The sequence below is a fragment of the Serratia sp. FS14 genome, from assembly GCF_000695995.1.
Classification (GTDB): Bacteria; Pseudomonadota; Gammaproteobacteria; order Enterobacterales; family Enterobacteriaceae; genus Serratia; species Serratia nematodiphila.
The window spans coordinates 5,146,788-5,202,791 of the sequence record NZ_CP005927.1 but is presented as its reverse complement, the minus strand read 5'-3'; the positions used below and the strand labels follow the sequence as shown (position 1 = coordinate 5,202,791).

52 protein-coding genes, 1 tRNA gene and 3 pseudogenes (2 of these 56 running past the window's edge) are annotated in these 56,004 nt (G+C 57.9%); 35 read left to right on the top strand and 21 right to left on the bottom strand.

All coding sequences use genetic code 11. The annotated features are described in order from the left end of the window. The 7 genes and pseudogenes from frsA to L085_RS23825 form a co-directional block, all read left to right on the top strand. A protein-coding gene (frsA, locus tag L085_RS23855; protein WP_044031883.1) for an esterase FrsA crosses the window boundary here: on the top strand, positions 1–1,127 show its 3' portion. It extends 121 nt beyond the left edge of the window; 1,127 of the gene's 1,248 nt are visible here — the last part of the coding sequence; its start codon lies off the left edge, out of view; it ends in the stop codon at positions 1,125–1,127. A gap of 60 nt (positions 1,128–1,187) precedes the next feature. Beyond that, entirely contained in the window at positions 1,188–1,589 is a 402-nt protein-coding gene (crl, locus tag L085_RS23850; RefSeq protein ID WP_033651027.1) for a sigma factor-binding protein Crl, read from the top strand. 116 nt (positions 1,590–1,705) lie between these two features. Further along, positions 1,706–2,809, top strand: coding sequence for a glutamate 5-kinase (gene proB / locus L085_RS23845; RefSeq protein ID WP_033651028.1), 1,104 nt, complete (start codon positions 1,706–1,708; stop codon positions 2,807–2,809). A 9-nt stretch (positions 2,810–2,818) separates the two neighbouring features. Continuing rightward, positions 2,819–4,072 (top strand): glutamate-5-semialdehyde dehydrogenase, encoded by a 1,254-nt coding sequence (gene proA / locus L085_RS23840; RefSeq protein WP_015376739.1) that lies wholly within the window; start codon positions 2,819–2,821, stop codon positions 4,070–4,072. A 189-nt stretch (positions 4,073–4,261) separates the two neighbouring features. Beyond that, positions 4,262–4,337: transfer RNA gene (locus L085_RS23835), tRNA-Thr, on the top strand. A gap of 119 nt (positions 4,338–4,456) precedes the next feature. Continuing rightward, positions 4,457–4,810: pseudogene (locus tag L085_RS24960) on the top strand (Arm DNA-binding domain-containing protein); the annotation flags it as partial. Positions 4,811–5,208: 398 nt separating this feature from the next. Beyond that, a complete protein-coding gene (locus L085_RS23825; RefSeq protein ID WP_016929262.1) occupies positions 5,209–5,442 on the top strand; it encodes a hypothetical protein in 234 nt (77 codons plus the stop codon). Positions 5,443–5,461: 19 nt separating this feature from the next. Here the strand turns inward: L085_RS23825 and L085_RS23820 are convergent, their stop codons facing one another. After that, entirely contained in the window at positions 5,462–14,044 is an 8,583-nt protein-coding gene (locus tag L085_RS23820) for a glycoside hydrolase family 94 protein (protein ID WP_044031881.1), read from the bottom strand. A 155-nt stretch (positions 14,045–14,199) separates the two neighbouring features. Continuing rightward, complete coding sequence (locus tag L085_RS25835) at positions 14,200–14,364, bottom strand: YnfU family zinc-binding protein (protein WP_216606217.1); 165 nt, start codon at positions 14,362–14,364, stop codon at positions 14,200–14,202. A gap of 826 nt (positions 14,365–15,190) precedes the next feature. Here L085_RS25835 and cspF point away from each other — a divergent pair. From cspF to L085_RS23810, 4 genes and pseudogenes are all read left to right on the top strand, one after another. After that, positions 15,191–15,403 (top strand): cold shock-like protein CspF, encoded by a 213-nt coding sequence (gene cspF / locus L085_RS24950; protein WP_071525953.1) that lies wholly within the window; start codon positions 15,191–15,193, stop codon positions 15,401–15,403. A 577-nt stretch (positions 15,404–15,980) separates the two neighbouring features. Continuing rightward, a pseudogene (locus L085_RS25825) lies at positions 15,981–16,201 on the top strand (hypothetical protein); the annotation flags it as partial. A gap of 649 nt (positions 16,202–16,850) precedes the next feature. Further along, a complete protein-coding gene (locus L085_RS23815) occupies positions 16,851–17,630 on the top strand; it encodes an alpha/beta hydrolase-fold protein (RefSeq protein WP_044031880.1) in 780 nt (259 codons plus the stop codon). A gap of 427 nt (positions 17,631–18,057) precedes the next feature. Then, positions 18,058–18,276, top strand: a complete 219-nt coding sequence (locus tag L085_RS23810) for a TM2 domain-containing protein (protein ID WP_033641985.1) — start codon at positions 18,058–18,060, stop codon at positions 18,274–18,276. A gap of 51 nt (positions 18,277–18,327) precedes the next feature. Here L085_RS23810 and L085_RS23805 read toward each other — a convergent pair whose 3' ends face one another. Further along, complete coding sequence (locus L085_RS23805) at positions 18,328–18,861, bottom strand: hypothetical protein (protein ID WP_044031879.1); 534 nt, start codon at positions 18,859–18,861, stop codon at positions 18,328–18,330. A 502-nt stretch (positions 18,862–19,363) separates the two neighbouring features. On the opposite strand from L085_RS23805, the gene L085_RS23800 reads away from it, so the two are divergent. Next, positions 19,364–20,461 carry a hypothetical protein gene (locus L085_RS23800; protein ID WP_044031878.1) on the top strand — a complete coding sequence of 366 codons (1,098 nt, stop codon included), beginning with the start codon at positions 19,364–19,366 and terminating at the stop codon, positions 20,459–20,461. Between the two features lie 3 nt (positions 20,462–20,464). Here L085_RS23800 and L085_RS23795 read toward each other — a convergent pair whose 3' ends face one another. From L085_RS23795 to L085_RS23775, 5 genes are all read right to left on the bottom strand, one after another. Beyond that, on the bottom strand, positions 20,465–21,169 hold the full coding sequence (locus L085_RS23795; protein ID WP_044031877.1) for a hypothetical protein: 705 nt from the start codon (positions 21,167–21,169) through the stop codon (positions 20,465–20,467). A gap of 16 nt (positions 21,170–21,185) precedes the next feature. Beyond that, positions 21,186–22,361 carry a hypothetical protein gene (locus L085_RS23790; protein WP_044031876.1) on the bottom strand — a complete coding sequence of 392 codons (1,176 nt, stop codon included), beginning with the start codon at positions 22,359–22,361 and terminating at the stop codon, positions 21,186–21,188. Then, positions 22,358–23,644 (bottom strand): hypothetical protein, encoded by a 1,287-nt coding sequence (locus tag L085_RS23785; RefSeq protein ID WP_044031875.1) that lies wholly within the window; start codon positions 23,642–23,644, stop codon positions 22,358–22,360. Before L085_RS23785 ends, L085_RS23790 begins: the two co-directional genes overlap by 4 nt. 53 nt (positions 23,645–23,697) lie before the next feature. After that, entirely contained in the window at positions 23,698–24,222 is a 525-nt protein-coding gene (gene cybB, locus L085_RS23780) for a cytochrome b561 (protein ID WP_071841670.1), read from the bottom strand. 278 nt (positions 24,223–24,500) lie between these two features. Then, positions 24,501–26,102, bottom strand: a complete 1,602-nt coding sequence (locus L085_RS23775; RefSeq protein ID WP_044031873.1) for an ABC transporter substrate-binding protein — start codon at positions 26,100–26,102, stop codon at positions 24,501–24,503. Between the two features lie 174 nt (positions 26,103–26,276). Here L085_RS23775 and L085_RS23770 point away from each other — a divergent pair, with 174 nt between their 5' ends. Further along, on the top strand, positions 26,277–26,858 hold the full coding sequence (locus tag L085_RS23770) for a flavin reductase family protein (RefSeq protein WP_015376776.1): 582 nt from the start codon (positions 26,277–26,279) through the stop codon (positions 26,856–26,858). On the opposite strand, the gene L085_RS23765 is transcribed toward L085_RS23770, so the two are convergent. Beyond that, positions 26,855–27,235, bottom strand: a complete 381-nt coding sequence (locus L085_RS23765; RefSeq protein ID WP_004940645.1) for a helix-turn-helix domain-containing protein — start codon at positions 27,233–27,235, stop codon at positions 26,855–26,857. The two genes, L085_RS23770 and L085_RS23765, sit on opposite strands and share 4 nt — an antisense overlap. An 84-nt stretch (positions 27,236–27,319) precedes the next feature. Between L085_RS23765 and L085_RS23760 the strand changes: the two genes are divergently transcribed. Beyond that, the gene (locus L085_RS23760) at positions 27,320–28,087 is read left to right on the top strand and encodes an NAD(P)H-dependent oxidoreductase (RefSeq protein WP_044031872.1); all 768 of its coding nucleotides are present in this window, start codon (positions 27,320–27,322) and stop codon (positions 28,085–28,087) included. Here the strand turns inward: L085_RS23760 and L085_RS23755 are convergent. Beyond that, entirely contained in the window at positions 28,084–28,332 is a 249-nt protein-coding gene (locus L085_RS23755) for a hypothetical protein (protein WP_004940639.1), read from the bottom strand. The genes L085_RS23760 and L085_RS23755 overlap by 4 nt on opposite strands. Positions 28,333–28,525: 193 nt before the next feature. On the opposite strand from L085_RS23755, the gene L085_RS23750 reads away from it, so the two are divergent. The 3 genes from L085_RS23750 to feaR all read left to right on the top strand — a co-directional run bounded on the left by L085_RS23750 (position 28,526) and on the right by feaR (position 30,717). Further along, positions 28,526–28,930: an Exc2 family lipoprotein gene (locus L085_RS23750; RefSeq protein ID WP_044031871.1), complete on the top strand. Its 405-nt coding sequence runs from the start codon at positions 28,526–28,528 to the stop codon at positions 28,928–28,930. Between the two features lie 107 nt (positions 28,931–29,037). After that, positions 29,038–29,679, top strand: coding sequence for a DsbA family protein (locus L085_RS23745; RefSeq protein WP_044031870.1), 642 nt, complete (start codon positions 29,038–29,040; stop codon positions 29,677–29,679). A 138-nt stretch (positions 29,680–29,817) separates the two neighbouring features. Further along, positions 29,818–30,717: a transcriptional regulator FeaR gene (gene feaR / locus L085_RS23740; protein WP_015376780.1), complete on the top strand. Its 900-nt coding sequence runs from the start codon at positions 29,818–29,820 to the stop codon at positions 30,715–30,717. 33 nt (positions 30,718–30,750) lie between these two features. Here feaR and L085_RS23735 read toward each other — a convergent pair whose 3' ends face one another. Both L085_RS23735 and leuE read right to left on the bottom strand, forming a co-directional pair. Further along, the gene (locus tag L085_RS23735) at positions 30,751–32,250 is read right to left on the bottom strand and encodes an aldehyde dehydrogenase family protein (protein ID WP_044031869.1); all 1,500 of its coding nucleotides are present in this window, start codon (positions 32,248–32,250) and stop codon (positions 30,751–30,753) included. Positions 32,251–32,409: 159 nt separating this feature from the next. Then, on the bottom strand, positions 32,410–33,048 hold the full coding sequence (gene leuE, locus L085_RS23730; RefSeq protein WP_004940625.1) for a leucine efflux protein LeuE: 639 nt from the start codon (positions 33,046–33,048) through the stop codon (positions 32,410–32,412). A 237-nt stretch (positions 33,049–33,285) separates the two neighbouring features. On the opposite strand from leuE, the gene ada reads away from it, so the two are divergent. Beyond that, on the top strand, positions 33,286–34,341 hold the full coding sequence (gene ada, locus L085_RS23725) for a bifunctional DNA-binding transcriptional regulator/O6-methylguanine-DNA methyltransferase Ada (protein WP_044031868.1): 1,056 nt from the start codon (positions 33,286–33,288) through the stop codon (positions 34,339–34,341). After that, positions 34,338–35,051: a 2OG-Fe(II) oxygenase gene (locus L085_RS23720; RefSeq protein ID WP_015376783.1), complete on the top strand. Its 714-nt coding sequence runs from the start codon at positions 34,338–34,340 to the stop codon at positions 35,049–35,051. The genes ada and L085_RS23720 overlap by 4 nt, the downstream gene beginning before the upstream one ends. Here the strand turns inward: L085_RS23720 and tehB are convergent. Beyond that, positions 35,046–35,908, bottom strand: a pseudogene (gene tehB / locus L085_RS23715) (SAM-dependent methyltransferase TehB). The gene L085_RS23720 and the pseudogene tehB overlap by 6 nt on opposite strands. 178 nt (positions 35,909–36,086) lie before the next feature. Here tehB and L085_RS23710 point away from each other — a divergent pair. Further along, positions 36,087–37,190 (top strand): DUF1615 domain-containing protein, encoded by a 1,104-nt coding sequence (locus L085_RS23710; RefSeq protein WP_044031867.1) that lies wholly within the window; start codon positions 36,087–36,089, stop codon positions 37,188–37,190. A 55-nt stretch (positions 37,191–37,245) separates the two neighbouring features. Here the strand turns inward: L085_RS23710 and L085_RS23705 are convergent, their stop codons facing one another. Next, entirely contained in the window at positions 37,246–38,925 is a 1,680-nt protein-coding gene (locus L085_RS23705; protein ID WP_044031866.1) for a thiamine pyrophosphate-binding protein, read from the bottom strand. Positions 38,926–39,596: 671 nt separating this feature from the next. Here L085_RS23705 and L085_RS23700 point away from each other — a divergent pair. From L085_RS23700 to L085_RS23685, 4 genes are all read left to right on the top strand, one after another. Next, entirely contained in the window at positions 39,597–40,076 is a 480-nt protein-coding gene (locus tag L085_RS23700; RefSeq protein WP_044031865.1) for a universal stress protein, read from the top strand. A 156-nt stretch (positions 40,077–40,232) separates the two neighbouring features. Further along, positions 40,233–40,823, top strand: a complete 591-nt coding sequence (gene pagP / locus L085_RS23695; protein ID WP_015376788.1) for a lipid IV(A) palmitoyltransferase PagP — start codon at positions 40,233–40,235, stop codon at positions 40,821–40,823. A 126-nt stretch (positions 40,824–40,949) separates the two neighbouring features. Continuing rightward, positions 40,950–41,438, top strand: a complete 489-nt coding sequence (locus L085_RS23690) for a DUF2501 domain-containing protein (RefSeq protein WP_015376789.1) — start codon at positions 40,950–40,952, stop codon at positions 41,436–41,438. A 50-nt stretch (positions 41,439–41,488) separates the two neighbouring features. Beyond that, complete coding sequence (locus L085_RS23685) at positions 41,489–41,752, top strand: DUF333 domain-containing protein (RefSeq protein WP_004940597.1); 264 nt, start codon at positions 41,489–41,491, stop codon at positions 41,750–41,752. Between the two features lie 36 nt (positions 41,753–41,788). Here the strand turns inward: L085_RS23685 and L085_RS23680 are convergent, their stop codons facing one another. Then, positions 41,789–42,406, bottom strand: coding sequence for a hypothetical protein (locus L085_RS23680; protein WP_015376791.1), 618 nt, complete (start codon positions 42,404–42,406; stop codon positions 41,789–41,791). Positions 42,407–42,578: 172 nt separating this feature from the next. Here L085_RS23680 and L085_RS23675 point away from each other — a divergent pair, with 172 nt between their 5' ends. Both L085_RS23675 and L085_RS23670 read left to right on the top strand, forming a co-directional pair. Beyond that, positions 42,579–43,361 (top strand): DeoR/GlpR family DNA-binding transcription regulator, encoded by a 783-nt coding sequence (locus L085_RS23675; protein ID WP_004940586.1) that lies wholly within the window; start codon positions 42,579–42,581, stop codon positions 43,359–43,361. 2 nt (positions 43,362–43,363) lie between these two features. Next, entirely contained in the window at positions 43,364–43,747 is a 384-nt protein-coding gene (locus L085_RS23670) for a VOC family protein (RefSeq protein ID WP_015376793.1), read from the top strand. On the opposite strand, the gene L085_RS23665 is transcribed toward L085_RS23670, so the two are convergent. Continuing rightward, positions 43,748–44,656, bottom strand: coding sequence for a LysR family transcriptional regulator (locus tag L085_RS23665; RefSeq protein WP_015376794.1), 909 nt, complete (start codon positions 44,654–44,656; stop codon positions 43,748–43,750). A gap of 125 nt (positions 44,657–44,781) precedes the next feature. On the opposite strand from L085_RS23665, the gene L085_RS23660 reads away from it, so the two are divergent. The 5 genes from L085_RS23660 to L085_RS23640 all read left to right on the top strand — a co-directional run bounded on the left by L085_RS23660 (position 44,782) and on the right by L085_RS23640 (position 47,758). Then, positions 44,782–45,663, top strand: a complete 882-nt coding sequence (locus L085_RS23660; RefSeq protein ID WP_044031864.1) for a pirin family protein — start codon at positions 44,782–44,784, stop codon at positions 45,661–45,663. 118 nt (positions 45,664–45,781) lie between these two features. Then, positions 45,782–46,408, top strand: a complete 627-nt coding sequence (gene ycaC / locus L085_RS23655) for an isochorismate family cysteine hydrolase YcaC (protein ID WP_004928476.1) — start codon at positions 45,782–45,784, stop codon at positions 46,406–46,408. 154 nt (positions 46,409–46,562) lie between these two features. Beyond that, positions 46,563–46,892 (top strand): hypothetical protein, encoded by a 330-nt coding sequence (locus tag L085_RS23650; RefSeq protein ID WP_044031863.1) that lies wholly within the window; start codon positions 46,563–46,565, stop codon positions 46,890–46,892. Between the two features lie 75 nt (positions 46,893–46,967). Next, positions 46,968–47,420: a thiol-disulfide oxidoreductase DCC family protein gene (locus L085_RS23645; RefSeq protein ID WP_044031862.1), complete on the top strand. Its 453-nt coding sequence runs from the start codon at positions 46,968–46,970 to the stop codon at positions 47,418–47,420. Positions 47,421–47,506: 86 nt separating this feature from the next. Continuing rightward, positions 47,507–47,758 carry a hypothetical protein gene (locus tag L085_RS23640; protein WP_044031861.1) on the top strand — a complete coding sequence of 84 codons (252 nt, stop codon included), beginning with the start codon at positions 47,507–47,509 and terminating at the stop codon, positions 47,756–47,758. On the opposite strand, the gene L085_RS23635 is transcribed toward L085_RS23640, so the two are convergent. The 3 genes from L085_RS23635 to L085_RS23625 all read right to left on the bottom strand — a co-directional run bounded on the left by L085_RS23635 (position 47,749) and on the right by L085_RS23625 (position 50,044). Further along, positions 47,749–48,297: a GNAT family N-acetyltransferase gene (locus L085_RS23635; RefSeq protein WP_044031860.1), complete on the bottom strand. Its 549-nt coding sequence runs from the start codon at positions 48,295–48,297 to the stop codon at positions 47,749–47,751. The genes L085_RS23640 and L085_RS23635 overlap by 10 nt on opposite strands. A gap of 95 nt (positions 48,298–48,392) precedes the next feature. Continuing rightward, the gene (locus L085_RS23630; protein WP_004928461.1) at positions 48,393–49,133 is read right to left on the bottom strand and encodes a DUF2076 domain-containing protein; all 741 of its coding nucleotides are present in this window, start codon (positions 49,131–49,133) and stop codon (positions 48,393–48,395) included. Positions 49,134–49,240: 107 nt separating this feature from the next. Beyond that, on the bottom strand, positions 49,241–50,044 hold the full coding sequence (locus tag L085_RS23625; RefSeq protein ID WP_044031859.1) for a helix-turn-helix transcriptional regulator: 804 nt from the start codon (positions 50,042–50,044) through the stop codon (positions 49,241–49,243). A gap of 117 nt (positions 50,045–50,161) precedes the next feature. On the opposite strand from L085_RS23625, the gene L085_RS23620 reads away from it, so the two are divergent. Further along, positions 50,162–50,938, top strand: coding sequence for a class I SAM-dependent methyltransferase (locus tag L085_RS23620; RefSeq protein ID WP_044031858.1), 777 nt, complete (start codon positions 50,162–50,164; stop codon positions 50,936–50,938). Positions 50,939–50,995: 57 nt separating this feature from the next. Here the strand turns inward: L085_RS23620 and aqpZ are convergent, their stop codons facing one another. After that, a complete protein-coding gene (gene aqpZ / locus L085_RS23615; protein WP_004940529.1) occupies positions 50,996–51,691 on the bottom strand; it encodes an aquaporin Z in 696 nt (231 codons plus the stop codon). Between the two features lie 426 nt (positions 51,692–52,117). On the opposite strand from aqpZ, the gene L085_RS23610 reads away from it, so the two are divergent. Next, entirely contained in the window at positions 52,118–53,479 is a 1,362-nt protein-coding gene (locus L085_RS23610; RefSeq protein WP_044031857.1) for an esterase-like activity of phytase family protein, read from the top strand. A gap of 197 nt (positions 53,480–53,676) precedes the next feature. On the opposite strand, the gene L085_RS23605 is transcribed toward L085_RS23610, so the two are convergent. After that, entirely contained in the window at positions 53,677–54,852 is a 1,176-nt protein-coding gene (locus L085_RS23605; RefSeq protein ID WP_033634036.1) for a low temperature requirement protein A, read from the bottom strand. Positions 54,853–55,161: 309 nt separating this feature from the next. Between L085_RS23605 and L085_RS23600 the strand changes: the two genes are divergently transcribed. Further along, the gene (locus L085_RS23600; RefSeq protein ID WP_004940519.1) at positions 55,162–55,446 is read left to right on the top strand and encodes a YdgH/BhsA/McbA-like domain containing protein; all 285 of its coding nucleotides are present in this window, start codon (positions 55,162–55,164) and stop codon (positions 55,444–55,446) included. A gap of 241 nt (positions 55,447–55,687) precedes the next feature. Continuing rightward, positions 55,688–56,004, top strand: partial view of an rRNA adenine N-6-methyltransferase family protein gene (locus tag L085_RS23595; protein WP_033642027.1) — the 5' portion only. Its footprint extends 241 nt past the window's final position; 317 of the gene's 558 nt are visible here — the first part of the coding sequence; the start codon lies at positions 55,688–55,690; its stop codon lies beyond the right edge, outside the window.

Sequence of the window (56,004 nt, the reverse complement as noted above, 5' to 3'; positions counted from 1 at the left end):
GCGACACCACCGGCAGCTGGTACCGCATGCTGAACCCGCTGCTGTGGGCCTGGCGCGGCGTCAGCCCGATCGAAATCCACGAAGTGCTGGCGCGCATCGCCGCCTCCGACGCCGAGCGCAGCAATCCGCAGCGGCTGGATACCGTGGTGGGCTACCGCAACGGCAACTGGATCTACGAGTGGATCCATCAGGGCATGCAGTGGCAGCAGCGGGCTATGGAGCAGCAGGATCCGCTGCTCGGCGGCGAGTACTGGCTGAAGGCCGCGAGCCTGTACAGCATCGCCGGTTACCCGCACCTGAAGGGCGACGAGCTGGCCGAACAGGCGGAGCTGCTGGCTAACCGCGCTTACGAAGAGGCGGCGCTGCTGTTGCCGTATCAGCTGAAAGAGCTGGAGTTTCGCATCGAAGGCGGCGGCAGCGTCACCGGGTTCCTGCACATGCCGGAGAAGGGCGAAGCGCCGTTCCCGACGGTGCTGATGTGCGGCAGCCTCGATACGCTGCAGACCGACTATCATCGCCTGTTCCGCGACTACCTGGCGCCGCACGGCATCGCCATGCTGACGCTCGACATGCCGTCGATCGGTTCTTCCTGCAAATGGAAGCTGACGCAGGACTCCAGCTACCTGCACCAGCAGGTGTTGATCCAGCTGGCCTCGGTGCCGTGGGTGGATCATCAGCGGGTGAGCGCCTTCGGCTTCCGCTTCGGCGCCAACGTGGCGGTGCGATTGGCCTACCTGGAGCCGCAGCGGCTGCGCGGCGTAGCCTGCCTGGGGCCGGTGGTGCATCGCCTGCTGTGCGACAGCAGCACCCAGCTGAACGTGCCGGACATGTATATGGACGTGCTGGCCAGCCGCATGGGCATGGCTAACGCCTCGGACAACGTGCTGAAGGTGGAGCTGAACAGCTACTCGCTGAAAATGCAGGGGCTGCTGGGGCGCCGTTGCCCGACGCCGATGATCTCCGGCTACTGGGAGCGCGATACGCTCAGCCCGAAAGAAGAGTCGCAGCTGATCGTCACCTCCTCGGTGAGCGGCAAGCTGATCGCCATCCCGCGCACCCCGGTTTACGACAGCTTCCACCGGGCGTTGCTGCAGATGTCCGGTTGGCTGAAGGATAAAATGCGTTAATTAGTTGCTAAATTTTAACAATTTGTTAAAAAGAGTGGTCTACATTGAGGAGGTTAGAGAATGACGTTACCGAGTGGTCACCCTAAAAGCCGACTAATGAAACGTTTTGCCAGCTTGGGGCCGTACCTGCGTGAAGGGCAATGTGAGAACGACCGGTTTTTCTTTGATTGTTTGGCCGTCTGCGTCAATGTAAAGCCCGCTCCGGAGAAGCGTGAGTTCTGGGGCTGGTGGATGGAGCTGCAGGCGGAAGAGGCGCGCTTCACCTATTCGTACCAATTCGGCCTGTTCGACAAGGAAGGCAACTGGACGACGCAAAACATTAAGGATGATGAAGTGAACGCCAAACTGGAAGATACCCTGCGCGACTTCCATCGCCGCCTGGGCGAACTGCTGGCGACCATGGAACTGGGGCTGGAACCCGCCGATGATTTCAAAGAAAAACTGATCAAACTCTCCGCCTGACCCCGTTTGACCACGTATTGTGCTGATTTCGCGTTGTGCCTGTTGGCATAACGCGTCTCTCCTGTTACAAAGACCTTTGCACTCTTCTTCTCATCATTACACACGGCAGAATTACTATGAACGGCAGCCAGACATTGGTTGTGAAATTGGGCACCAGCGTGTTGACCGGCGGATCGCTGCGTCTGAACCGCGCCCACATCGTCGAATTGGTGCGCCAGTGCGCGCAGCAACACGCCGCGGGTCACCGCATCGTCATCGTCACCTCCGGTGCCATCGCCGCCGGGCGCGAGCACCTGGGCTATCCCGAGCTGCCCGCCACCATCGCCTCCAAGCAGCTGCTGGCGGCGGTAGGGCAGAGCCGGCTGATCCAGCTGTGGGAACAGCTGTTCTCCATTTACGGCATCCACGTCGGGCAGATGCTGCTGACGCGCGCCGATCTGGAAGACCGCGAGCGCTTCCTCAACGCGCGCGACACCATGACGGCGCTGCTGGACAACCGCATCGTGCCGGTAATCAATGAGAACGACGCCGTCGCCACCGCCGAAATCAAGGTAGGCGACAACGATAACCTGTCGGCGCTGGCGGCCATTCTGGCCGGGGCCGACAAACTGCTGCTGCTGACCGATCAGCAGGGCCTCTACACCGCCGATCCGCGCAACAACCCGCAGGCCGAACTGATCCGTGAGGTGCACGGCATTGACGACGCGCTGCGCGCCATCGCCGGCGACAGCGTCTCCGGTCTGGGCACCGGCGGCATGGGCACCAAACTGCAGGCGGCCGACGTGGCCTGCCGCGCCGGTATCGACGTGGTGATCGCCGCGGGCAGCAAGCCGGGCGTGGTGGCGGACGTGATCGAGGGCAAACCGGTGGGCACCCGTTTCCACGCGCTGGAAACCCCGCTGGAAAACCGCAAGCGCTGGATCTTCGGCGCGCCGCCGGCCGGTGAGATCACCGTCGATGACGGTGCGGTGGAAGCGATGATGGCGCGCGGCAGCTCGCTGCTGCCGAAAGGCATCCGCGAAGTGAAGGGCGACTTCTCGCGCGGCGAAGTGATCCGCATCCGCAACCAGGCGGGGCGCGATCTGGCGCACGGCGTCAGCCGCTACAACAGCGACGCGATGCGCATGATCGCCGGGCACCACTCGCAGGAAATCAGCGAAATCCTCGGTTATGAATACGGTCCGGTGGCAGTGCACCGCGACGATATGATTGTCAGTTAAGGAGTGAGCATGCTGGAGCAGATGGGGAAGGCCGCCAAGCAGGCCTCCTGGCAGCTGGCGGTGCTGAGCACGGCGAAGAAGAATCAGGTGCTGTCGGTGATGGCCGACAGGTTGGAAGCCAACAGTGAAGCGATCCTGCTGGCGAACGAACAAGACATGGCGCAGGCGCGCGCCACCGGCATGAGCGAAGCGCTACTCGATCGCCTGCTGCTGACCCCGGCGCGGCTGGCGGCGATCGCCAACGACGTGCGCCAGGTATGCCGCCTGAACGATCCGGTCGGCCACGTGCTGGACGGCAACCTGCTGGACAGCGGGCTGAAGCTGGAGCGCCGCCGGGTGCCGCTCGGCGTGATCGGCGTGATTTACGAGGCGCGGCCGAACGTCACCATCGACGTCGCCAGCCTGTGCCTGAAAACCGGCAACGCGGTGATCCTGCGCGGCGGGAAAGAGACGCACAACACCAACCAGGCGACGGTAAAAGTGATCCAGCAGGCGCTGGAACAGTGCGGCCTGCCGGCGGCGGCGGTGCAGGCGATCGACAGCCCGGATCGCGCGCTGGTGAACGAACTGCTGCGCCTGGATCGCTATGTCGACATGCTGATCCCGCGCGGCGGCGCCGGCCTGCACAAGCTGTGCCGTGAGCAATCGACCATCCCGGTGATCACCGGCGGCATCGGCGTGTGCCACACCTACGTGGATGCCGACGTCGACTTCGACAAGGCGCTGACGGTGATTGAAAACGCCAAGATCCAGCGCCCGAGCGCCTGTAACTCGCTGGAGACGCTGCTGGTGAACCGCAGCATCGCCGCCGAGTTCCTGCCGGCGCTGAGCGCCAAAATGGCGGCGGCGGGCGTGACGCTGCACGCGGCGGAAAACGCGCTGCCGCTGCTGCAGGGCGGCCCGGCGACGGTGGTGCCGGTGAATGCGGAGGATTACGACGACGAATGGCTGTCGCTGGATCTGAACGTGTTGCTGGTGGACGATATCGATCAGGCTATCGACCACATCCGCACCCACGGCACCAACCACTCCGACGCGATCCTCACCCGCTCGCTGAGCAGCGCCGAGCACTTCGTGCGCGCGGTGGACTCCTCGGCGGTGTACGTCAACGCCAGCACCCGCTTCACCGACGGCGGCCAGTTCGGCCTGGGCGCGGAAGTGGCGGTGAGCACCCAGAAACTGCACGCCCGCGGCCCGATGGGCCTGGACGCGCTGACCACCTACAAATGGATTGGCTACGGCGACGATCTGGTGCGAAGCTAAGACCGGATTGCGGTCATAAAGAGGTCAGGGCGCAGCATGCTGCGCCCTGATTGTTTTTGGAAAAGGGGGCTGCACGACAGTCTGGTTGCTTGCAAAACAACCAAACGCCCCGGCGGCTATTGACTCATTTCGCGCGCAGGTCTACCTTGTTCAACGCACTTCCGGCTTGCCCCGCAGGCCCGGCTCGATGCCGATATAGCTCAGTTGGTAGAGCAGCGCATTCGTAATGCGAAGGTCGTAGGTTCGACTCCTATTATCGGCACCATCCTCTCTTCCTGTAACGCCCGTATTAATCCATAACAACATTGTTTTATAAAGATATTAATTCGTTTTTAGTCCGTGTTAGTCCGTAATGTTCCTGTTCGGTCTTGGATTCCTATACACATGCCTTTAAACGATATGCAGATTCGCCGCGCTAAGCCTGAAGTTAAAGCCTATACACTTGGAGATGGGCAAGGGTTGTCATTACTTGTAGAACCCAATGGAAGCAGCAGCTGGCGGTTCCGCTATCGTTTTGCCGGTAAACCCAAAATGATCTCGCTTGGCGTGTACCCAACGATCACACTTGCAGATGCTCGTTCCCGCCGTGATGAAGCTCGAAAACTTGTGGCAGAAGGAAAGAACCCCAGTGAGGTGCGAAAAGAGCAAAAACTTGCTTTGCAAACCGAGTCTGAAAGCGCGTTCGAAAAGATAGCCACAGAGTGGCGCCAGATGAAGTCTGCCAAATGGTCGGCAGGGTAACGGGGATGAAGCAAAGCTTTTGTAAAATGTTGTGACATGTTTTTTCCTTAGCTCGACCCGAAAGTTTAATATATGGCTTGTAATACATAAGGAAAACCATGTCTTTAGCGTTACATATTAGTTAGACAATGGCGTTGTGTTTAAATTAAAAATATAAACAGTCGGTGCACAGCAGTTACACTCTTCCCTATCATCATTACTCTGTATATTCCATTAACCGAATTTCGTTTTTTACAACTCGAAATGCATTAATCATATTCATAAACTCAACAGGGAGGCATTGGCTTTAAATATCCATATAGTATACCGTTTCTCTTTATTCTTGAGCTATGAGAGCAGAACCAAGCAACAAAGTAATATTTTGTGATATAATACCCTTCCATGAGAAATTTATAATGAAATCAGAAGACACCCTTGACTGGTACCCTGCACAGTTACCCCCAGTGAAAATTATCCTTGGTGAGGCGGTGCTGGCCGTGGGAAAACAAGGCAGGCCAATTAACACCCGAACGTTGCTTGAATACCTCCAGGTGATGCAGCTCAAGCAGAAAAGACGGGATGATAAAGTCGTAATGCAAACCGCAATCGAAGTTCTCAGGGACAATCAGCGCATTAACGGCAGGCTTTAATGCGCCTTTTAAGGCAGTATCAGTTTTGAAGAATTTCAACCGTATGATTTTTCCCATCATCCCGCAAAGGAATGTTGTCGCCAGGCAGTACGATGCTATCCAGTGTGACACGATACTCTCCCTCTCCGCGTGAAACCATAATCTGATACTGGCTTTCACCATATTGATATGACATCGAAAAAGAGGACCACTCATCCGGCAATCTGGCATGGACAGTAAAGGTAGCACCGGAGCGTTTTATACCCAGTAATTCCTCGGTAAGTAAACGGTAGGCCCAGCCTGCGGAACCGGTATACCAGCTCCATCCCGCTCGTCCGGTATGGGGAGCGACACTATAGACATCAGCACTCATGACATAAGGCTCAGCTTTATAAATCCCAACCGAGTCTGTATTAAGGGTATGATTTATCGGGTTGATCATTGACCAGAGTTGCCAGGCGCGTTCTGTATTTCCCATCCGTGCAAATGCCATAACGGCCCAGATGGCGCCATGTGTATACTGCCCCCCATTTTCCCGCACGCCGGGCAGATAACCCTGGATGTAACCCGGGTTAGGTCCATGACCATCGAATGGTGGTGTTAACAGCCTTATCAACCCGCCATCGTTATCTACCAGGTGCTTATCCAGCGCCTGCATGGCCTGTGCGCACCGTCCCGTGCTGGCAGCCCCGGACAATACAGACCAGCTCTGCGCAATCGCATCTATCCGGCAGTCCTGCGAGGCTTTCGATCCCAGGGGAGTGCCATCGTCAAAATAACCGCGCCGGTACCATTCGCCATCCCAGGCGTGGGTTTCGAGATTGTTTTGCAGGTGTAAGGCATGCGAACGACACATCAAGGCGATACTGTCATCCTGCCTGCGCTCTGCCAGTGCGGCAAACCGCTGCAAAATGTCATACAGGAAGAAACCCAGCCAGACGCTTTCACCTCTGCCTTCGATACCAACCCGGTTCATCCCGTCATTCCAGTCACCTGCCCCCATCAGCGGCAGGCCATGCTCACCGAACCTCAGTCCATGTTGAATCGCTTTGACGCAGTGTAACCACAATGTCTCTTCGGTGCCGCTGACGACCGGCGTGTCATAGATAGACTCTTCACCGGGCTGGAGCAGGCGACCTTCCAGATACGGTATGCGCATCTCCAGCACATTCATATCCCCCGTCGTTTCCACATAGTGGCAAACGGCAAGCGGAAGCCACAGGTAGTCATCAGAACAGCGGGTACGAACCCCGCTGCCGTGTGGAGGGTGCCACCAGTGTTGCACATCTCCTTCGATAAATTGCCGTGATGCGCACAGCATTATCTGTTCGCGCATTCGGTTCGGATCGGCATGACTCAGTGCCAGCGTATCCTGCAACTGATCGCGAAAACCAAATGCACCGCCGGACTGGTAGTAACCACTGCGAGCCATAAGGCGACAGGCTACGGTCTGGTATAACAGCCAGCCGTTGACCAGCAAATTCACAGATGTATCAGGCGTATTAACCACGATTTTATCGAGCACATGGTGCCAGTAGTGGTGAACGCGGTTCAGCTCCAGGCGGGCCGCATCCTCATTGAGATAGCGGGTAAGCATCTCCTGAGCCTGGGCATGATTATCTGCCGCGCCAAGGACAAAAATAAACGTTCTCTGGTCCCCGTCAATAAATGTAGCCGCTGACTGGACGGCTCCACAGGGATCGAGGCCGGCGCCGGTTTTACCCGAGAGTCTGCGCAGTTTCATGGTGGATGGGCTGCGCAACGAACCGTTACGGCCAATAAACTCCCGGCGATCTCCCATCAACGAACAATAATTACCGCTGACGGCAAAAAATGCAGTGCGCTCGCCACCGTTGTCACCATAAAAGTTATTTGCCATCACACCGCAACCGCCAGGGATACTGGCAGCATGTGTCACGATATGAGGGGCGGAGCGGATTCGTGACTCTCCGAGCGTCCACTCCACGTAGCCCGTGACGGACAGTTTTCGAGTGCGTCCCGAATTGTTACTGAGCGTCAGGATTGCAAGTTTAACCGGGGCCTCTTCGGCAACAAATACCGTCAGCTCACTGTCTATACCACTCTCCCGATGGGCAAATACGCTGTAGCCAAAACCATGGCGTGTCAGATAATCCCCTTGTCCGCGCGTAGGTAAAATCGTCGGTGACCAGCACTCACCACTCTCTTCATCACGCAGGTAATACGCCTCACCGCTACGATCGCTCACAGGATCGTTCTCCCACGGCGTTAACCTGAATTCATGGGCATTCTCATACCAGCTATAGGCCTGCCCCGCATCCGAAATCACACTGCCAAAACGGGCATTCGCCAGTACATTTGCCCAAGGGGCGGGCGTTGACTCATTTTCCCGGAGCACAATCTGATATTCCCGGCCGTCATGAGAAAATCCGCCGTACCCATTGAAATGGCGCAACTGGCTGGTATCGGGGGCCCAATCTGTATGTTGGTTACTCTCCGAAACAATATGCGGAATCAACGGTCTGGCCGGAGGTTTTGGGGTGTGAATACGCTGGTTAAGCTGTTCATTAATTCCACCCGCACGGTCATCGAGGTAAAGACAAGCCACGCTCATCAGCAGCAGCTTATCCTCAGTGGTGAGGTGCTCGCCATTACGAACAAAAAGGCCGCCCGTTTTATCCAGCAGACTGGCTTCTGACCCGGCATAAATTAAATCCATAATCTGATTTTGCAATCCCTGCTGGTATCCCCCTGGGCTGTTATTCAGGATCACCAAGTCCACCTCCAGCCCTTTCAGCCGCCAGTATCGGTGTGCCTGAATCAGGGTGGTGACGGAGGCGACGCCTTCCTCGCTGGAAATGCTGAGCAGCACTATCGGCAGATCACCTGAGATTGCCCAGCCCCACAGGCCGGACTGACCACGCCGATTATGGCTGATGGTTTGGCCCTCGGCACGCAACTCCTGACTGGGATAAAGTACTGCGCTGGCAAGACGATTAAACAAGGTGGCATCATCTTCACTGGCGTTCATCTGACGTAATACCACCAGACTATGCGACCACGCCAGTTCAAACACGCGGTCAGCGATAGGATAGTCGCGATATTTTTCGAGCAATGCCAGGCTTTGCTGGCGGCTTTCACTAATGCCATAAACGATATCAATCGTAACCGGTTGCCCAGGCTGCAGGATGATGGCGTGACGTATCGCCAGTATAGGATCCAACACTGAGCCCGATGTGTTGCTGAGCGCTCCGCCTTGCTCGATGGCCCGCGCATCGGCTGGGCTTCTGCCTCGTCCAAGGAACTCTGCCCTGTCTGTTTCAAACGAGACGCTCTTATGGTGACCGCCATGCACCACCATCATGTGAAACAGGCAAGGGCTCGACTCATCCGGCGAGCGCGGGCGCCGGTGGCAGAGGATAGCATCACGTTCAGGATCAAGCTCGGTCTGGATAAACAAATTGCTGAACGCTGGGTGTGCCAGATCGCTGGCATCAGACGCCAGTACCACTTCGGCGTAGGTTGTCAGTTCCAGGGAGCGCGGCTGGCGGCCCCGGTGCACCAGGGTGATACGTCGCAGTTCAATATCATCCTCGGGGGAGACAACAACCTGGGTTTTGACGCTGAGCGTCCCGAAGGTGCGCCTGAATTCCGCCCCCGCATCGGTAAATATCACTTCTTCGTCGAGCCCGATAGCGTTGCCTGTCGGTTGCCAGGTATTGCTCCATATCTCACCCGTCTGCATATTGCGGATATAGCAGAACGTTCCCCAGTTATCCCGGGTGGTATCACTTCGCCAGCGCGTTAGGGCAATATTATTCCAGCGACTGTAGCCTCCCCCGCCAGCCGTCAACATCAGATGATAATGGCTGTTGGACAACAGCTGAATTTCCGGAACCGGGGTGTCCACCCCGTTGAAAATACGAGGTTCATAGCGAACGGGTTTGACCCTTCCTTCATGAGATTCAAAATGACGGCGCGGGCTGTAGAGATCGACCGCATCCGGCACTCGCTCCTGTAACAACAAACTCGCTGACTGGAAGAGCGTGCTGGACATAAATCGCTCAGTCATGGGGGCGTCAAGCAGCACGTGGGCGAGCGCCTGAAATGCCATGCCTTGATGATGTGCCATCCAAGATTGCACTACCGCATACAGTTGACCGGTTGCGAGGCGTGAAGGGGTATAATCCAGCGCTTCATAGAAGCCATACTCACCCTGTGCGCCATTTTTTTGCAATCGGAACAGGTTTTCACACGCTTTTTGCGGTGAGACCATCAGCGCCAGCAGGGTGGCGTAAGGGGCAACCACCATATCATCGGCAAGTCCCCGACGCAGACCGAGCCCTGGCACGCCAAATGCCTGATACTGATAGTTTTGCTGAACATCAAAAGCATGATAGCCAGACTCTGATACTCCCCAAGGCACCCCACGCTCTTTACCCCAGTGTATCTGGCGCATCACCGCCGACTGGCTCATCTCATCAAGCAGACTGCCTGGCCACGTGGGCATCACCAGATTAGGCATCAGGTATTCAAACATCGAACCGCTCCATGACATCAGGGCAGTTTCATTGTCTATGGTGGTGAACAACCTCCCCAGCGCGTACCAGCTTTTGAGTGGCAACTGATTCGCCGCAATGGCGAGGAAACTGGTCAGTCGGATTTCAGATGGGAAAAGATCGTAATGGCTTTTGTCTGACGTATTCGTGTCACAGTTGTAACCGACACTGAGCAGACTGGTTGCCTCACTGTACAGAAAGGCGAAATCCATCCGAGCATGGTCATTCAGCCGTTGTTCAAGCTCGGCGATAATTTTCAGCCGCATTTGAGCTTGCGCCGTCACGGACGCCGGAGGCGTTCCTTCACCGGTAAATGTCGCACGGGCCAACCAGTTCAGCGTCGGCAGCGTCTGTTTGTTCCAGGACGCTGGCAACCAGTCGAGTAGTAGCGACCATTCATGGCCAAGCTGCACCAGCTGATTTTCCAGATGTTTTGTCCAGCGTACCTGAAGGTGGGAGTCTTGATGGCATTGCGTTGTCAGATGGTTGCACTGAGTGCGCATTTTTTTCAGTTCGCTGAAAAGCGCTGGCGGAGACAGTGACACCGCACTTTGGCAGTGTTTGCGCAGTAGCCGCAACGCGGTAGGCGCGCTTGAGCCCCAATGTTTCTCCAGAATATCCAGCGTATCGTTCAGCCCGGCCAGCATCTGTTCGATGTTTAAAACAGGCTGATGGCGCATGGCAGATAGCCCTTCACGCAATGTCAGTAAATGACCCGCCATATTGCCACTGTCGACACTTGAAACGTAGCGTGGGCTGAGTGGTGCCAGCGTACGGGTGTCGTACCAGTTATAGAGATGTCCCCGGTAGTGTTCCATTTTGTCCAGCGTATCAAGCGTTAGCGAGACGCGCTGCAATACCTCCCCGCCGGAAAGATAACCAAAGTCCCAGGCCGTCAGATTGGCCAGCAGGGAAAGGCCAATATTGGTAGGAGAAGTACGGTGAGCCACTGTCGGTTGCGGTATTTCCTGATAGTTGTCAGGCGGAAGCCAGTTCTCTTGCGCTGTGGCAAAGGTCTCAAAAAATGCCCAGATTTCACGGCTTGTCTGGCGTAGCAGCTGTTTTTGCTCTTGGTTCGGCGAAAAGGCCTTACGAACGGGTTGGCGGCTCAACCCTTTCATCAGCAGGGGGGCCAGGCACCATAACACACTGACCGGCAAAGCGATCGCCAGCAGCTGCGGCGCAATATGTACGGTCAGAATGGTGAGTGCCACTCCGCCAACGACGTTCAGCCACATAGCCTGGTAGAAACGGCCAACCGAAGTTCTGGCCTGATTGTCATCAGGGCGATGGCTGACCCACTGGCTGAGATTGCGCTGGCTAACGCCCAGACGCCATAGCGTCACGATAATCGCATACAATGAATATCCGGCTTCGTGCGGCAGTATCGCAAAATTAAGCCCGATGCCTGACAGACGCTTCAGCGCCCCTGAAGCTACCAGCAACAAATGCGGTTTCAGGTGGCGGCGAAGGGGCTTATGCAGCAGGTCATAGAGGATGCTCAGCATTGCAGGTAACAGCCATATCAGCGCCAGCACGCCAAGCCAATAAACCGGATTAGGCACCCAAAGCAGTGTCAAGAACAGCAATATCAGTAAAGAGGGGGCGACGAGACTGCGGCGCAAATTATCAAACAGTTTCCAGTAAGAGAGTGCGGATAGAGGATTCTTATCCCGGCTTCCATCCGCTTTTCTGACGCGTAGTTTCAACCAGTTCAGCAGTTGCCAGTCACCCCGGATCCAGCGTGAGCGGCGTGCAACATCCGAAAGGTAATTATTGGGGTACTGTTCGTAGAGTAAAACTTCACTCAGCAGCCCCGAACGCGCGTAGCACCCTTCCAGTAAATCATGGCTGAGAACCAGATTTTCAGGACAAACGTTGGCCGTGGCTTGAACAAAGGTATCGACATCATAAATCCCCTTGCCCACGAACGATCCTTCCCCAAAGAGATCCTGGTAGATATCGGAAGACATCATGGAATAGGGGTTATTGCCAGGTGCGCTGCTGCGCATGGCCGCGTATCGCCCCTGGCCATTATGCGGCATTGCCTCCGCCAGTCCGGGCTGTAGAATGCCGAATCCTTTGACCACCCTCTGGCGTACCGGATCATACTCTGGCTTATTCAACGGATGCGCCATCGTCGCGACCAGCTTGTGTACCGTATCGCGTGGCAGCACCGTGTCGCTGTCCAGCGTAATGACATATTTTATATAGCCCGGTAAAAGATGAGCAGGCATGTCTGCAACGCTGACAAATTGCGCCGCAGGATGGCGCAGCCAGTCGTTCAACAACGCCAGTTTGCCCCGCTTGCGTTCATAACCCATCCAGGTCCGCTGAGAAGGGTTCCATTCAGGCTGCCGGTGCAGCAGATAAAAACGAGGGTGTCGGGATGGATAGCGGCGGTTAAGCGCCTGCATATCGGCGATCGCCTGTCTGAGGAGGGCTCTGTCTGCAGACGCTTGTTTATTTTCTGCATCGGCAAAATCGGTGAGCAGAGCGAAACAGATGTTTTCGTTTTGATTCCCCAGCCAACATACTTCAAGACTGGTGAGGAGTTTGCTGAAGCTTTCGTGACTTGTCAGCATGCAAGGGATGACGATCATGGCTGCACTATCTACGGGAATACCGGCTGAAAAATCCATCCTCGGCAATGGGCGGGGGATTCGAAAACGAGTGGTGGCATCGCTGAGCAGATCACTTGCTAATTGGCTAACAGCAATGACAAGAGGCAATGCCACAACGATCGGCAGCCAATACGTTCCTTGCTGCGCAGTTTCATGCAATACCCCGGCCACCGTTGCTGTGGTCAACAAACTCAGGCTGCCAAGCCATGACAGCAGGGATATTCTATTGAAACTGTGCCGCAGGCGTATAAACGTTGAGGTGTCAGCCAGCAGATGAATTTCCAACTCCTCTCGACCTTCGCCTACCAGATAATAGCCAATGTGGGACTTCGATGTGTCGGGAGCGTTCTCCCTGGTAAGAGCCAGTAACCGGCTGGCTACCTCAGGCTCACTGAGGCCGCTATCTCTGGCCAGAATCTCAATGACGTGGCGGTAATGATCCCGAGTATCAAAGTGCATTTGGGTATAGATACCGGCAGGATCACGGCGTAATACCTGTTCAACGGTGCTTATCGCCTCAGCGAAATCAGCCCAGTTCGTTTCGCTCAGTAAACGCAACCCAGCGATGCTGTTACTGACTGAAAGCTGACTGGCAGCGAGCTGTTGATTGAAGCGATGAATCAGTGCCTCGGTTGTGATCCCCTGTTCCGCCAGGCACTGGTCAACCCAGGTCAGAGGCAACGACACCGCATTGCCATGCCCCTGCAGACGCCGTACTAACTCCGCGACAAATGCACTGCTCAACGGAGGACGTGAGCGCGCCATATCGGCGACTACCATGATTAAGTCAGCGGGAGCATTCTCTGCACATTCGAAAATTCTTGTTATCCACGCATCTGCCAGGTTTCGTTCCCGCTGAGCCTTTACGACTTCCATGCTGATGCGGCGAAGATTTTCAATCAGAGCCAGGCGCAGCATGCCCGGTAGGGCCCAAACTTCGCCCAACGTCAGTGGGGTGACCTGTTGATAGGCCGTGATATAGCTGGTCAGGCTGGCAGTGTCCCAGCGGCCATCGCCGTGCGCAATGGCTTCCGATGCAATATCATAAATTCGCGGACAATTCTGAGGCGATATTAGGGATGGGAGACCTTTGCCGAAGCTTTTCGGCAAGTGTTGGCGAACGATGCGAATTTGCTCCTCAATAAGGTAGTAATTATCCAACAACCACTCCCCGGCAGGCATAATGCTCGCTTTTATACCTGAGTTAAGCTCGTAGCAGTTCTGCGTGATAGCGGCCTCATTGTTGCCGAGCCTTTTGAGAAGGTAGTAGGGAAGCTTATCTGGAGATAATTTATGGGCACGTGCCAACTTTTGGCCGTAACGTTCCATCTGAGATGTTGAAAACAACTCTGATCGTACCGCCCCCTCACCTGCAGGATCGTTAGCGGCAAGCGGCGATCGTTCGGTTTTTTTTGCCAGAATTCGGGAGTGGCTAAACCATTCCCTGGGGTTCATTTTCATAGAGTTGCTCAGTTGCGACGTTAATGCGCAGGAGCAGTTGCGAAATCAGTTCAGAAGCGTTCTCTCAGGATGGATGTAAGCCATCCGGGATTTAACAGCTGCTTGAATATGTCTTAGGCGTACTCACAAAATTCAGCATCACCATGTATCAGAGTTTAGCGTGACTTGACAAATAGCGCTTTACATTCAGGGCAAAGCATTGCTTGTTTCAGTCGAAGCTTGCTAACCGCCTGAGATGACTTGAATCCACAAACAGGGCAAATTACAGCAGATCTAGATATGCCGCCGATGTACTTCATTGCGTAATCGATAAAAGACATATGGATTAACCTTTCAATGAATGAGATTTATCATATCATTAACGGTCGTTTTTTGTACTGTTAATATTTTCTTTTATTATAGTACATAATTATCATATGCTTATGCTAAGCATTAGCCCAAAATTATAAAATATACGATGTCAATCAAGTCAGGTTGCAAGAAAAAATTGTATTTTACTGATTTTTACTTCCTTGAACGTTTTACAGCAACTTTTCAGCAGCAGCAAAAATCTCGTCGGATGTTAAATCACGATCAGAGGCGACATGAACAATTGTGTGGTCACCTGTCCGAGAAGCTAATCCCGCCGTCATTATAGGTAATTGTACTTTCTCTCCATTCGGATAAGAGCGTGAAATTGTTTTTACGCCGTCCTGAAGCTCAGTGATACAAGATGGCGCAGAATTAAAAAAAACTAATGACTTTTATCATGACGTTACCTTGTTGATGGATGCGTATTTATTACAAAATATTTAGTGGGGTATTAATCGTCCAAAAACAAAAGTTATAGCCTCCTTATCAACATAAAAAGCTATTTCAATGTGATATATATTATTAAATTCCTACTTGGGTGTGAGAAGTCAGAATAGTACACTAATCAAAAAAAGGTAGATTGAAACATTAGCTATAGGGGCTGAATATATGACTCATTTAAACCGACATTTTCTGCGGTTTAATTTTAATAACTTAGTCTTACACCCTTATTAAAGAGATAGCAATGTTTATTTTTAGCCGTCTAAAAGGCCAGGGTGAATGTGTAAGATTGAGATGGTTTTTTTATTCATTTAATGTATACTTAAGGCTGTTTTCATCTCATAAGGTTGTTCTTTGTTCCAAAAAATGACAGGCATCATCAAAATATTTGATAATAAAACAGGTAAAGGATTAATTATCCCCTCTGATGGAAGGAAAGACGTACGAGTACACATTTCAGCATTATCATCACGTGAAACTCAAACCATCATCCCTGGAATTCGAGTGGAATTTAGAAGAGTGAATGGGCTTAATGGGCCTACGGCAGCAAATGTCTATCTTTCCTAACATCATTAGAATTATTTTCATTAACAATAACATGATTGAAAATCCACATCCTATACTTGATTAATAATGAAGGCTATATAGAGACTCACTCCACCTTATTAATTTCCCAGGTCAACATGAGTTAAGGTGGTTAATAAAAATAGTTTGTGCATCATCCATCCATCAATCCACCCTCGAAATATTTGTCTCAAGAGTTATTCTGAATGCTATTGGACCTCCTGGTAGCCGTGCCACAGTTGGCTGTATGGGGAAAATGCGGATTGACGATCGATGCGACTGCGAGCAGTCGGAGACATTGAACCGCGCCATATCTGATTGATAGAAGGCAAAGCAACCAAACGCGCCACTGTTGAAATAGTCAGCGTAGTTCTGAACATTAATAACTACGACAAAAACGATACCAGTCAGGCCCTGTCTATAAGACTTTGGCATGAATCGGTGCATTGGTAGGAAAAGGGCTATGCACTAAACATATGGTGCCTGATATATCCCTACTACCACAACTATTGGGCCTGTGAGGCTGCCGCGCTGTGACAGGAGTTGATAGAATCTTAACGTCGTAGGTATCAACAGGATGAGCGTGATGGCGACTATCGCCCGGTGGCTGGCCAGTGCCGTTAATAACCCTGCCGCCACTATCGACAAACTGGAGTCGGCGCGCAAATGTGCCTAGGTCGTCGGTTACTCGCTGATTATCCTGCCCGACCAGGAAAAGTGGAGCGGTGACGGGCGGGTATCAAGGCCATCACCGGCGGCGATGCGGTCGTCATCGATCCTAAATACCGCGACGCCTATAGTGGCAGTGACCCAAACACACGCAGCAACACCAGGGCATCCTATCGGCCGCTGAACGGCCAATATCATAACGACAAGCGCTCCCCACACCGGCTCAGGCCGGTTTTTTTGTGCCAGTGATTTAGACTGTACACCGAGAAGGTAGCTATACACCCATCAATGTATTGAAATAAAAGGATAAGATTAAAAGGTGTATAGGTGAACAGTTTTTCTATAAATCTTTTTTTAATACGATGAGCACTGGGCGAGTGCTAATTGCTTATAATTTACTCTATGTGTTGTGCACCATTTTATTGTGTATAGGTATATGTATAGATTACTGTTTTTTGTTCATAAAAATCGTTTTAAAACAGTGCGATATATGTTTTTTTTCGCTCCATTATCGCACCATTTCAAGTCTCACAATGCCTTCCTTGTAAAAACACGCAGCACAGGCGTCTGCAGCGCTTGCGGTAGATATTTCTGCTTATCGCTACGTGGTAATGTGCTGCAAGGTATAATACAAACGTTTTTGTTTAATCATTCACACAACCAGCAAGCGTCGTAAGCAGAATAATACATTGCTACGGTTGAACCTCACCGTCTTTTTTATCTGGAAAAAGACATTATCGCCAGTGTTAAACCACTGGCTTATTTATAAAGTGAGGTTGTTATGTGTGGATCTTTGATTTCAAGAACGAAGGACTTTAACTTTAATGGTCAACGTTATAGGGTTTTTATTGCTCATGACAAGCAAGCGCATGGCGATTTAAAAGCGCTTTACTTTCTCGATGCCAATACTCAATTCTCCAAGCTGACCGAACGCCATCGGCGCAGAAGTAACGACAATATTCTTTATGTCGGCATCGGCTATCAGGATGGGGTGGATATACTAAAAGCAAGAACCCGCGACTATACGGTTCCCTCTGATGATAATGAGTTTATTGACGGTGGCGGAGCGCCGGCATTTTATCAGTTTATCACCACATGTGTTAAGCCCTGGATTGAGTCACGCTACTCAATCAATACAGACAAACAAACGCTGGCAGGTCATTCACATGGCGGGCATTTTGTACTTTATACGCTGTTGAACTATCCTGGCGCGTTTCAAAATTATCTGGCGGCCAGTCCATCGATCTGGTGGGGGAATGGGGCGTTGCTTCCTGATGGCAAGTTAACAATCGCTGAAAGCGTTAATAAAATAACCCTGATGATCGGCGAGTATGAAGAAAAGGTTCATCCGCAAAGTAATGAAACTGAAAGAGGGCGGGTGACCAGAATTAATGCAACACCCAAGTTGCGAGTCAGGCATCTGGCAAAAAAACTGATCGAAGATGAGCAACGCTGTGATTTTATTTTCTGCTCAGGGCGTCGTCACCCAGGGGTCATCAAGGATTATGCACTGATGGCGAATGCGATCGCGGCGCATAATACTCAACGTGATGGGCTTTAGCGCCGTGATATAATCATTTTTTGAACACCTGCAAGTGAGCTGCTTTTAGCCGTCTGCAGGCATGCACTAGGGAAACTAAAAATTAGAACGATATGCCGATATCAGGCAATGAAAATTTGTTTTAACCTTATCTCTTACAATGACGGCTGCGGGATAATGTTCGTTCATCATTATGCTGACGAGATCCTGCGAGCGTGCGTGTTTTTTTGAGCCGAAACCGAGTATCTGTAGCCTCACTTTCCATACTCCCCCTGCTTATCCTTTCGCCGGTTAAACAACCGTTTAATTAATCGCTGTTATAATTACCCCTGTTGAGCCTTGATGGATGAATGTTTTCCTCCTCAAGCATTGCGATGCGGCGCTCTGTGGAGCGGCATCCGTTTTTGGACATGCCGGTGGTTCGGTGAGAAGTTAGGAGAAGTGCACTATGAGCAGAAAAGACAAGCTCGCGGCGGCCCTGTTGGCCATCTTCCTGGGCGGACTGGGCATTCACAAGTTTTACTTAGGGATGAAGTGGTGGGGGCTGTTCTATCTGCTGTTCTGCTGGACGGGGATCCCATCGATTGTCGGCTTTATCGAAGGCATTATTTATCTGTTCCAATCGGAAGAGAAGTTCAACCAGAAATACAATCCTGGTCTGATTTAACGCGTTTTCTGACGGCGCCTCCTGTTAAGGGAAGCGCCGTTTTTCATTCCGTTACTGTTTCTTCATCATCATCTTGCCGCGCATCTCTTTGCTCATCATTTTATTCGAGCTGGAGATCACGCAGTTATATTGCTTGCCTTGGTTAATAATCATAAAGGTGCTGACCGGATTTTTAAAATCCTTGTCGATGGTGAAATAAATATAGGCCTGCGGCAGCGCAGCCGGTTTAAAGGCGCCGAAGGCATAGATATCCGCCAGGCCCAGCGCGGAGAGATCGACCGTCAGCTCCATGGGTTTCATGGAATCCGGCGATGGGAACATCGATTTGGCTGACATCATCATGGTGCTGCTGTTGATGGTGTAATCGGTTTTGACCTTCATGCCGATATATTTCGATTCCGGCATGGAAAGTTCTTTTTGGCAGGCGGCGTCGTGCTGCGGCGCCGGGCTGCCGTTTTCCATCACGGCGTGCACGTGTTCCAGCATCACTTCCGCGTTGCCGGTGGTAGGTTGTGCATCGGCCGCGTAAGCCGCGCCGCTGAAGGCGGCCACAGAGGTAAGGATAATGCCCGTAACGATTTTCATTGTCGGTCTCCGGAATGCTAATAATGATATTAATTGCAGTGTGTAGCCTATTGGCCTGATAAAACGCAAAGTGACCCGTTCCGTGGAGATAAAATATCCGCGGAATATTGCTGGAAAAGAGTTTTTCTTCCTCGCGGCAAGCAAGGTTGTGTTAATTTTTTAAGCGCCTTTCTCTTTTTTTATTCGGTATTTTTTCCTGCATATAAATAGTATGTCTAAACATAGTCAATGTTTAGAATATGTACAAACTATTGCGATTTTTTTCCTCGTTACGCTTTCTGTTTCTTAATCGAGCAATAAATATTTATTGAGATACAGAGAGTTATGTTTTTACGTTGGAATCACTCGGTGAAGCGTTATTTATGTGATCTTCATAGTCACAGAAATAACGCTGAAATTATTACTTTTCTATTTAACGGCTAATTATTCATGGCATAGGCTTCAACCCAACTAACCGCCTGAGCTAGAATCAGGCGGTTTTCTCTTCGAAAAGGATATCGCCATGGCCGCCTGGGCGCTTTTGATCGTCGGTTGGTTATTGATTTGGCAGGATCACTCGGTTTGGGGTGTGCTGTGCATCGTGCTGTTTGCCGTGCTGCAATGGGCGAAGTACGCCGCTAAAAGCGGGCAAGAACCCGAAGAGGCGGCAGAGTGGCGCAAGACCGACTGGCGTTCGCAGCCGATTGAGATGGCGCACGCCGGCGACAGCGACCGGCAGATTGGCGGCGTGGGGGAACTGGGCATGGGCGGCCCCAGCTTTTGGACGCTGCTGCTGCGCGACGGGGCGATTGTGCATGGCGCCTGTGCCGCGCCGCAGGACGTGGACGACGGCAAGCTGCGCCTGATACCGACCCGCAGCCGCGAGGGAGAGGAGCTGACGGTATATGAGCCCGCCGCCCGGGCGATGTATGCGCTGCCTGCGTTGACCGATCGCGAGCTGGGAGCCTTGGCCGCCGGTTCCGTTGAGGCGCTGGCGCGGCTGCGGGCGACGTGTCGGCAGGTGGAGGCCACGCCGTTGCACCTTGTGCGCGGTCTGTGGGTGCCGCAGTGGGTAGCGGATCCGGCGGATCGGCTGGAGATCGCGTTGCCCAGCGGCCGCGCGCTGGCGGCGCGCTCGATGTTGCCGGCGGATCTGCGCCAGACGGACGATCCTGCCGCGCTGCTGCACACGCCGCCTTATGAGCTATTGCTGGAAAACAGGCCGACCGATCGCTTCGTGCGCGATCTCGAACGCGTGGCGGAATCCCCGGCGGGTGACGGTTTGAGCGTCGGCGGCTGCCAGTTCCGCGGCGAGCATATCGTCGATGGCCTATACCATCTGTACTTCGCCGGCGAGTGGTTCAGCCTGCTCTCTTATGCGCATAAACCGGCGGGCGGGCGCGGTTCGGACACCACCTTTTTCGTCGAGCGGGTCGAGCCGCAAGACGGCGGGGTGTTTGTGATTGAATGGGATGCCTACAGCGTGGGGCCTGACGGGCGTGAGCCGCGCGCGCCGGCCCCGCCGGTATTGGTTATCGCGGTAAGTTGGCAGGAAACGCCGCTGCAGTTGCCAACGGCCAACAACCGCGTGACCGTGCGCTTGCCCAACGCCACGGCGTAAGGCTTAAGGCAGCACCCTGACTTCGCCGTTGTGCAAGGTCAGCACCGCGATAGGGCTGCCGGAGAAGCACTCCTTAAAGAGCCAGCCGCTGGGCCGAAACGCCGCTGCGGGCAGCCCGGCCTGCCACTCCTCCCACTGCGGGGTCGGCTGATCCGACGGCAAAGAGAAAGAGACCAGCCAACCGGCTTCGCAGTGCGCCCTTTGGCCGGTTGGACGGGTGAAGGTATGCGCATCTGCCAGCTCCATCACCGGCGGTAAAACCTCAAAAGCGATGATCGGCACGCCGGCCACGCTTTGCGGCTGAGGGAAGCGCACGGCGGTTACACCGTCCATCGTGATGGGGCTATCTTCGGTGCCGGGCTGGCGCGGCTCCTGCCGGTTTACCCAGCTTCCCTTTGGCAGGGTGATTTCGCCGAACGGCCTGGCCGCCTCGAGCGTCAGGTAGCTGCGCCGATTCCAGCGTTCTTCCGCCCGCTGGCTCTTGAGATCCTGGATGGCAATGTCGATCAGCATCAGCGCGAACGCTACCGGGTAGATCGCCAGCGCCGAGGCCAACAGATAGCCGCCCCAGGAAAGCGGCGGGCGCGGGCGGCCGCAGCGGGCGGCGGCATATCGCCAGCCCCACCAGGCGAGCAGGATGCCGGCGAGCAGCAGGGCCAATAACAGCGCCAGCAGGCCGGCGACGCCGGCGCCATAACCTAACAGCATGGCAAGTTCCTTATGTTCACGGCGTGGTGGAGCGATAGCGAATGAAGTAGGGCAGCGCCGGGGTCTCCCCGTCATCGCCATAGTGGCTTTCCGGTTCGATCACGGTTTGGCGTGCGTCGTCGCGCCCGTTGTAGCGGTACTCCAACGGCTGTCGGTAGCGCACTTCGGATGAGCGCAGATCGAAAATCAGCGAAAGACGGGCATCGCCGTTATCCGTTTGGGCGACCAGCTTATCGTTGCCCGCCCAGAGCTGATACAGCGATTTATCGCCGGTCTCCAGCAGCACCTTCAACTGCCCGTCGGATTGATAACGCAGAAGCTGATACACTCCTCTGTCCAGCGTTTTGGCGATCAGGTAGATGCCGCCGTCCGGGGCCTGCGCGCTTTCCTCCACGCGCACCAGCAGCCAATGCAGTTCAATCACTTCGCCGGTTTTACCGTTAACGGCGATGTGTAACGCGCCGGATCCGAGCACCGGGTTCATCCAGAAATGCACGCGATCACCATCAACGGCGGTGAAGATCTCGGGTACGGATTTGCGCTTACCGGAGGCGTAAGCCGTCGGTGAGTCCTCCTCGCCGCGCTCAAAGCCCAGCAGTTGCCGCGCGTCCAGCAGCGCCGGCAGATCCAGCGTCTGCCGCCAATGGGCGCCGAAGTCCGGGCTGTAGAATACGCCTTCGGTGCTGATGAGATACAGCGCGCGTTTTCCCGGTTGCGCCACCAGTTTGCCGCCGACAAAGGAAGGCCGGTTGTCGTCGCCCTCCGGCCAGGGGATCAGCGCCCCGATGGTGCCCCGTTGCACATCAACCAGTCTGCGGCCCTTAGAGAGAAAAAGCACGCACTCCTGCTCGCCGCAAACCGCATCATGGATCAAGTCGTCGAGTTCCCCCAGCATCTGTAACCCTTTGGGGCCGGCAAACAGCACCTGGCTGAGGTAGTTGGCCGCCCAGCCGTAAAAGCTATTGTACGCGCGGTCTTCACTTCTTTTGCTGGTGAGCAGCAGGGCGCCGTCCTGCGCCGGGTAGCTGTGGATGAGATCGTAACGGGCTATTGTTGGCAACGCCTGGTCGCCCTGAGTCCATTGCCACTGCGCATAGCGTTGCTCAGGGGCGAGCAAATAGACGCCCAGCGCGCTGGCCAAAAACAGCGTCAGGATAATAAGGGGTCTTTTATAAAGCGCTAACGTCATCATTTCAGCTCCGTCACCTGAGCCTGCCGCCATAAACTGCGGCGCAGATTTCTCAGGTATTTAAACGTTTTAAACGTGCGGTGCTGGTCAAAAGAGTACAGGCGGCAGATCTGGGCGAACCCCTCGATCAACAGCGCCAGGCCGCTGACCATCAGCATCAGCAGCAGAATAATCGGCGGCAATTCGCTGCCGAGACGCTTCAGGGTCCAGGTATCCAGGTGAAAGCCGGCCGGGGTATCGGCGTTATCCACCACCATCATGCCGAGCACAAAACACGCCACGATTGCCCCAAAAATGAAGACAACGCGCGCGCACAGGTTAAGGCCGGCTTCGGTGAAGTAGCGGCTGCCGCCGATGAGATAGGTTTGGCGATCGCGATGATTGATGATCCCACGCACTTTGGGCAACTCGGGAATGGCGTCGTTCTCGCAATACAGCACCTGCAGCGGATCGCCTTTGGCGATGAAAAGCGGATGTTGCCGACGAAATACCGGATGCAGTTTGGTATTGGGGACATTGAGCGCGCGGGTCGTCAACGCGAAGTGCGTCTCCTTCTGACGCCACGCATACGTATCCAAATACTGCACCTGCCGCGGGATCTCATAGTGGCAGAGTTCGTAGTTCAGGGCGTTGACCGTCTCGATGCCGGAGGTCTCGACGCCGTCCGGGAGGGGGGGCGCGGTCTGCAGCGGTGCGGTCGCCGGCACAGCGTCTGCGCGGACGGCCCGGTATTTGATGCCGGGGATTTTCAGGCTGAGCGAGCCGGGCGGCGTGACGTCTTGCCCCCGCAGCACGCGATCCAGCGCCCGGAGCAGGCGCCTGCGGCCGCGGTGCCCGATCAGCAGGAGCTCCGAACCGACGAACAGCACTATGCCGATGCCGATAAGGCCGGCGATGATGGCGATAAAGAACAGGACGATGGTCAGCCAGGAATCTTCCCCGTCCATGATGAAAAAGGCCGCCGGAAAACCGCCGGTCAGCACCGCGCCCAGCAGCAGCAGGGCGAAGTATTTCAGCTTGTATTTCAGCGTTCTGTCAGGCTCCAGCCGGCCTTTCGTGCCGTGCAGCAGCCAGTGCAGCCAGTAGCTGCCGTCTTGCAGGCGGTGGGCACCGATCTTCACCCGATCGCCGGCGGCGAGCCTGGCCAGCAGATTTTCGCTGTCGCTGAAGTCGTCGCGGTAAAAAAAGAACGTCTGGCCGGAGGCGATGATCCTCACCAGATTGTCGGGCGCCGTCTGCTGGCAGGCGCATTGTTCGACGGTCACATTAAAAAATTGGGTTTGCATGTCATTCCCTGTCAGTGGGCGTGGCCCGAAAATTCATCCCTGGCGCCGGGTATTCAGCGTTTTTTCATCAGCGGCAGCATGCGCACCAGCGCATTGTCCTTGACGATATAGTGGTGGAACAGCGCGGCGGCGGTATGCAGGCCGATCAGCCAGTAGCCGAATGACGCCAGCGTTTTGTGCCAGCCGATAATCATCCGCGCCTGCGGCCGATCGGCCACGTCGGCGAACGGCATCGACAGGCCGAACAGATACCACTCCTTGCCGCCCAGATAGCGCGAATACACCCCCAGTACCGGCAGCGTCAGCAGCAGCAGGTAAATCAGGGCGTGCGTCAGGTGCGCCAGGCCGGTTTGCCACTTCGGCAGTTTGGGCGCGATGGCGGGCGAGGGGTGGCGCCGGCGCAGGAGCAGACGGGCGATCATCAGCGCAAACACCGTTACGCCGCAGCTGAAGTGGGTGATAACCAGCGCGTACCAGGGGGCGCTGCCCGGTTCGGCATAGCCGCGCAGCTCGATGGTGACACAGGTGATGACCAGCAGGATCGCCACCAGCCAGTGCAGGCGAATTTGCAACGGCATGTAGGTGTTCTGCACCGGGTTACCTTTTGATGTTAAAGGGTCTGAGTGCCGATGGTAACGAAATGTTACAGGCGAGGAAAGCGCCTGCATGCAGTTTAAGCAAAATGCCAGGGGTTACGCCGCTTATTAAGCTATGAATTTAGTGGGTTAAGTGCCAGGCGACAGGGGAGGCAGTTAGCATCGTAAGTTGTGAAGTTAATGCGCGGTAGGTTCAGAGGCTGGCAGCTTATTAAGCGATGAGGCGGGTAGCGCCGCAGCCCTCGCTGCGGCGCCCGGGATCAGTTCAATTTGGCCTTGGCGAAGTCGCTGCCGTTCACGTCCACCACGTAGCCGCTCAGGTTGCTGCGGGTGGCGTAGAACACTTTGCCGGTGGCCAGCGGCAGCCACGGCGCCTGTTTGGCGAAGATCACCTGCGCCTGTTGATACAGCCTGGCGCGCGCCTGCGGCTGGTTCTCCTGGATCGCCTGCTGGATCAGGCTGTCATAATCCTTATCGCACCAGCGCGCCACGTTGGCGCCGCTCTGCACGCCGGCGCAGCCGAGCAGGGTGGCGAAGTTGTCCGGATCGCCGTTGTCCGATACCCAGCCGTACAGTGCGCTCTGCTGCTCGCCTTTGCGCAGCCCGGCCAGATACTGGCCCCACTCCCAGGTGACGATCTTGGCCTTCACGCCCACCTTCGCCCAGTCGCTCTGGATCATCTCGGCGATGCGCTTCGAGTTCGGGTTGTAAGGGCGCTGTACCGGCATCGACCAGATGTCGGTCTCAAAACCCTGCTCCAGCCCGGCTTGCTTCAGCAGCTCGCGCGCCTTTTGCGGATCGTAGGCGTATTCCGGCAGCTTGTCGTTGTAGCCCAGCATGCCCGGCGGCAGCAGCGAATTGGCCGGTGTGCCGCTGTCTTTGAACACGGCGGCGACGATCGCTTTCTTGTCCACCGCGTAGCTCAGCGCCTGACGCACCAGCAGGTTGTCGAACGGTTTTTTCTGGGTGTTGAATGCCAGATAGCCGACGTTCAGCCCGGTAATGTCGTGCAACTGCAGGTTGCCGTCGGCCTTGATGGCGGCGAACTGTTCCGGCAGCGGCGCGGGGATGATCTGGCATTCGTTGGTTTTCAGCTTGGCCAGCCGGGTTTGCGGATCCGGCGTGATGGAGAAGATGAGGTGCTTGCTGGCCACGTCGCCCTGCCAGTAGTGCGGGTTGGCGATGTAGCGGATCAGCGAATCCTGCTTGTACTGCTGTAGCGCAAACGGCCCGGTGCCGATCGGCCAGTTGTCGATGTATTCCGGCGTGCCCTTTTTCAGCATCGCGTCGGCGTACTCGGCGGACAGGATCGAGGCGAAATCCATCGCCCAGTCGGCGACGAAGGCGGCGTTGGGCTGGCTCAGCGTGAAGCGCACGTGGTGCTCGTCTACCGCTTCCACCTTGGTGATCAGCTTATCCAGACCCATGTCGGTGAAGTATTCATAGTTGCCGCCGGAGACCTTGTGATATGGGTTGGCGGGATCCTTCTGCCGCATCACGGTGAACACCACGTCTTCGGCGTTGAAGTCGCGCGTTGGGGTGAAGTATTTGTTGCTGTTGAATTTCACGCCCTGGCGCAGGGTGAAGGTGTAGGTCTTGCCGTCCGGGCTGACGCTCCACTCGGTGGCCAGCGAAGGGGCGGGCGTTTTATCGCTTTCGCGCAGCGTCACCAGGCGGTTGTACAGCACCTGCGAGGTGGCGATAAAGGTCGGCCCGGAGCTGGAGAGCTGCGGGTTGAACGATTCCGGCGAGGCGACGGTGCAGTACACCAGCGCATCGGAAGCGGCCAGCGCGCCGCCCGCCGACAACAGGCCGCAGCCGGCCAGCGCCAATCCGGCGATAGGGTGTTTTAAAAACGTCAAGGCAAGATCCTCAGGTGGAATGAGCCGTTACCGGCGAATTGATCTAACTATAGATAACGGATGGCGAGATCGGGAACAAGCGCCTCATCGGTGCATTCTGTGCGCCCCGCGTTGCCTGCCATTGCGGCGCAGATCTACACTGCTGGGCAAACAGTCACTCGCAAGGATTTCCCGATGAGCCACTTTCGCCCTGTCGCCCTTGAACACGCCAGCCGCCTGCTGAACCATGGCCCGACGGTCTTGATCACCAGCCGCAGCCGCGACGGCGCCAAACGCAACGTGATGGCCGCCGCCTGGTCGATGCCGGTGGAGTTCAGCCCGCCGCGCATCGCCATCGTGGTGGACAAAGGGGCGCACAGCCGGCAAATGATCGAGGAGAGCGGCGCATTCGGCATTTGCGTGCCGGCGGCGATGTTCATTGACGCCACCTACGCGGTCGGCAGCGTGTCCGGGCTGGATGAAGACAAATTTTCCCGTTTCCATATCGCAGCGGCGCCGAGTGCAGCGCTGCAGGTGCCGCTGATCGAAGAGGGTTGCGTGGCGTGGCTGGAGTGTCGGCTGCTGCCGGAAAGCGGCGCGCAGGAAAAATACGACACCTGCTTCGGCGAGGTGTTGAGCGCGGCGGCGGACGAGCGGGTGTTCCAGCAAGGGCGCTGGCACTTCACCGCCGCCAATGCGGATCTGCACACCATTCATCATCTGGGGGCGGGCAACTTCGTGCGCAGCGGCGAGACGCTGCGGGCCAAACCGCTTTAATCGGCCTCGCGTTTGCGGTCTGCATCATAGCGCTCGCGGGCGGCGTCCAGCTCGGGGAAGTGGTATTCCGCCCACTTATCCAGCGCCGTCAGTGTCTCGACCAGCGAGCAGGCGACGGCGCTGAGGCGGTATTCCACATGGGCCTGATTCTTTTCACTTAAATCCAGCCGCTCGAGCAGCCCGTTGCGTTCCAGCTGGCGCAGCGTTTGCGTCAGCACCTTCTGCGAAATGCCGTCGATGCGGCGCAGCAGCTCGCCGTTGCGCATCGGCCGCTGCGCCAGCGCGGGCAGGATCAGCATCACCCACTTGCCGGAAATCAGCGCCAGCGCATCGCGCGCGGAGCACTTGCTCGAATAGACGTCGCCGGGATAAGCCATTGGGGGTTACCTTCAGGTGCGTAATTGCCAAGGGGGCGATAAAGCCACAGCATAACAGCACCACCTTACAACGGGAGAAACAGGATGAACGTGCTGATTGTGCTGGCTCACCCCGAGCCGCATTCTTTCAATGCCCATTTGGCCGAACAGGCGCGGCAGGCCTGGCTAGCGCAGGGGCATCAGGTGAAAACGGTCGATCTGTATCAGGAGGGGTTTGATCCGCGCGAGTGCGCCGGCCACTACCCCAGCAGAAAGCAGGCGGACCGGTTCGATGCGATGCAGGAGCAGCGCCATCACTGGATGACTCAGGCGCTGCCGACGGAGATCCAGCGGCATATCGAGCTGCTGCAGTGGGCGGATACGCTGGTGCTGCAGTTTCCCTTCTGGTGGTTCGGCGCGCCGGCCATCATCAAAGGCTGGATGGATCGGGTGTTCGTTTACGGCGGGATCTACGACAGCCGCCACCGTCATGAGAACGGTGTGATGCGCGGCAAGCGGGCGCTGCTGACCGTCACCGCCGGCGCTTCCGCACAGGCCTGCGCGCCGGACGGGCGCGACGGTGACATGCGGCTGATGCTGTGGCCGCTCATGCATGCGCTGCACTATATCGGCTTTAGCGTGCTGGAACCGTTCCTGGTCTATGGCGTGCGCGGCGGGTTGGCGGGCGAGGCTCTGCAGGCGCAAAACGCCGCGTTGGCGCAGGTGACGCAGGCGTATCGGGCTGGCTTAAGCGACCTTGCCGCCTGGCCGGCGGTGCCGTTCAACCGTAATGAAGATTTTGACGCCGATCTGGCGCTGAAGCCCGGCGCGCCGGTCTACAGTCCGTTCGTGCGGCACCGAGATCCGGCTTAGAACCCGGCCTTCAGCAGTTCCTCGCGCAAATCGTCGATAATCGCCGGTTCGATGTCGGGGAACTGCTGCTGAATATCGGCGATGGCTTCGGCCACGCTCGGGCCGGCGAAGGTGCCGGAGAAGGGCAGCAGTGGCAGATTGGCGTCGCTGTCCGGCAGTTCACCGCGGATGGTGCCGGTGATCATGCCCGCTTTTTTTTCCGCCGTGAGGTCGTACTCCCCCACGCTTTTGTCGATCGGTTTCATTGGCCGCCTCGCTGTCGGTGAGTGTTTACCCTGTTCTGTTAAAGCATAGTGTTTCAGGCAATGAATACCAATCAATGTATATAATATTAATATAAAACAAAGTGATGCGTATTTTGTCGTTTGACGTTCACCGGGGGCCGGCGCTATGCTCTTGGCGCTAAAGGAACCTTCCTCACTGACAGGGACAGACGACATGAAAAGACTGAAAAGCGCGGCGCTGCTGTTGCCGCTGTTGGCGCTCAGCGCCTGCACCCACTCCCTCAGCAGCGCAGAGCAGCATGCCAAACACTACGTTTATCAAACCCGCGACGACTTCGATCCGCAATTCCGCACCGATGTGAACGGCAGCATTAAAAACGCCGTGCCGATGTTCGAACAGTTCTATCAGCAGGGGAAAAAGGATCGCGCGGCGGGCGTGGTGCGCAGCGAAGCGCAGAAAAAGGCCGACTACCTGGCCAGCCCGGAATTCCAGCAGAATATGGAACACAAAACCATTTTCATCAATCGCGCCTACAGCAGCACCGACAATCCTAAACGCCGCCAGGTGCTGTCGCAGGAAGCGGTAGGCGCCTATTGGGACGGCTACGAAGGGCGCTGACTTAATCCCTCACAAATAGAAGGTAATAAAAACTGGTCTTCTGGCGGTTATTTGATTATAAAAACCGCCGCTAAGGACGATGTTCATAGATGAAACCAGGAGTGTTTATGTTGGCAAAAGTTAAGCGTTCGTTCGCCGCCGCCGTCGTATTGATGTTGGCGCTGCCCGCGGTGCAGGCCGCGGATTACCGTGCGGGCGAGCAATATACCCGGCTGGATAAGCCGGTGGCCGCCGCACCGGCGGTGGTGGAGTTTTTCTCCTTCTACTGCGGGCCTTGCTATCAGTTCGCCGAAACCTACCGCGTAGGCAGCACCGTGGCGCAGGCGCTGCCCGCCGGTGAGAAAGTCACCAAATATCACGTCAGCCTGATGGGCAAACTGGGCAATGAGCTGACCGAAGCCTGGGCGGTGGCGACGGTGCTGGGCGTGGAAGACAAGATTGAAGGCGCGATGTTTGACGCGGTGCAGAAACAGCGCACCGTCAACGGCGCCGACGATATTCAGCGGGTGTTCACGGCGGCCGGCATCGATGCCGCCACCTATGAAAACGCGCGCCACAGCCTGCTGGTCAAAGGGTTGATCGCCAAGCAGAATGAAGCGGTGAAAGCGTTCGAGGTGCGCGGCACCCCGTCGTTCTACGTGGCAGGCAAATACAAGATAGATAATGCCGGCATGGCCAGCACCAGCGTCGAAGGTTACGCCAAAGAGTACGCGGCGGTGGTGCGCCATCTGTTGGACACGCAGCCTTAAGGCGATGCTTCCCCGGCGCCCGGTGATCTGTGATCGCGGCGCCAAATCCCCCGTTAGCCATTGATTGTGTGTTAACGGATTGTTATGGTGTTTTTCTGTTCAACGGCGCAGCACCGCTGTTGTTTGAAGGGAGAGATCATGACGGCATTGGCAACGCTCCGGGACGTCGGCTTCGAAGAGTGGCTGGGGAAAATCAACACCGCCTGCGGCCGATTCTGCGCGAAAACGTTGGGGCCCGGCTTTCGCGGGGCGATGCAGGAGTTTCGCGCCCATGCCCTGCGCCTGAGCGTGGTCGACGTGTCTCAGGCCCGGTTGTACCGCACGCCGCGTGAGATCGCCCGCAGCGACGGCGCGCACTTTTTCACCGTCATCCAGCTGCGCGGCAGTGCGTTGATGGAGCAGGGCGATCGCCAAACGCTGCTCTCCCCCGGCGACATGACGCTGATCGATGCCTCACGGCCCAGCAGCTTCACCTTCCAGCGCGATTCGCGCCAAATATCCCTGTTGTTGCCGCGCGGCTGCCTGCCGCTGCCGCCGCCTGGTGCGCAGCGTCTCGGGGCCGAGCTCAGCGCGGTGCGCCTCAGCCGCCAGCTGGTGCTGAGCAGCATGCAGGATCCTCAGCTCGCCGCGGCGGAAAGCGAGGCGGTGCTGAATGCGCTGGCGGCGCTGCTGCGCCCGGCGTTGGCGCTCGAACAGGCGCGTCCGGAGGGGCAGCAACCGGTCTTCGACAAGGCGCTGGCGTTGATCGACAGGCATATTCAGTCGGCGCAGCTGCGCCCTGAGTGGGTGGCGGCCGAGTTGGGGGTGTCGCTGCGCAGTCTGTATCGGTTGTTCGCCCGCCAGGGGCTGGTGGTGGCCCAGTACATCAGGAACCGCAGGCTGGATCTGTGCGCGCAGGCGCTGCGCAGCGCCGCCGGGCAAGAAAAGCTGGCCGGAGTCGGCCTCGACTGGGGTTTTGCCGATCACAGCCATTTCTCGACCGCTTTCAAGCAGCGTTTCGGCATGTCGCCGAGCGAGTACCGTCGGCAGTATCAGTAAGTCAGGGCGCGGGCCAGGCCCGCGCCGCTTCACTCAATAGCGGATGCAGACCGATTTGGTTTCGGTGTAGGCATCCAGCCAATCCGGGCCGAAATCACGGCCGCTGCCCGACTGTTTGAACCCGCCGAACGGCATGTTCGGGTCGATCAGCGTATGGGTGTTGACCCACACGGTGCCGGCCTGAATGCGCGGCGTCAGCGCCATCGCCTGCTGCAGGCTGGTGGTCCACAGGCTGGCGGTCAGCCCGAAGTCGGTGTCGTTGGCCTTGCTCAGCGCTTCTTCGGCGCTCGCCACCCGGATCAGGTTGACCACCGGGCCGAACACTTCCTCGCGCGTCAGGTTCAGCCGATCGTCCGGGTTGATCACCAGGGTCGGCGGAATGTAGAAGCCGTTGGCGTCCGGCCCGGCCGCGCCGCCGATAAGCTCAGCGTTTTTCGCCCGGGCATCGTCCAGATAGGCCGCCACCTTGTTGCGGTGCGCGAGCGACACCAGCGGGTTGATTTGCGCGCCGGTATCCATCCCCGGCCCGACCGACAGCGATTTCACCGCCTGTTCGAATCCGGCCACCAACCGATCATAAATCGGCGCTTCGATATAGATTCGCGAGCTGGCGGCACACACCTGCCCCTGGTTGAGGAAGCTGCCGAGCATCAGGCCTTCGATCACCTGCTGCGGATCGGCATCTTTCAGCACGATGGCCGGGTTTTTGCCGCCCAGCTCCAGCGTCACGCGGGTCAGGCGATCCGCCGCCGCGCGCGCGATGCTTTTGCCCACCGGCGTGGAGCCGGTAAAGCTGACTTTGGCGATCAGCGGATGTTCGGTCAGCGCCTTGCCGCACACGGTGCCGCGGCCGGTGACCACGTTGAACGCGCCCGGCGGTACGCCGGCTTCGCTCGCCAGTTCGGCCATGCGCAGCAGGGTGAGCGGGGTGGTTTCCGACGGCTTGATGACGATGGAGCAACCCGCGGCCAGCGCCGGCATCACTTTCCACATGCCGATCATCAGCGGGAAGTTCCAGGGCACGATGCCGGCGACCACGCCGATCGGCTCTTTGCGGGTATAAACCTGATATTTGGCGCCCGGTGGCATCGGAATGGAGACATCCAGCGTCTGGCCGGTGATTTTGGTCGCCAGCCCGGCGGTGTAGCGCATCCAGTTCAGGGTGCTGCCGACTTCGAAGGCGCGGGCGATGTTGATGGATTTGCCCTGCTCAAGGGTTTCGAGCTGCGCCAACTCTTCGGCGTGCTGCTCCACCAGATCGGCGAAGCGCAGCAGGATGCGTTCACGCTCTACCGGCAGACGCTGCGCCCAGACGCCTTCGCTGAAGGCTTTGTGGGCGGACTGCACCGCCTGCGCGACGTCGTGTTCATTGGCGTCGGCGGTGGTGGCGATCTGCTGCCCATTGGCGGGGTTGTACACCGCCAGGCGGCCTTCCGCGGCGGACGCGCGCCACTGGCCGTCGATATACAGCCCATGCTGACGATCGAGAAAACGCGACACGCTATCCAGCACGGCTACGGTATTGTCAGACATACATCCTCCGATCAGGCTCATCAGGTTATCGTTAACCCTGCAAGTCTAGATCAGTGGGAAAGCGGCGGCTTTGGTCTGCCTGACATTCGGTTTGTCCTGCGTGTCATTTTGCCGTGACGGGAGAGTAAACCGCGGCCGGCGGGCGCCGGCCGGGAGGGATCACGAGCTCAGGGTCGCCAGACGGGTGGCGAAACCGAGGAACAGCAGGCCGATCAGGCCGTTGCCGAGCTTCGCCAGGCCTTTCTTGTGGTTGAAGAAATGCGCCAGCATCGCGCCGGAGAAGATCAGCGTGCTCATGTAGATAAAGCTGACGGCTTCGAGGATCAGCGCCAGAATGGTGAACGACAGCCCGGTGTGCGCGTAGTTGAAGTCGATGAACTGCACGAAGAACGACACATAAAACAGAATGGCTTTCGGGTTGGTCAGGCTCAGCGTCAGCGACTTGCGCAGAATGCTGTGGCCGCCTTCAATTTGCTGCTGTTGCGCCTGTGCCTTCTGCACGAAGGTGGCGTAGAGGATTTTTGCGCCGAGGAACAGCAGGTAAATCGCGCCGAGAAAACGCACCAGGGTAAACAGGAACGGCGTGGTGCGGATCAGCGACGCCACGCCGATATAGGCGCAGAAGATCAGGATCGCATCGCCGATAAACACGCCCAGCGCCGCGGTGTAGCCGGCGCGCACGCCGCGCGATATGCCGGTTTTCAGCACGTACAGCGTATTCGGCCCCGGCAGAATGATGATGAAGACCACCCCGGCCAAATAGGTCCATAAATTCAGGACGCCAAAACTCTCTAACACAATAACCTCTCCATGCGCGCAACTAACAGGCAAAAACACTGGCCACGCCCGTGGCCGGCCGCGATCCTAACGCCGTGCAAGCGGGTTGGCAACGTAATAAACTTCATGTTGTTGGTTAAAAATTGTCGAAACATTGTTGAAAACGTCGGCGTCGAATTAAAAAGCAAGAGTCGGCGTGTTTCGCCAACGGCCCGTCACTATGCTGGTTAACATCGAAACCGCAGTGAGGAACGGATGATGAAAAACGTAATCGACAGCGCCGATCCGCGCTGGCTGGCGATCGTCAGCCGCGACAAGCACGCCGACGGCCGCTTTATCTACGCGGTGAAAACCACCGGCGTGTATTGCTCGCCTTCCTGCCCGTCACGCCAGCCGAATCGGCAAAACGTGGAGCTGTTCGACGATGCGGAACAGGCGGAGGCGGCGGGTTATCGGCCCTGCAAACGCTGCCGCCAGGGGCTGACGCCGTTGACAGAGCAGCATGCGCGGCAGATAGCCGAGGCCTGCCGCTATATCGAACGGGCGGAGAAAGCGCCGTCGCTGCAGGCGCTGGCGCGCCACGTCGGGTTGAGCCAATACCATTTCCACCGGCTGTTTAAAGCGATCACCGGCCTGACGCCGAAAGGCTACGCCGACGCGCAGCGTAGCCAGCGCTTGCGCACCGGTCTTTCGCAGCAGGAGACTGTGACCGACGCGATCTTCGACGCCGGCTATGGCGCCAACGGCCGCTTCTACCAGCAAGCCAACGCCGCGCTGGGCATGACGCCGAAGGCCTACCGGGCGGGTGGCAAAGGCATGCGCATCCATTTCGCCGTCGGGCGCTGTTCGCTGGGCGAGATCCTGGCGGCGCAGAGCGAGGTGGGCATTTGCGCCATTCTGCTGGGGGACGATGCGCAGCAGCTGGTGCAGGATCTGCAGGATAAATTCCCCAACGCCGAGCTGATCGGCGGTGACGCGCAGTATGAAGCGCTGATGGCGCAGGTGGTGGGCCTGATCGAAGCGCCGGAGAGCGGGCTGGCGCTGCCGCTGGATATTCGCGGCACTGCGTTTCAACAGCGGGTCTGGCGGGCGCTGCAGGCGATACCGGTCGGCGAAACCGTCAGCTATGCCGATATCGCCCGGCGCATCGGCGCGCCGAAAGCGGTGCGCGCGGTGGCCGGCGCCTGCGCCGCCAACGTGCTGGCGGTGGCAATCCCCTGTCACCGGGTGGTGCGCAACGACGGCGCCTTGTCCGGTTATCGCTGGGGCGTCGAGCGCAAGAAAGCCTTGCTGGAAAAGGAGGCGCAGCGATGAGCGGCGCGCTGGCGGCGCGGTTGGCCGAATTGGACTGGGCGGCGATCGAACGCGAACTTGATGCGCAGGGGGGCGCGCGCCTGCCGGGCGTGCTCAGCGCCGAGCTGTGCCGGCAATTGGCGGCGCTTTATCCGCATGGCGAGCACTTCCGCAGCCGCATCGTCATGGCGCGGCACGGTTTTGGTCGCGGCGAGTACCAGTATTTTGCGTATCCGTTACCGCCCCCGGTGGCCGAAGTGCGCGGCCTGCTGTACGCGCGGTTGGCGCCGTTGGCCAATCGCTGGAACGCCATGCTGGGTCTGGCGGCGCGTTATCCCGCCGAACACGAGGCCTACCTGACTGAATGCCATCAGGCCGGCCAGCGGCGGCCAACGCCGCTGCTGTTGCGTTACACGGAGGGGGATTACAACTGCCTGCATCAGGATCTGTACGGCGAACGGGTGTTTCCGCTGCAGGTAGCGTTTTTGCTCTCCGCCCCTGAACGGGATTTCACCGGCGGCGAGTTTGTGCTGACCGAGCAGCGGCCGCGGATGCAGAGCCGGCCGGAGGTGGTGCCCTTGCAGCAGGGCGACGCGGTGGTGTTCGCGGTGCATCATCGGCCGGTGGCGGGGGCGAGAGGCTACTATCGGGTCAATCTGCGCCACGGCGTCAGCCGGATACGCACCGGCCAACGCCACACGCTAGGGGTGATCTTTCACGACGCGTTATAGCTTGCGCGCCAGCAGGGTGGCGAAGCGCAGCGAGATGCGGTTGCCGGCGGCGTCGGTCTTGTGCAGTTGCCCGACGTCCTCGTTGTATTTGAGGATCTGCCAGTCGCGGTAATAGTGCTTCAGCTCGCCCGGCTTGAAGGTGAACGTGAACGGCAGCGGGCAGGGATAATCTTCGGTATCCATCGCCGCCACGATCAGATTATGGCCGCCGGGCACGGTGCTGTCCTGCATGTTTTGCACGATATGCGGGATCTGCTGGCGCTCGAGGAACATCAACACCACGGTGGACAGGATGAAGTCGTACTCGCCGCTGAAGCGGTGAGTATTGAGATCCTGCACCCCGGCGCTCAGGCGGGTCAGCTGCTCGGCGTCGATGATCTGATTGAGGCGAGCTATCGACGGCGCGTGCTTGTCCCAGGCGGTGACGTCGAAACCTTTCAGATTGAGATAGAGCGAATTGCGGCCGCCGCCGCAGCCCAGATCCAGCGCCTTGCCCGATGCGATGCGCGCCGCCGCCTCGATCACTTCGGAGTGGGTGCGCGTCAGTTCGTATTTCTTGTGGTAGTAATCTTCCGGCGTGCAGTAGAACGCCAGCCGGCAGGTCATGTCGTCCGAGAAGGAAACGATGCGGTGCCACTGTTGGGGGCGATAAACGGCGGCTGGCTTTCGGGGCTAAACTGCCAGGTCTCGGTGGTGGCGCCGTCTTCGGTCATCATGGCGAACGTCAGGTTGCCGCTCAGCACGGTGAGCTTCGCCCAGGTGCCGCTCTGGGTGTTGTGGCGCTGGCGAAAGGCTTCCGGCAGTGTGTCGCTGTTCCATTCCGGCAGGGTTTTATAGCAAAGCAGCTGCTGCTCCATAGGGGGCTCCTCTGGCTGGGCAAACAAAGTGATTTATATAATGTATATAAAATACATCTTTATAGATCGTTTGAACATAGCGGCCTGACGGAAAGGCGAGGGGAGATCTTTATACTGGATTGTGCGCGGCGGCTGGGCTAATTTCAGTGCTGTTCATGTCATCACGTTCAGGGAAAAGATGCCGATACGCCGTTTATGCCACCCGAAGCCCCTCCGTTTGCTGAGCCTGGCCGCGCTGCTGGCGCTGGCGGGCTGTACCAGCAAAACCACCACCACCTCGCCGGCGGCGCGCCCCGCCGACGTCAAAGCGCGACTCATGACGCTGATCCCGGCCAATGCCGGCGATCGTCAGGGCTGGGCCACCGATATCACCGCCGCGTTCGCCGCGCAGGGCATCGAGCCGAGCGATGAGAACCTGTGTTCGGTGCTGGCGGTGACCGAACAAGAGTCGACGTTCCAGGCTAACCCGCAGGTGCCGGGGCTGCCGAAGATCGCCTGGAAAGAGATCGACCGCCGTGCCGATCAGATGCACATCCCGAACTTTTTGGTGCATACCGCGTTGAAGATCTCGTCGTCGAACGGCCAGAGCTACAGCGAGCGCCTGGATAAGGTGCGCACTGAAAAGGATCTGAGCGATATCTTCGATGACATGATCGACCGCGTGCCGATGGGGCAGAAGCTGTTCGGTCATTTGAACCCGGTTCATACCGGCGGCCCGATGCAGGTGAGCGTCGCCTTCGCCGAGGCGCATGCCAAAGGGTATCCTTATCCGGTTGACGGTTCGATTCGGCGCGAAGTCTTCAGCCGACGCGGCGGCATGTACTTCGGCATTATGCATTTGCTGGGGTACCCGGCCGATTACAGCCGGCCGATTTACCGCTTTGCCGACTTCAACGCCGGCTGGTACGCCAGCCGCAACGCGGCGTTCCAAAACGCGGTCAGCCGGGCGAGCGCCATTCCGCTGGCGCTGGACGGCGATCTGATCGATTTCAGCAGCGACAAGCCCGGCTCCACCGAGCTGGCGGTGCGTACGCTCGGCAAGCGCCTGAACATGAGCGACAGCGCCATTCGCCGGGCGCTTGAGAAAGGCGACACGGCTGACTTTGCCGATACCGACCTGTATAAGAAGGTCTTTGCGTTGGCGGGCGGCAAGCTGCCGCGTGAGATGCTGCCGGGTATTCAGCTGGAAAGCCCGAAAATCACCCGCAAGCTGACCACCGCCTGGTTCGCCAAACGGGTGGATGAACGCCGGCAGCGCTGCATGGCGCGCGCCGGCGGGTAACGGCATGAAAAACGCCGCCGGTGGCCTGAACCACCGGCGGCGCGATGATCGCGCCTCAGGCGCTGCGGCGCGGGTTGGTCAGGCCGAAGTTAAAACTGTTGCAGCGGTTGCAGAACTCTTTCATCACCGGCGGCGTGTCCATCATCGGCACTTTCACCTCGATAAACGCCAGCCGATCCTGCCGCGAGGCATGTTCCAGGGCCATTTCCAGCTGTTGTGTGGTTTCCACCGCCACGCTGAACGGCTGCGCCTGGGTATTCAATACCGCCGGAAGTTTGGCGTAGTCCCACGGGCTGATGTCGTTGTAGGACGAGTTTTCGCCGAGGATATAGCGTTCGATAGTGTAACCGTCGTTGTTGATCAGGAAGATGATCGGCTTTTGTTCGCAGCGCAGCAGGGTGGACACTTCCTGCGCGGTAAGCTGGAAGGAGCCGTCGCCGATGAACAGCAGGTGACGGCGCTCAGGGGCCGCCATCAGGGTGCCGAGCAGCGCCGGCAGGGTATAACCGATCGAGCCCCAAATCGGTTGGTTGACCACCTTGACGCCGCCCGGCATGCGCATGCCGCCGATGGCCGCTCCCGAGGTGCCGTTTTCCACCACCACCACGTCATCCGCCCGGATGAAGCGTTGGATGCGCCGCCACAGATAGGCCTGGTCGATAGGCGCGTCGCTCGGCGTCGCCAGCTTGTCACGCGGATCGGCCAGCGGTGATAAAAGCTGCGCCGGCGCGTCTTCGCTCAGATCCAGCAGCGCCTGCAGCAGATCCGCCGTCGCTACCGCCGGGTAGGAGGTGTTGTCCAACGTCATCGAGAACGGCTGAATATCCACCTGAGCGGCGGCGGGAATTTGCTGCGAGAAATAGCCGGTGGTGGAGTCCACCAGACGCACGCCGAAACTCAGCACGCAGTCTGAGTGGGCCATGCGTTCATACAATTCGGGGCGCGACAGGTTGCCGCTGTAGCCGCCCATCCAGCCGGCGGTGTTTTCCGGGATAATGCATTTGGCGGTTGGCATATTGGTCAGCGGTATGGCGAAGCGGTGAGCGACATCGATAACCAACTGCTGCAACTGGTAGCGATCCACCATTTGGTCGACCAATATGATCGGGCGCTGCGCGCGTTTTATTTTGGTTAACAGCGCCATTGCCGCCAATTGCACATTGTATTTATCGCTCGCCGGCAATTGCGGCGCTGCTGCGGCTGCGGTGATTTCAATTTCGACGTCGCAAATATCAGACGGCAGCTGTAAATACACCGGTTTCTTCTCTATCCAGGCGCGAGAAATAACGCGTGGAATTTCCTGCGCGGCATTTTCCGGCGTGATAAGAGCCTGAGCGACGGTGAATTGTTTAAAGCAGTTCATGACGTTGTCGAAATTGCCGTCGCCCAGGGTATGGTGCAATAGCTGATGATTCTTCATCGCGTGCAGCGGCGGCGTGCCGGCGATGCAGACCACCGGCGAAGATTCGGCATAGGCGCCGGCGATGCCGGACAGCGCGGCCAGATCGCCGACGCCGTAGGTGACGATCAGCGCGCCGGCGCCTTTCATCCGTGCGTAGCCGTCGGCGGCGTAGGAGGCGTTCAATTCATTGCAGTTGCCGACAAACGCCAGCCGTTCGTCGCTTTCCAACAGCTCCAGCAGGCTGAGGTTATAGTCGCCGGGCACGCCGTAAATACGATCGACGTTCAGGGCGTGAAGCTGTTGCAGAATGAATGACCCGATAGTTATTTTCATTGATTGCTCCGGATTATTTATCTTTATTTTGTCAGGCGAAAATCAGCAAAAATAAATTGCTGGCGATGTTGTGTCGTTAGCATTAACAGTTATTTAAAGTGTCGGCTTGTTCAAGATAGGGTTGGCAGCCGGAAAATAGGCGGTTTGTATTCGGCGCTTTACGCGATTAAGTAATACATAAAAAGTAGGGGTATTGCGTATTGGCGTGCGGCGGTATTTTTCCTTGATGGAATATCAGCAGAGAAACGGCGCCGCGTTGGCATTTATCATGACGCAGGGGGAGTTACCCGGTACTTTTGATGCCGCGTTAAATCCTGCCAGGCGGCACCCGGCTGTGAGTCTGAGAAAGAAAAACCGACGCTGACGTAAAGGTGCATTTTGGTGATCCGCCGCACGCTTATTTAAAGAAACCTTCCAGCAACCAATTAAAACAAAAATTAACAATGAGGTTTTTTATTCGGTCATGGTTGTCAGTTTTGCTTTACAGATGCCGCAATGCGCGCCGCGTCGGGCCGGCGTTAAAATACGCCGCCACGGGGGCTAAGATATCGTGGTAGCCATCACATTCCGTGGGAAGTGATACGTAAACTTTTCTCTACGTGCGCGCAGATGGCGTATACCTACCAAAGAGGGTGGTGCCCCAGTGGCACTGACTGACGGGGGAAAGAGCGATGAAAAGCTATCGACACATTCTGGTACTGATTCACGATGAGCGCGATGGGCTGCCGTTGCTGCGTAAAACGGTGGCGATGGTGGGTGGGCTGCCGATCGCCATCACCGTCGGCCACCTTAACGCCGACTATGCGGAGCTGGAGTACGGCAGCGATGCGCTGGTCAAAGATCGCCAGGCGCAGGAGGTGATCGCCGCCAAGGCGATGCTGAGCCGGCTGGTGAGCGCCGTCGAGGCGCCGGTTGCAGTCAAGGAAATCGTCACTATCCGGCGCTTTAAGGACGTCAGCGATTTCATTCATCAGGCCGGTATCGATCTGGTGGTGGTCGGGCACCAAAATCGCCTGTTCGGTCTCTATTCCTCTTATTCCCTGGAGTTTGTGAATCGTCTCGATGTCGATGTGTTGGTCAAGCACCTTGCCCGCGAGTCGTGTGCGACAAAGCGGACTTTTCCCACGGCTTTGCCGCCCGAAAGGCGATAGCATACGCAGGCCGGTGCAGCCTGTTAAAAGTTATCGGGAATTTTCTGGTGCTAAACTTAACCAAAGCACAACGGGCGTTGGATAAATTAGATACAGCTTGATCTTGCCTGGGCTATCGGTAAAAATCTGCGGCCGTATTTTTACAGGAGCTTTACGATGTTTCTCAAACGGACTCTTTTGGCATGTTCTCTGGCGTTGATATTTCCTGCACTGCCTTCTTACGCTGAGGTTGGTACAGAAAGTGGCAATACCGCGCAGGCTGAAAAACCGGGTCTATGGCAGCGTTTTACCCATAACGTGGCGGAGACCTGGAACAACTCGCCTAACCACGATCTCTATATCCCGGCCATCACCTGGCACAACCGTTGGACTTATGATGATGAGCATATCGATAAGTACAACGAACGCCCGTGGGGCGCCGGTTACGGCATCTCCCGCTACGACAGCGACGGTGACTGGCACGGCATCTACATCATGGCGTTCAAGGATTCCTTCAACAAATGGGAGCCGATCGGCGGCTACGCCTACGAGAAGATCTGGCGCCCGCTGGATGACAAGGATTTCCGCCTGGGGCTGGGCTTCACCGCCAGCGTCACCGCGCGCGACAACTGGAATTACATCCCTATCCCGGCGCCGCTGCCGCTGGCCTCTATCGGCTATCAGCGGCTGACGTTCCAGGCGACCTACATTCCCGGCACCTATAACAACGGCAACGTGTTCTTCGCCTGGCTGCGCTGGCAGTTCTAAACTTCCTGAATTCCGAAAAACGGCGCGGCGGCGAGATAAAAGAAACTTGTCGCCGCAGGCGGCGTCGGAGAGGTATCCCGGCGCGCTGCGCCGATTGCATGCCGTTATGACAGGAGTTTCACCACTATGATCACCAAACATCGTTTATTGCTGGCTTTGGCGCTGTCCGCGACCCTGGCCAGCGGCGCCACCCAGGCCGCCGGGCTGATGGATTCCCTCAGCAGCGCGGCGGGCGAACTGAGCAAGTCGGGCGGCGACAGCAGCGGCGGCATGTCGCTCTCCTCGTTGACCGGCCTGCTGAACGGCGGCGACAAGGCGTTGAGCTCCAGCAGCATGACCAATGCCGCCGGTATCCTGCAGTACTGCGTGAAAAACAACGTGCTGTCGGCTAACGGTGCCGAAGGGGTGAAAGATCAGCTGCTCAGCAAGCTGGGCATCACCAGCACCGAAAACGCCAAGAGCCAGGATTATCAGCAGGGCCTGGGCGGCTTGCTGCAGACCGGCGAAGGCAAGAGCCTGGATCTGAACAGCCTGGGCACCTCGCAGATCACCGAGAAGGTGAAACAGAAAGCCTGCGATCTGGTGCTGAAACAGGGCAAATCCTTTATTTCATGATCAAAGAACGGCGGAGCGCTCCGCCGTTCGTTTTTGTATAAGCTGGAAAAATGAAAAAAACGTTGATGCTTTCCCTGTTGGCAGGGATGACGATGTTGCAGGGGTGTTCCGTGAAATCCAACGATGCGCCGCCACCGCCGCAGGTGAAACCGATCGGCATGGCGAACCCGGCCGACGTGTACTGCACCCAAATCGGCGGCAAGCTGAACGCCAAAGAGAATGCGGCAGGCCAGTATTCTACCTGTACCTTGCCGAGTGGGCAGGAAATTGAAAGCTGGGAACTGTTCCGCCGCGATCATCCGGTGAAAAAGTAACCCTATGCGGCGCCGGCTCTGCTGCCCGGCGCCCGCTCAGAATTGGCGATCGCCTATCGGCTGCAGCTGCAGGCTGCCGTCCTTCTGCAGCGTCAGCGGCATGCGCCAATCACGCTGTTTATCCAGGTTGAACGGCCGGGAGCGGAACATGCAGCCGGTCTTGATATTCTTGATTTTCATCACGTGTTCCGCGTTCGCATTGATTTTCACCTCGAAGCTGCCGGCGGGCGGAATAAAGACTTCCGCCAGCTGTTGCGGCGCGGCGGGCGTTTCCAGCTTGACCAGTACCGCGAAATCGTTGCCCTGATTATCCAACGTCAGCCGATGCAGGCCGGATGCGGGCAGGCGCGTTGGCTGATGCAGATAACCCGCTGAAGCGGGCCACGGCTGCCCGGCATTGTCATGCAGCGGCCCGCCGCACTGTTCGCGCGCCTCCCGCAGCGGCATTTCGCGCTTGATGGCGCGATTGTAATCGGCGGGGGCGGCGAGACTGAACTCGTCGTCATATTGGTGGGCGCGCAGATAGCGCTTGGCGCCGAGCACCCCAACGGCGACCAGCATGAAGAACAAAAATATCCTCAGGCGATTTTTGAAAATCAGCCCGAACAGCTTCCCGGGGAGTTGAAACAGCCACCTTGCGATCGTCAATAACATCGTTTTCCCTTAGCGTCCAAGCCGTTACGTCTGCGGTAACTTCGCTTGCCTCAGTATAGCCAACATCCCGCAGGCGAAAATCCTGCCCGGCGATTTTTCTTCCGCCCTGTATTGTACGTTTGTGTTTGTTTGTGTACATTTGTGATCACTTTAGCGTCACCGGATTGACATGATGTCCAAACTGTTACCGAATGAGCGTCACCAGGCCATTCTTGACACGCTCCGCCAACAGGGGCGGGTGCTGGCCCTGGAGATGGCGCAGCGGCTGAACACCACCGAAGCGACCATCCGCCGCGATCTGCGCCAGCTGGCGGCGCAAAACCTGTGCAAGCGCATCTATGGCGGCGCGTTGGCGCCGACGCCGGCCGAGGGGCCCGTTGCGGCGCGCATTGCGCTCAGCGGTGACGAGAAGCTGGCGCTGGCGCAGACCGCGCTGGGGGTGATCGGTGAAGAACAGCTGATCTTCCTCGACGCCGGCAGCACCCACCTGTATCTGGCGGATCTGTTGCCGCGCGACCGGCGTTTGACGGTGGTGACCAATGCATTGAGCATCGCCGGCAAAATGCTGGAGCGGCCGGGGATCCGCACCATCCTGATCGGCGGCGAGTTGGATGCGCAGGTCGGCGGCTGCGTGGACGCCAAGGCCGCGGAAGAGATCGACGGTTTCCATTTCGATTTGGTGTTTACCGGCATCTGCGCCTACGACCCGGCCGGCGGCTTCTCCGCGCTGAGCTACCAGGACGCCACCTTTAAAAAGCGGCTGTTGACGCGCGCCGGCAGCGTGGCGGTGCTGTGCACCCGCGACAAGCTCAATACCTACGCCCCTTACCCCTTCCTGCCCGCCGGGCGGGTGGATCATCTGGTGACGGCGCGCGGCGCGCACCCGCAGCTTGAGCTGCAGGTGGCGCAGGGCGGCGGCCAGGTTTGGCACAGCGATTTACCGACCGGAGAATGATGATGAAAATAGCCCATGTTGCCCTGTGGACCCGTGACATCGACGCGCAGCTGGCATTTTGGCAGCGCTATTTCAATGGTGCCGCGGGGGAGGAGTATGTCAGCCGCAACCGGCCGGGGTTCGTTTCCCGCTTCGTCAGCCTGGCGGCCGGGCCGTCGCTGGAGATCATGCGCGTGCCGACGTTGCTGCCGGCGCAGGAGCAGGAGGAGCGGGTCGGTTGGGCGCACATCGCGCTGTCGCTCGGGGATGAGCGGCAGGTCGATCGGTTGGCGCAGCGCGCGCAGCAGGAGGGCATTTTGCTGTCCGCGCCGCGCTGGACCGGCGACGGCTTCTACGAGGCCGTCATTCGCGATCCAGACGGCAACGCGATCGAAATCACCGCCTGATCACTCTTCTTCAATGCTGGCGAATTGCTCGCCCAGATAGTCGAGCAGCAGCCGCACCGCCGGCAGCAGGCCGCGGCGCGACGGGTAAACCGCATGCACCACGCCGCCCTGCGGCTGCCAGCCCGGCAACAGTTGCACCAGCTCGCCGCGCAGCATGTCGTCGCGCATCATCATCGCCGGCAGTTGGACGATGCCGGCGCCGGCGATGGCAGCGGTGCGCAGCATCAGCATGTCGTCGGTGACCAGCCGCGGCGTGTGCTCCCACTCCACCCGTTCACCCTGCGGGCCGCTCAGCCGCCATTGGTGCTGACCGCGCGCGGGGCCGAGATCGAGTGTCGGGTATTTACGCAGGTCTTCCGGCGTGTGCGCCGGCCCGAGGGTGCGCACCAGCGCCGGGCTGGCGGCGACGCACCAGGTGCGCTGCGCCAGGATTTTCAGCACCAGATCGCTGTCCTCCAGCGGCGGCGGCCGCACGCGGATCGCCAGATCCAACCCTTCCCCCACCACGTCCACCCGGCGGTTGGTGGCCTCCAGATGCACCGTCACCTTGGGATAATCGGCCATAAAGGCCGCCACCATGCTGCCGACGCGGGTGTGCAGGATCGCCACCGGGCAGGACATGCGCACCGTGCCGCAGGGCTCGGCGCGCGTCTGCTCGATCGCCTGCTGCGCCGCTTCCGCTTCCACCAGCATTGCCTTGCAGTGCGCGTAATAGGTTTGGCCGACCTCGGTCACCGAGAAACGCCGCGTCGAGCGCTGGATCAGGCGCACGCCCAACCGCTCTTCCAGCAGCGCCACGCGGCGGCTGAGCTTGGATTTGGGAATGCCCAGCGCCCGGCCGGCGGGGGCGAATCCCTGGTGATCGACCACGCTGGCGAAGAAAAACAGATCGTTCAGATCGGTCAGCATCGTATCCCTTATCGTTCTATCAGTAGAACGCTGAGTGTACATCTTGCCTACTACTGCAGCAAACCCCGGCGGATTAAACTTCTGACATCAACTTAAGGCCGTGAGGTCTGAAACGGGAGTTCAAGATGAAAAAAATCCTCGGTATTCACAACAGCCCGGAAGCACACTGGGTCGGTAACGGTTTCCTGGTGAATTCGCTGTTCTCTTATAACGATTTGGGGGCGGAAATGAGCCCGTTCCTGCTGCTGGATCACGCGGCGCCGACCAAATTCCGTTCCGCCTCCGGCACCCGTGGCGTGGGTCAGCACCCGCATCGCGGGTTTGAAACGGTGACCATCGTCTATCAGGGCGAAGTGGAACACCGCGACTCGACCGGCAGCGGCGGGGTGATTGGCCCCGGCGACGTCCAGTGGATGACCGCCGCCTCCGGCATCCTGCACGAAGAGTTCCATTCGCGGGACTTCTCGCGCAACGGCGGCACCATGGAAATGGTGCAGCTGTGGGTCAACCTGCCGGCCAAGGACAAAATGGCCGAGCCGGGTTACCAGACGCTGCTGAATGCCGATATTCCGGTGGTTCCGCTGGCGGACGGCGCAGGGCAGGTGCGGGTGATCGCCGGTGACTTCGGCGGCCATGCCGGCCCGGCGCGCACTTTCAGCCTGCTCAACGTGTGGGATATGAAGCTGAATGCCGGCCATACCACCACGCTGACGGTGAAAGAAGGCCATACGCTGGCGCTGGTGATGCTGCACGGCGCGATCCTGGTTAACGGCGAAGATGTGGTGCGTGAAACCCAGATGGTGCGTTTCGACCGGGCGGGGGATTCGATCACCATCGAAGCCAACAACGACGTCGCGCTGTTGGTGCTGAGCGGCGAACCGATCGATGAGCCTATCGTCGGCTACGGCCCGTTCGTCATGAACAGCGAAGCGGAAATCCAGCAGGCGTTCCGCGATTTCAACAGCGGCAAGTTCGGCAGCATGAACGCCGAAGCGAGCGCCGGTTGAACCTTGGCATCTGGGGCGGGAAGTGTTCTCGGTTCCAGATGCCACACTTAAACCTCAACGCCCCGCCACACCGGCGGGGCATTTCATCCGCAACATCAAACCCCACAGGAGTAAAACCATGACTGCAAATTACAAACGCCTCGACAAAGATCAGGCCGCCGTATTGCTGGTGGATCATCAGGCAGGGCTGCTTTCGCTGGTGCGCGATATCGATCCCGATCGGTTTAAAAACAACGTGCTGGCGCTGGGTGATTTAGCGAAGTATTTCAACCTGCCGACCATTCTGACCACCAGTTTTGAAAACGGCCCCAACGGCCCGCTGGTGCCGGAACTGAAAGCCCAATTCCCCGATGCCCCCTTCATTCCTCGTCCTGGCCAGATCAACGCCTGGGACAACGACGACTTCGTCAAAGCGGTAAAAGCCACCGGCCGCAAGCAGCTGATCATCGCCGGCGTAGTGACCGAAGTGTGCGTGGCATTCCCGGCGCTGTCTGCGCTCAATGAAGGGTTCGAAGTGTTTGTGGTGACCGACGCCTCCGGCACCTTCAATGAGCTGACCCGTCAGTCGGCCTGGAGCCGCATGGAGGCCGCCGGCGCGCAGTTGATGACCTGGTTCGGCGTCGCCTGCGAACTGCACCGCGACTGGCGCAACGATATCGAAGGCCTGGGCACGCTGTTCTCCAACCATATTCCGGACTACCGCAATCTGATGACCAGCTACAACACGCTGACCAACGGTAAGTAACGCGACGGCCCTTTACTCAACCTTTCGCCTTTCATCACGTTAGACGCGGGATGTAAGCAAAGCGCAGCGGGGCGAAAAGGTAGCGAAAAGCGGCTTTCTCATTGGCCGGGGGCGGGGTAGCGTAATCCCGAACCCGGCAAATGAGGCTAATTCAATGAAACAAGCAATCAAGATCCTGGCGCTGCCCTGCATGGGCATGGCGCTATTGTTCAGCGCGAGCGCGATGTCGGCGCCTGAGAAGCCTGCGGCCAACGCGTTGCCGCCTTTGATGGATGCGCCGATGCGCATGCCGCCTTTCCCGGGCGGGCACCCGCCCAAGCCGGGGTTCTGCCACGGCGGTGAGCTGTTCTGCGCCACCTCGGCCAGCGACAATCCGGTGGAAACCATCAACAAACTGACGGCGGTGATCCCGGCCGGCACCGCCAAACACTATGAAGTGCGCATCGCGGTGGTGGCCGTGCCTGACGCACCGCCTGCACCTTAACGGGCCCTGTCATCCCGCTCTGGCCTGGGCGCGCCAGGCGCGTTAGGCTAAGGAGAGCGTTTTTCGGGAGGCGGGATGACCCCTTTATCACAGCTGCCTTATCTCCAGCCCGGCGATCGCGTGCTGTTGTTCGACGGCGAATGCAATCTGTGTCACGGGCTGGTGAGAGACCTTATTCGCGCCGATCGGCAGCGGCGCATTCTGTTGGCAACGGTGCAATCCGTCGAAGGACAGGCAATCCTGCTGGCGTTGGGGTTGCCGACCGATCGTTTCGATTCCGTGGTCTATGTTGAGCAGGGGCGCTGTTGGCTGCGTTCGGCGGCGTTGTTTCAGGCGCTGCGCCAATTGGCTTGGCCATACCGCGCGCTGGCGCTGGCGCGTTGCCTGCCGCCGCGACTGGCGGACAAGATCTACGATGCGGTCGCCGGCAATCGCTACCGGCTGTTTGGCCGCAACGACGGCAGCGGCCTGCCGGGTGCCGACCAGCCCGGGCGCTATCTGCCTCGGCGGCGGGAGCCGCCGGCCTGAGCTTTACGCTTCTTTACCATCCAACCGCTTGAAATATCAGCACTCCAGCTCCATATAATGGGTCATTCAGCCAACAAGGAGCGCGTATGGGAATCAGTGAAGAAGAGCACATCCGCCGTTTGACCCAAGAGAAAAACGACATGGGCAATACGGCGAAATGGGTGGCGATCGTTTCCGCCGTCTACTTTGCCTTGATGGTGTTTTACGGCCACCCGACCGGCGTGTTGGCGATGTCGGGCGCGGTGTTCATCGTGTCGACCACCACCTGGCTGAAAAAGCGTAAGAAGGTCAAATCTTATCGCATGGCATTGGCCAGAATCAGCGACGATCAGCCCTGATAGTCGCCGCGCTTTAGCGTATACACCAGGCTCGGCGCCGCGCCGGGCACGTCATCCAGCGTATCCACCCGCTGCATGCCGATCTTTTCCAGCACTCGCCACGAAGCCTGATTCTCCGCACGCACAATGGCGGAAATCTCCTCCAGCGCCAATCCGACAAAACCGTATTGCAGCGACGCCCGCGCCATCTCGGTGGCCAATCCCATGCCCCACACGCGGGTGTCGAAGCGATAGCCGAGGTTCACGGTGCGCTGCGCCCCGAGCGGTTTCCGGGACAATCCGCCAAAGCCGATAATCCAATCCGGCCGTTCGCGCAGCGCGATCGCCCAGGAACCGTAACCGTGTTGTTGCCACCCGGAAATCCTTTCTTGCAGCGCCGATGCGGCCTGCGCTTCGCTGGTGAGTGGGCCGGCGGGGTTGAAACGCTGCGTTTGCGGATCGCCGAAGATGGCGTAGAAACGCGCGAGATCCGCCATCACCGGTGGGCGCATCTGCAGGCGTTCGCTGAAGAAAGGGGTGGAAGGATTAAAGCTTGTCATCGTTTCTCTCTGCTGGATAAATGAACAGTATTCACTGTAGACCAGATTGGCGAAACGGGAAATCCCCCTCTGCGGGTGAGAGGGGGCGAAGGGGATTACAGGAAGGAGTCGTCGTCGTCGCTATAATCGTCGTCGGCGTAGTCCGTGTCGTCCTGATAGCTGGCGTTCTGGAAGCCGTTGTCCTGGTTCAGGAAGCTGCCACCATCGCCGTTGTTGAAGGTATCAAGGTTGTTGGAGGCGTCGAAATTGCGCATTGCGCTGTCGTCCAGCGGTGCCGGGGTTTCCTCGATAATATTCACGATTTCCTGTGGTTGCGAATGGCGGAACATGCCGGTCAGCATGTCGGCCAACACCACGCCGCCGGCGACGCCCGCCGCCGTTTGCAAGGCGCCTCCCAGGAAGCCACCGGCGCGCGAAGGCGCCGCCTGCTGCGGTTGGGCATAGGCAGGCTGCTGCTGCGCGTATCCCCCCTGCTGCGCGTTGTTCCAGGCCGCCGTATTTTGCTGCTGCGCCTGATACTGTTCACGCGGGCTTGGCGTGCGGCTGCCGCCGCCGAACAGACCGGCCAGGAAGCCGCCGCTGCTCTGCTGGCCGTTGGCGGTTTGCTGCAGCTGCGCCACCTGGGCCTCCAGCTCTTTGACCCGCTGATCCATCTGCTTGAGCGCCGCTTCCTGAATGATCATCGCCTGCGCCATGTAATAAGGGGCGGAAGGCTGCTCGCGAATATGCTGGTTGATTTGCTGCTCTGCCTGGAGATCCCGTGGGCCCGTCTTGGTCTCGGCTTCTTTCAGGCGGCCAAACAGACCATCGATAAGGCGTTGTTCTTCGGATTGCATAGGAGTACCTCAGGAGATAAATAACGGTGCTGGATGATCATTATCATCGATATTAATCACCCTAGCGCGTTTACATGAACCAATAAATAAATGGCGGGTAAACTTGCCTATGAATTTGTTACCAATTGCGGCAGCGGGATCAGCATCACCAGCTTCAGACCGGCGTGCTCTGCCGGGTGGAAGGTCAGTTGGCGATAGCGCAGTGTGCCTTGCCGAGAATGCTCGAACGCGCGTTCGCCGCCTTCGCGCGCCATGACGTCATGTTGCTTCCACCAGTGATTAAAGTCTGCGCTGTTGTGCGTCATGTTGCGCACGAAGGCGCGCATCTCTTCGGTATTTTGATGATGGCTGGTCTCGGCGCGAAACTCGGCCACCACGCGGCGAGCGCGTTCCTCCCAATCGCTGACCAGCGTTTTCGCTAATGGGTGGAAGAACATGAAGTGCAGCAGGTTGGGGCTGTTGGCCACATCCAGCCAGCCGCTGAACAGCGCCGCCGCCTGCGGGTTCCAAGCGACGACGTTCCAGGTCACGTCCAGCAGGTAGCAGGGCACCGTCATCTGGTGCACGCTTTGCAGCACCGCGTCGTTGGCGGTTTCGCGGTGTGTTTCCTGCTCGGGGTCGGCGATGCGCGCCAGGGTAAACAGGTAATGGCGTTCGGCCGGGCCGAGCCGCAGCGCCTTGGCGATGCGTGCCAGCGTATAGGGGGAAATGGATACCTCGCGGCCCTGTTCGATCCAGGTATACCAGGTGGCGCTGATGCCGCTGATTTGCGCCAGCTCTTCGCGGCGCAGGCCGCTGGTGCGGCGGCGCGAAGAGCTGGGCAGGCCGATCATTTCCGGCGTGATGCGTTCGCGGTGCGCCCGCAGAAACGCGCCGAGGGCCTTTGGCCCGGATAAGGCTTCTGATGACATAGCATGGTACCTATTTATACCAGGATAACTGCTCATATTGTACCCGTATAGTAGCCTGATTATAGTAGCCGAAAGCCTTCAGGCACAGGCGCAAGCCGGATAATAACGGGAGCAAACATGAGCAACAGCAACAGCAACAGCCATAACAATGCGGTAGACCGGCAGTTCGGCGAGCAGGCCAACGCCTACTTAACCAGCGCGGTGCATGCGCAGGGCAAGGATTTGCAACGCCTTGCACAGTTACTGGAACCGCACGCCGGCGCGCGCCTGCTCGATCTGGGCTGCGGCGCCGGGCATGCCAGCTTCACGGCGGCTGCCAGGGTGGCGCAGGTGGTGGCCTACGATCTGTCGGCGCAAATGTTGGCGGTGGTGAAGCAGGCGGCGGCGGAAAAAGGCCTGAATAACATTCAGCAGCAGCAGGGCGTGGCGGAGTCTTTACCGTTTGAAGACGCCAGCTTCGATCTGGTCATCAGCCGCTATTCGGCGCACCACTGGCACGACGTCGGCCAGGCGCTGCGGGAGGTCAGGCGGGTACTCAAACCGGGCGGCAGAGCGATCTTTATGGACGTGGTCTCGCCGGGGCATCCGCTGCTGGATATCTACCTGCAAACCGTGGAAGTGCTGCGCGACACCTCGCACGTGCGCAACTATGCGCCGGGCGAGTGGCTGACGTTGCTGACCGAGGCCGGGCTGATGGTACGCGAAGTGACGGCGGATCGATTGATGCTGGAGTTCGGCAGTTGGGTGGCGCGCATGCGCACGCCGGCGCATTTCGTCACCGCGATCCGCGCGCTGCAGCAAAGCGTGTCGCAGGAGGTGGCGGCGCATTTCGCCATTCAGCCGGACGGCTCCTTTACCAGCGACATCATGATGTTTGAAGTGACGAAGGGCTGAAAGCAACGGGGCAGCTGATGAAGGCTGCCCCGTGAAACGCGATTGACTGCGATACGCTTATTTTTTGTCTTCCAGCAGGCAGCGGTAGATCAGGCCGCCGATAATGCCGCCGACCAGCGGCACCAGCCAGAAGACCCACAGCTGCTGCAGCGCCCAGGTGCCCTGGAAGATCGCTACGCCGGTGCTGCGCGCCGGGTTGACGGAGGTGTTGGTCACCGGGATGCTGATCAGGTGGATCAGCGTCAGCGTCAGGCCAATCGCCAGCGGGGCAAAGCCTGCCGGCGCGCGCTTGTCGGTCACGCCGTGAATAACGATCAGGAAGAAGGCGGTCAGAACCAGCTCAATCACGATCGCGGCTTGCAGAGAATAACCGCCCGGTGAGTGTTCGCCGTAACCGTTGGAGGCGAAGCCGCCTGCGGTGGCGTCGAAACCGGCTTTGCCGCTGGCGATCAAATACAGCACCGCCGCTGCGGCGATACCGCCGATGACCTGAGCGATAACGTAAGGAATAACGTCTTTCGCCGCGAAACGGCCGCCGGCGAATAAGCCGACGGTGACGGCCGGGTTAAAATGCCCGCCGGAAATATGGCCGACGGCATAGGCCATCGTCACCACGGTCAGACCGAAAGCGAGCGCGACGCCGAGGAAACCAATACCCAGCTGTGGGAATGCCGCTGCCAATACTGCGCTACCACAACCACCAAACACCAACCAAAATGTGCCAAAAAATTCAGCAAAAAGTCGCTTTGACATAGATTCCATCCTGCGGAATAGACTAACGGGCGTTAGCACTAAAAACTATAGAACAGCTTTTTGAGTTCATGCAGATATTCTATAGAATTTTCTTAATGCACCTTGAATAACGGCGGTATTAAATCCCTGACATTTTATTTTGTCTATGAGAAAAACACCGTTTTTCCACGTGCCGACGCGCGTTTGCCGATTTTTTTATCTTTGCTATAAGAATTTACCCTAAGCAAAATGGCGGGCTATTTTCGGGCGGTTTTTTCCAGCGGTTTTCTCCATTCAATACGCTCAGGTTAATTGCTAATTTCTATTTGCCAGCCAACCTTATTGCTTGTTTTGCATTTGACGAAGCGCCTGTTGTCATCTAAGTGTCATGCTAAATTAATATCTTCTTCTGCCTGATAACGCTTCATTCAACCTCGGGTAAAAAACATGAGAATAAAATCGCTCTCCCTGCTGTTGGCTTCGCTGTTTCCGGTATTCACCTACGCTGCAGATATTGAGGTGGCGCGTTATGTGGTCGGCTTCCCCGGCGGGGAACGCGTCGCCTATCAGGGGGCGTTCGCCAGGCATTTCCCGCAGGGATTGCCGGTAGGGATCGGCTCCGGATTGATGTTCAACAAGAAGCAGGGCGACGATTTGGTGTTGACGACGCTGACCGATCGCGGCCCGAATGCTGATGCCCCGGCGGTAGGCAAGCAAGAGGCCAAGATTTTCGCCAATCCGCAATTCACGCCTCTGTTGATGGACATTCGTATCGGCGGCGGCAAGGCCGTGGCCGAGAATGCGCGGCCTTTGCATGACGAAAAAGGGCCGATTAGCGGACTGCCGCTGCCGAGCGAGCTGATTGGTTCCACGAACGAAGTGGCGTTGAACGACGCGTTGCAGCCGCTGCCCGGCGATCGCCGTGGGTTGGATACCGAGGGCATTACCAGTGACGGCAACGGCGGTTACTGGCTGTGCGATGAGTACGGCCCGTTTCTGATCCATATCGACGGCAAAGGTAACATCCTCGCCAAATACGGCCCAACGCCGCAGGCCGGCGAACAGGCGGTGGCGGGCGGTTTGCCGAACATCCTGAAGTGGCGTCAGCCCAACCGCGGTTTTGAAGGATTGACCCGGATGCCGGACGGGCGCATTCTGGCGGCGGTGCAGAGCACGTTGGATGTCGATGGCAAAAGCAAAAACAAGGCGCAGTTTACCCGGCTGGTGAGCTTCGATCCGCGCAGTGGCAAAACCGCGATGTATGGCTATCCCATCGATATCGACCGCTATAAAAAAGCCAAGGACGCCAAAATTGGCGATGTCGTGGCGTTGGACAACCAGCGCATCCTGTTGATTGAACAGGGAACCGATAAAGATAAGACGATGATCAACAAGATCTATCTGGTGGATCTCGCGCAGGCCAGCGATCTGAGTACGTTTGACGGCCAGGGTAAAGCGCTGGAGTTCGACGATGCGCAAGAGCTGGCTAAACGCGGCGTGAAGCTGGCGCAGAAACGGGAAGTGGCGGATCTGCGCCAGTTGGGCTGGCGCCAGGAGAAAGCGGAAGGGTTGGCGCTGATCGACGATCGCACGCTGGCGGTGATCAATGACAACGATTTCGGCTTGCAGGCGAAGCTGGTGGATGCGTCGCCAAAGAGCAAAAAAATCGGTGACTATCAGCTGGAGAAAGGAGGGCGGTTGAGCCTCGACGGCGACAAAACCGATGCCCGTATCGAATTGCGCCCTCTGGAGCAGCCGGAGTCGCTGAGTGAGCTCTGGGTGCTCACCTTGTCGCACCCCTTGAAGTGATCGAGAGGGGGCGACAGCGCCCCCGTCAGACCGTTGACAAAGGAGGAAAAAACGTGGTTTTTACTCCTTTGTGGCCATCAGCCGAAAATCAACAAATTGATTTTCCTTGTTTTTTATCCGCTGCTCTCTGCAAACCCGGCAATGGCATGAGGTTTGTCATCAATCTCACTGCGGGGGTGGTGACGCCCCCGTTTGCTTCAGGTCTCCGCGTGCCGCTGCGGCGCTCTGCCGCGCGAGATGCTCTCCCACACCGCCACCACCACCATGATCAGCGTCGTCAGGCCATTGACCATCAGCAGATCGGTTAAATAGGCGGCGGGGGCCAATACCGCCAGCGCCAGCAGCCCAACCAGGTGCGACAGCGGGAAGCGGCGATACACCAACCGTTTATACAGCGCGTTGGCGAACAGGTAAATCGCCGGGCCGAGCAGCAGCACCGCCGCCGTGGCGTGTTGGATGCGGCCGTCGGGATGGGCGATCACCAGCTCGTTGGCCACGGCGCAGACGATGATGGCACCCACCAGCGCGACGTGCACGTAGTGGAAATAAGCGCCCAGCTGGCCGGGGTTTTCCGCCTGGCTGATGGCGTGGCTGCCGGCTTTGCTGCTGGTGTCGAAGTAAACCCACCACATCGCCAGGCTGCCGAGAAAGGCCACCAGCGAAGCGATGAGCACCGGCAGGCTCCAGCTTTCCATCTCGCTCAGGGTGGCGCCGGTGATCAGAATGGTTTCCCCCAGCGCCACGATCACAAACAGTTGGCAGCGCTCCGCCAGATGGTGGCCTTCGATGGTCCATTCGCTGCTGCTGTCCGAGCGCCCCAGCACCGGCAGGCGAAAACCGAACATCGGCGAGACGTATTCGCACAAGACGGCGATCGCCCACAGCGCCAGGCGAGTATGGCCTTCCGCCAGCCCACCGGCGATCCAGAAGACGGCGGAGATGCACAGCCAGCCGAGGATGCGGCGAAAGTTTTGTTTCAACGGGTGGCCAGGCGCCAGCAGGCGTAATACCGTGGCGGAGCGGCCGACCTGAATAGCGACATAAAACAGCGCGAAGATCAGGCCGCGCTCGCCAAACGCCTGCGGCAGCGCGGCGGCGGCGAACAGCCCCAGCAGCATGATCGCGAACAGCAGCAGGCGGATCTGGCGGGTATCCGGATTGAACCAGTTGGTGACCCAGGCGGTGTATTGCCAGGCCAGCCAGACGGCGAACCACAGCAGCAGGGTTTCCAGCGCGCCGGTCAGCGTCAGGTGATGCAACAGATAGTGGGAAAGTTGGGTCACGGCGAAAACGTAGATCAGATCGAACAGCAGCTCGGAAAATGAGACCGACGCGCCCTGACCGTCACGCACGCGCAGCAGGTTTTGCGACATAAGCGTTCTTCCTTAAAAGGGTAAGCCACAAAATCAGCGTAGCTCAGCGCGCTCCGGCGGGTAAAAAATCTTAAATAGACGCGGCGCGCATGCTTTATCTCGCACCGTCTTTAATTGTTCATCAAATAGGGGTAAGGTGAGGTCTATAAAGTCATTCCCGCCTGAAAATACACACTCACTCTCACTTCCTCCTTATTCTCCTCACAATGATTGATGTTCTTTACGTTGCATGACGTCCGTTTTCATTGGCTAGCGGATAATTAACATCACTGACCACGAGCTAATAAACAAGAACACCTGGAGTCAATCATGAAACTTATCCCAAGCATCGCAGCCGTATTGATCGCCGCCGCTTCTTTCTCCACTTTCGCCGCGCCGCTGTCGTCGGTGAAACAGGTCAACAGCGAGCAGGCCGCCAATCTGCAAAGCATCGGCGTCGTGTCGGTTTCCGGCATTAGCGGCTCACCGCATGATGCCATCACCGCCCTTAAAGAAAAAGCCGCGGCGGACGGCGCCAGCCATTATCGCATTATCGGTCTGGACACCCCCGGGGATTCCAGCAACTGGCGCGGCAATGCGGAAATTTATCGCTAAGCATTGGTTTTTTTACGCTCTGGCCGCGGCAACGCGGCCAATAAAATAAACGGTCGCAATAATTATCTGAATAGTCGGTGTATAAACGACTTATTCTCAGGTCATTATTACGGCCGTTTTTCTTTGCGTGCCGTTGATGAGGTTGCATTTTATTACAACTGTGTCTGCCGCTTTCGGAATCATGTTAATGATTACTTAAGAAATTCGGCTCACATTGAGGGCTTAACCCAAGGAGGCCTCAATGTTAAATGCGACTCGGCTGCAACTGATGAATCACTTCGCTTACCTGCAGCAATTTATGGCTTCACCGCGCACCGTCGGTACGCTGGCGCCTTCTTCCCCGTGGCTGTGTCAGGCGATGCTGAATCAGGTTGAATGGACCCGGGCGCTGTCGATCGCGGAACTGGGCGCGGCCGACGGGGTGTTGACCAAACGTATTCTGGGGCGGATGCGCGCCGATGCGGCGCTGGAGGCCTTCGAGATCCAACCCCATTTCGTGCATCGGCTGCGCGGGATTGACGATCGGCGGCTGCAGGTGATGGGCCATTCGGCGACCCG

What these genes read in the sequence shown, in the direction of transcription:
- crl (WP_033651027.1), top strand. Translation starts at nt 1,188, where the DNA reads ATGACGTTACCGAGTGGTCACCCTAAAAGCCGACTAATGAAACGTTTT.
- proB (WP_033651028.1), top strand. Translation starts at nt 1,706, where the DNA reads ATGAACGGCAGCCAGACATTGGTTGTGAAATTGGGCACCAGCGTGTTG.
- proA (WP_015376739.1), top strand. Translation starts at nt 2,819, where the DNA reads ATGCTGGAGCAGATGGGGAAGGCCGCCAAGCAGGCCTCCTGGCAGCTG.
- L085_RS23825 (WP_016929262.1), top strand. Translation starts at nt 5,209, where the DNA reads ATGAAATCAGAAGACACCCTTGACTGGTACCCTGCACAGTTACCCCCA.
- L085_RS23820 (WP_044031881.1), bottom strand. Translation starts at nt 14,044, where the DNA reads ATGAAAATGAACCCCAGGGAATGGTTTAGCCACTCCCGAATTCTGGCA.
- L085_RS25835 (WP_216606217.1), bottom strand. Translation starts at nt 14,364, where the DNA reads ATGTCTTTTATCGATTACGCAATGAAGTACATCGGCGGCATATCTAGA.
- L085_RS23815 (WP_044031880.1), top strand. Translation starts at nt 16,851, where the DNA reads ATGTGTGGATCTTTGATTTCAAGAACGAAGGACTTTAACTTTAATGGT.
- L085_RS23810 (WP_033641985.1), top strand. Translation starts at nt 18,058, where the DNA reads ATGAGCAGAAAAGACAAGCTCGCGGCGGCCCTGTTGGCCATCTTCCTG.
- L085_RS23805 (WP_044031879.1), bottom strand. Translation starts at nt 18,861, where the DNA reads ATGAAAATCGTTACGGGCATTATCCTTACCTCTGTGGCCGCCTTCAGC.
- L085_RS23800 (WP_044031878.1), top strand. Translation starts at nt 19,364, where the DNA reads ATGGCCGCCTGGGCGCTTTTGATCGTCGGTTGGTTATTGATTTGGCAG.
- L085_RS23795 (WP_044031877.1), bottom strand. Translation starts at nt 21,169, where the DNA reads ATGCTGTTAGGTTATGGCGCCGGCGTCGCCGGCCTGCTGGCGCTGTTA.
- L085_RS23790 (WP_044031876.1), bottom strand. Translation starts at nt 22,361, where the DNA reads ATGATGACGTTAGCGCTTTATAAAAGACCCCTTATTATCCTGACGCTG.
- L085_RS23785 (WP_044031875.1), bottom strand. Translation starts at nt 23,644, where the DNA reads ATGCAAACCCAATTTTTTAATGTGACCGTCGAACAATGCGCCTGCCAG.
- cybB (WP_071841670.1), bottom strand. Translation starts at nt 24,222, where the DNA reads ATGCCGTTGCAAATTCGCCTGCACTGGCTGGTGGCGATCCTGCTGGTC.
- L085_RS23770 (WP_015376776.1), top strand. Translation starts at nt 26,277, where the DNA reads ATGAGCCACTTTCGCCCTGTCGCCCTTGAACACGCCAGCCGCCTGCTG.
- L085_RS23765 (WP_004940645.1), bottom strand. Translation starts at nt 27,235, where the DNA reads ATGGCTTATCCCGGCGACGTCTATTCGAGCAAGTGCTCCGCGCGCGAT.
- L085_RS23760 (WP_044031872.1), top strand. Translation starts at nt 27,320, where the DNA reads ATGAACGTGCTGATTGTGCTGGCTCACCCCGAGCCGCATTCTTTCAAT.
- L085_RS23755 (WP_004940639.1), bottom strand. Translation starts at nt 28,332, where the DNA reads ATGAAACCGATCGACAAAAGCGTGGGGGAGTACGACCTCACGGCGGAA.
- L085_RS23750 (WP_044031871.1), top strand. Translation starts at nt 28,526, where the DNA reads ATGAAAAGACTGAAAAGCGCGGCGCTGCTGTTGCCGCTGTTGGCGCTC.
- L085_RS23745 (WP_044031870.1), top strand. Translation starts at nt 29,038, where the DNA reads ATGTTGGCAAAAGTTAAGCGTTCGTTCGCCGCCGCCGTCGTATTGATG.
- feaR (WP_015376780.1), top strand. Translation starts at nt 29,818, where the DNA reads ATGACGGCATTGGCAACGCTCCGGGACGTCGGCTTCGAAGAGTGGCTG.
- L085_RS23735 (WP_044031869.1), bottom strand. Translation starts at nt 32,250, where the DNA reads ATGTCTGACAATACCGTAGCCGTGCTGGATAGCGTGTCGCGTTTTCTC.
- ada (WP_044031868.1), top strand. Translation starts at nt 33,286, where the DNA reads ATGAAAAACGTAATCGACAGCGCCGATCCGCGCTGGCTGGCGATCGTC.
- L085_RS23720 (WP_015376783.1), top strand. Translation starts at nt 34,338, where the DNA reads ATGAGCGGCGCGCTGGCGGCGCGGTTGGCCGAATTGGACTGGGCGGCG.
- L085_RS23710 (WP_044031867.1), top strand. Translation starts at nt 36,087, where the DNA reads ATGCCGATACGCCGTTTATGCCACCCGAAGCCCCTCCGTTTGCTGAGC.
- L085_RS23705 (WP_044031866.1), bottom strand. Translation starts at nt 38,925, where the DNA reads ATGAAAATAACTATCGGGTCATTCATTCTGCAACAGCTTCACGCCCTG.
- L085_RS23700 (WP_044031865.1), top strand. Translation starts at nt 39,597, where the DNA reads ATGAAAAGCTATCGACACATTCTGGTACTGATTCACGATGAGCGCGAT.
- pagP (WP_015376788.1), top strand. Translation starts at nt 40,233, where the DNA reads ATGTTTCTCAAACGGACTCTTTTGGCATGTTCTCTGGCGTTGATATTT.
- L085_RS23690 (WP_015376789.1), top strand. Translation starts at nt 40,950, where the DNA reads ATGATCACCAAACATCGTTTATTGCTGGCTTTGGCGCTGTCCGCGACC.
- L085_RS23685 (WP_004940597.1), top strand. Translation starts at nt 41,489, where the DNA reads ATGAAAAAAACGTTGATGCTTTCCCTGTTGGCAGGGATGACGATGTTG.
- L085_RS23680 (WP_015376791.1), bottom strand. Translation starts at nt 42,406, where the DNA reads ATGTTATTGACGATCGCAAGGTGGCTGTTTCAACTCCCCGGGAAGCTG.
- L085_RS23675 (WP_004940586.1), top strand. Translation starts at nt 42,579, where the DNA reads ATGTCCAAACTGTTACCGAATGAGCGTCACCAGGCCATTCTTGACACG.
- L085_RS23670 (WP_015376793.1), top strand. Translation starts at nt 43,364, where the DNA reads ATGAAAATAGCCCATGTTGCCCTGTGGACCCGTGACATCGACGCGCAG.
- L085_RS23665 (WP_015376794.1), bottom strand. Translation starts at nt 44,656, where the DNA reads ATGCTGACCGATCTGAACGATCTGTTTTTCTTCGCCAGCGTGGTCGAT.
- L085_RS23660 (WP_044031864.1), top strand. Translation starts at nt 44,782, where the DNA reads ATGAAAAAAATCCTCGGTATTCACAACAGCCCGGAAGCACACTGGGTC.
- ycaC (WP_004928476.1), top strand. Translation starts at nt 45,782, where the DNA reads ATGACTGCAAATTACAAACGCCTCGACAAAGATCAGGCCGCCGTATTG.
- L085_RS23650 (WP_044031863.1), top strand. Translation starts at nt 46,563, where the DNA reads ATGAAACAAGCAATCAAGATCCTGGCGCTGCCCTGCATGGGCATGGCG.
- L085_RS23645 (WP_044031862.1), top strand. Translation starts at nt 46,968, where the DNA reads ATGACCCCTTTATCACAGCTGCCTTATCTCCAGCCCGGCGATCGCGTG.
- L085_RS23640 (WP_044031861.1), top strand. Translation starts at nt 47,507, where the DNA reads ATGGGAATCAGTGAAGAAGAGCACATCCGCCGTTTGACCCAAGAGAAA.
- L085_RS23635 (WP_044031860.1), bottom strand. Translation starts at nt 48,297, where the DNA reads ATGACAAGCTTTAATCCTTCCACCCCTTTCTTCAGCGAACGCCTGCAG.
- L085_RS23630 (WP_004928461.1), bottom strand. Translation starts at nt 49,133, where the DNA reads ATGCAATCCGAAGAACAACGCCTTATCGATGGTCTGTTTGGCCGCCTG.
- L085_RS23625 (WP_044031859.1), bottom strand. Translation starts at nt 50,044, where the DNA reads ATGTCATCAGAAGCCTTATCCGGGCCAAAGGCCCTCGGCGCGTTTCTG.
- L085_RS23620 (WP_044031858.1), top strand. Translation starts at nt 50,162, where the DNA reads ATGAGCAACAGCAACAGCAACAGCCATAACAATGCGGTAGACCGGCAG.
- aqpZ (WP_004940529.1), bottom strand. Translation starts at nt 51,691, where the DNA reads ATGTCAAAGCGACTTTTTGCTGAATTTTTTGGCACATTTTGGTTGGTG.
- L085_RS23610 (WP_044031857.1), top strand. Translation starts at nt 52,118, where the DNA reads ATGAGAATAAAATCGCTCTCCCTGCTGTTGGCTTCGCTGTTTCCGGTA.
- L085_RS23605 (WP_033634036.1), bottom strand. Translation starts at nt 54,852, where the DNA reads ATGTCGCAAAACCTGCTGCGCGTGCGTGACGGTCAGGGCGCGTCGGTC.
- L085_RS23600 (WP_004940519.1), top strand. Translation starts at nt 55,162, where the DNA reads ATGAAACTTATCCCAAGCATCGCAGCCGTATTGATCGCCGCCGCTTCT.